Origin of the sequence: Streptomyces sp. ME02-8801-2C (assembly GCF_033793965.1) — a bacterium.
Taxonomy (GTDB): Bacteria; Actinomycetota; Actinomycetes; order Streptomycetales; family Streptomycetaceae; genus Streptomyces.
Map to the genome: position 1 here is coordinate 170,504 of NZ_JARAXP010000009.1, position 57,421 is coordinate 227,924.

53 protein-coding genes (2 of these 53 cut by a window edge) are annotated in these 57,421 nt (G+C 70.4%); 43 read left to right on the top strand and 10 right to left on the bottom strand.

Annotation, left to right across the window (positions count from 1 at the left end; translation table 11 throughout):
- Positions 1-464: the 3' portion of a bifunctional hydroxymethylpyrimidine kinase/phosphomethylpyrimidine kinase gene (gene thiD, locus PV396_RS29290; RefSeq protein ID WP_319209719.1), read on the top strand. Its footprint begins 328 nt before the window's first position; 464 of the gene's 792 nt are visible here — the last part of the coding sequence; its start codon lies off the left edge, out of view; its stop codon occupies positions 462-464.
- 89 nt (positions 465-553) lie between these two features.
- Here thiD and rpmB read toward each other — a convergent pair whose 3' ends face one another.
- Complete coding sequence (gene rpmB / locus PV396_RS29295) at positions 554-739, bottom strand: 50S ribosomal protein L28 (protein WP_004924906.1); 186 nt, start codon at positions 737-739, stop codon at positions 554-556.
- Positions 740-1,013: 274 nt separating this feature from the next.
- Between rpmB and PV396_RS29300 the strand changes: the two genes are divergently transcribed.
- The gene (locus tag PV396_RS29300) at positions 1,014-2,729 is read left to right on the top strand and encodes a DAK2 domain-containing protein (protein ID WP_319209936.1); all 1,716 of its coding nucleotides are present in this window, start codon (positions 1,014-1,016) and stop codon (positions 2,727-2,729) included.
- Positions 2,730-2,919: 190 nt separating this feature from the next.
- Here PV396_RS29300 and PV396_RS29305 read toward each other — a convergent pair whose 3' ends face one another.
- The 3 genes from PV396_RS29305 to PV396_RS29315 all read right to left on the bottom strand — a co-directional run bounded on the left by PV396_RS29305 (position 2,920) and on the right by PV396_RS29315 (position 9,068).
- A complete protein-coding gene (locus PV396_RS29305; protein ID WP_319209721.1) occupies positions 2,920-4,143 on the bottom strand; it encodes an IS4 family transposase in 1,224 nt (407 codons plus the stop codon).
- A 132-nt stretch (positions 4,144-4,275) separates the two neighbouring features.
- Positions 4,276-7,218, bottom strand: coding sequence for a tetratricopeptide repeat protein (locus tag PV396_RS29310; protein WP_319209723.1), 2,943 nt, complete (start codon positions 7,216-7,218; stop codon positions 4,276-4,278).
- Entirely contained in the window at positions 7,215-9,068 is a 1,854-nt protein-coding gene (locus PV396_RS29315; RefSeq protein WP_319209725.1) for an HSP90 family protein, read from the bottom strand. The genes PV396_RS29310 and PV396_RS29315 overlap by 4 nt, the downstream gene beginning before the upstream one ends.
- 171 nt (positions 9,069-9,239) lie before the next feature.
- Here PV396_RS29315 and recG point away from each other — a divergent pair, with 171 nt between their 5' ends.
- From recG to mutM, 8 genes are all read left to right on the top strand, one after another.
- The gene (recG, locus tag PV396_RS29320; RefSeq protein WP_319209727.1) at positions 9,240-11,468 is read left to right on the top strand and encodes an ATP-dependent DNA helicase RecG; all 2,229 of its coding nucleotides are present in this window, start codon (positions 9,240-9,242) and stop codon (positions 11,466-11,468) included.
- Between the two features lie 206 nt (positions 11,469-11,674).
- On the top strand, positions 11,675-12,259 hold the full coding sequence (rsmD, locus tag PV396_RS29325; protein WP_319209729.1) for a 16S rRNA (guanine(966)-N(2))-methyltransferase RsmD: 585 nt from the start codon (positions 11,675-11,677) through the stop codon (positions 12,257-12,259).
- A 26-nt stretch (positions 12,260-12,285) separates the two neighbouring features.
- Positions 12,286-12,765 carry a pantetheine-phosphate adenylyltransferase gene (gene coaD, locus PV396_RS29330; protein WP_319209938.1) on the top strand — a complete coding sequence of 160 codons (480 nt, stop codon included), beginning with the start codon at positions 12,286-12,288 and terminating at the stop codon, positions 12,763-12,765.
- Positions 12,766-12,856: 91 nt separating this feature from the next.
- Positions 12,857-13,921, top strand: coding sequence for a cell division initiation protein (locus tag PV396_RS29335; protein WP_319209732.1), 1,065 nt, complete (start codon positions 12,857-12,859; stop codon positions 13,919-13,921).
- Between the two features lie 128 nt (positions 13,922-14,049).
- Positions 14,050-14,700 (top strand): YceD family protein, encoded by a 651-nt coding sequence (locus PV396_RS29340; RefSeq protein WP_319209735.1) that lies wholly within the window; start codon positions 14,050-14,052, stop codon positions 14,698-14,700.
- A gap of 2 nt (positions 14,701-14,702) precedes the next feature.
- On the top strand, positions 14,703-14,876 hold the full coding sequence (gene rpmF, locus PV396_RS29345; protein ID WP_007493396.1) for a 50S ribosomal protein L32: 174 nt from the start codon (positions 14,703-14,705) through the stop codon (positions 14,874-14,876).
- A 19-nt stretch (positions 14,877-14,895) separates the two neighbouring features.
- Complete coding sequence (gene rnc / locus PV396_RS29350) at positions 14,896-15,732, top strand: ribonuclease III (protein ID WP_416071499.1); 837 nt, start codon at positions 14,896-14,898, stop codon at positions 15,730-15,732.
- 130 nt (positions 15,733-15,862) lie between these two features.
- On the top strand, positions 15,863-16,723 hold the full coding sequence (gene mutM, locus PV396_RS29355; protein WP_319209741.1) for a bifunctional DNA-formamidopyrimidine glycosylase/DNA-(apurinic or apyrimidinic site) lyase: 861 nt from the start codon (positions 15,863-15,865) through the stop codon (positions 16,721-16,723).
- Positions 16,724-16,737: 14 nt separating this feature from the next.
- Here mutM and PV396_RS29360 read toward each other — a convergent pair whose 3' ends face one another.
- On the bottom strand, positions 16,738-17,133 hold the full coding sequence (locus PV396_RS29360) for a winged helix-turn-helix transcriptional regulator (RefSeq protein ID WP_416071500.1): 396 nt from the start codon (positions 17,131-17,133) through the stop codon (positions 16,738-16,740).
- A 101-nt stretch (positions 17,134-17,234) separates the two neighbouring features.
- Positions 17,235-18,434, bottom strand: coding sequence for a CAP domain-containing protein (locus tag PV396_RS29365; protein ID WP_319209744.1), 1,200 nt, complete (start codon positions 18,432-18,434; stop codon positions 17,235-17,237).
- A gap of 142 nt (positions 18,435-18,576) precedes the next feature.
- Between PV396_RS29365 and PV396_RS29370 the strand changes: the two genes are divergently transcribed.
- The 4 genes from PV396_RS29370 to PV396_RS29385 all read left to right on the top strand — a co-directional run bounded on the left by PV396_RS29370 (position 18,577) and on the right by PV396_RS29385 (position 25,535).
- A complete protein-coding gene (locus PV396_RS29370) occupies positions 18,577-18,858 on the top strand; it encodes an acylphosphatase (protein WP_319209746.1) in 282 nt (93 codons plus the stop codon).
- 392 nt (positions 18,859-19,250) lie between these two features.
- On the top strand, positions 19,251-19,454 hold the full coding sequence (locus PV396_RS29375) for a hypothetical protein (protein WP_079659246.1): 204 nt from the start codon (positions 19,251-19,253) through the stop codon (positions 19,452-19,454).
- A gap of 270 nt (positions 19,455-19,724) precedes the next feature.
- Positions 19,725-23,954 carry an AAA family ATPase gene (locus PV396_RS29380; RefSeq protein ID WP_319209751.1) on the top strand — a complete coding sequence of 1,410 codons (4,230 nt, stop codon included), beginning with the start codon at positions 19,725-19,727 and terminating at the stop codon, positions 23,952-23,954.
- Between the two features lie 162 nt (positions 23,955-24,116).
- Positions 24,117-25,535 carry a sugar porter family MFS transporter gene (locus tag PV396_RS29385; RefSeq protein ID WP_319209754.1) on the top strand — a complete coding sequence of 473 codons (1,419 nt, stop codon included), beginning with the start codon at positions 24,117-24,119 and terminating at the stop codon, positions 25,533-25,535.
- A 117-nt stretch (positions 25,536-25,652) separates the two neighbouring features.
- On the opposite strand, the gene PV396_RS29390 is transcribed toward PV396_RS29385, so the two are convergent.
- Entirely contained in the window at positions 25,653-26,627 is a 975-nt protein-coding gene (locus PV396_RS29390) for an LLM class flavin-dependent oxidoreductase (protein WP_319209757.1), read from the bottom strand.
- A gap of 134 nt (positions 26,628-26,761) precedes the next feature.
- Here PV396_RS29390 and ftsY point away from each other — a divergent pair, with 134 nt between their 5' ends.
- Entirely contained in the window at positions 26,762-27,961 is a 1,200-nt protein-coding gene (gene ftsY, locus PV396_RS29395; protein ID WP_319209760.1) for a signal recognition particle-docking protein FtsY, read from the top strand.
- Positions 27,962-28,085: 124 nt separating this feature from the next.
- Here the strand turns inward: ftsY and PV396_RS29400 are convergent, their stop codons facing one another.
- Entirely contained in the window at positions 28,086-28,748 is a 663-nt protein-coding gene (locus PV396_RS29400) for a bifunctional DNA primase/polymerase (RefSeq protein ID WP_319209763.1), read from the bottom strand.
- A gap of 457 nt (positions 28,749-29,205) precedes the next feature.
- On the opposite strand from PV396_RS29400, the gene PV396_RS29405 reads away from it, so the two are divergent.
- The 5 genes from PV396_RS29405 to ffh all read left to right on the top strand — a co-directional run bounded on the left by PV396_RS29405 (position 29,206) and on the right by ffh (position 36,953).
- Positions 29,206-30,690, top strand: a complete 1,485-nt coding sequence (locus PV396_RS29405; protein WP_319209766.1) for a hypothetical protein — start codon at positions 29,206-29,208, stop codon at positions 30,688-30,690.
- Between the two features lie 385 nt (positions 30,691-31,075).
- Complete coding sequence (locus PV396_RS29410) at positions 31,076-32,416, top strand: ammonium transporter (RefSeq protein WP_319209769.1); 1,341 nt, start codon at positions 31,076-31,078, stop codon at positions 32,414-32,416.
- Positions 32,413-32,751 carry a P-II family nitrogen regulator gene (locus PV396_RS29415; RefSeq protein ID WP_006379495.1) on the top strand — a complete coding sequence of 113 codons (339 nt, stop codon included), beginning with the start codon at positions 32,413-32,415 and terminating at the stop codon, positions 32,749-32,751. The genes PV396_RS29410 and PV396_RS29415 overlap by 4 nt, the downstream gene beginning before the upstream one ends.
- Before the next feature lie 28 nt (positions 32,752-32,779).
- Positions 32,780-35,257 (top strand): [protein-PII] uridylyltransferase, encoded by a 2,478-nt coding sequence (locus tag PV396_RS29420; protein WP_319209772.1) that lies wholly within the window; start codon positions 32,780-32,782, stop codon positions 35,255-35,257.
- A 136-nt stretch (positions 35,258-35,393) separates the two neighbouring features.
- Positions 35,394-36,953 carry a signal recognition particle protein gene (gene ffh, locus PV396_RS29425; protein ID WP_319209775.1) on the top strand — a complete coding sequence of 520 codons (1,560 nt, stop codon included), beginning with the start codon at positions 35,394-35,396 and terminating at the stop codon, positions 36,951-36,953.
- 82 nt (positions 36,954-37,035) lie between these two features.
- On the opposite strand, the gene PV396_RS29430 is transcribed toward ffh, so the two are convergent.
- Complete coding sequence (locus PV396_RS29430) at positions 37,036-37,884, bottom strand: SAM-dependent methyltransferase (protein WP_319209777.1); 849 nt, start codon at positions 37,882-37,884, stop codon at positions 37,036-37,038.
- Between the two features lie 596 nt (positions 37,885-38,480).
- Here PV396_RS29430 and PV396_RS29435 point away from each other — a divergent pair.
- From PV396_RS29435 to PV396_RS29515, 17 genes are all read left to right on the top strand, one after another.
- On the top strand, positions 38,481-39,083 hold the full coding sequence (locus tag PV396_RS29435) for a hypothetical protein (protein ID WP_319209780.1): 603 nt from the start codon (positions 38,481-38,483) through the stop codon (positions 39,081-39,083).
- Positions 39,084-39,395: 312 nt separating this feature from the next.
- On the top strand, positions 39,396-39,815 hold the full coding sequence (gene rpsP / locus PV396_RS29440; RefSeq protein WP_319209782.1) for a 30S ribosomal protein S16: 420 nt from the start codon (positions 39,396-39,398) through the stop codon (positions 39,813-39,815).
- A 2-nt stretch (positions 39,816-39,817) separates the two neighbouring features.
- Positions 39,818-40,057 carry an RNA-binding protein gene (locus PV396_RS29445; protein WP_319209785.1) on the top strand — a complete coding sequence of 80 codons (240 nt, stop codon included), beginning with the start codon at positions 39,818-39,820 and terminating at the stop codon, positions 40,055-40,057.
- An 84-nt stretch (positions 40,058-40,141) separates the two neighbouring features.
- Complete coding sequence (gene rimM, locus PV396_RS29450) at positions 40,142-40,705, top strand: ribosome maturation factor RimM (protein ID WP_319209787.1); 564 nt, start codon at positions 40,142-40,144, stop codon at positions 40,703-40,705.
- Entirely contained in the window at positions 40,705-41,526 is an 822-nt protein-coding gene (gene trmD, locus PV396_RS29455) for a tRNA (guanosine(37)-N1)-methyltransferase TrmD (protein ID WP_319209790.1), read from the top strand. The genes rimM and trmD overlap by 1 nt, the downstream gene beginning before the upstream one ends.
- Positions 41,527-41,659: 133 nt before the next feature.
- Positions 41,660-42,010, top strand: a complete 351-nt coding sequence (gene rplS, locus PV396_RS29460) for a 50S ribosomal protein L19 (RefSeq protein ID WP_013000407.1) — start codon at positions 41,660-41,662, stop codon at positions 42,008-42,010.
- A gap of 60 nt (positions 42,011-42,070) precedes the next feature.
- Positions 42,071-42,787: a signal peptidase I gene (gene lepB, locus PV396_RS29465; RefSeq protein WP_319209793.1), complete on the top strand. Its 717-nt coding sequence runs from the start codon at positions 42,071-42,073 to the stop codon at positions 42,785-42,787.
- Positions 42,780-43,862, top strand: coding sequence for a signal peptidase I (gene lepB, locus PV396_RS29470; protein ID WP_319209795.1), 1,083 nt, complete (start codon positions 42,780-42,782; stop codon positions 43,860-43,862). Before lepB (PV396_RS29465) ends, lepB (PV396_RS29470) begins: the two co-directional genes overlap by 8 nt.
- Positions 43,753-44,772, top strand: coding sequence for a signal peptidase I (lepB, locus tag PV396_RS29475; RefSeq protein WP_319209797.1), 1,020 nt, complete (start codon positions 43,753-43,755; stop codon positions 44,770-44,772). The genes lepB (PV396_RS29470) and lepB (PV396_RS29475) overlap by 110 nt, the downstream gene beginning before the upstream one ends.
- A 37-nt stretch (positions 44,773-44,809) precedes the next feature.
- On the top strand, positions 44,810-45,562 hold the full coding sequence (gene lepB, locus PV396_RS29480; protein ID WP_319209800.1) for a signal peptidase I: 753 nt from the start codon (positions 44,810-44,812) through the stop codon (positions 45,560-45,562).
- Positions 45,552-46,076: an NUDIX hydrolase gene (locus tag PV396_RS29485; RefSeq protein WP_319209803.1), complete on the top strand. Its 525-nt coding sequence runs from the start codon at positions 45,552-45,554 to the stop codon at positions 46,074-46,076. The genes lepB (PV396_RS29480) and PV396_RS29485 overlap by 11 nt, the downstream gene beginning before the upstream one ends.
- Before the next feature lie 55 nt (positions 46,077-46,131).
- Complete coding sequence (locus tag PV396_RS29490) at positions 46,132-46,440, top strand: DUF2469 domain-containing protein (RefSeq protein ID WP_003965949.1); 309 nt, start codon at positions 46,132-46,134, stop codon at positions 46,438-46,440.
- A gap of 107 nt (positions 46,441-46,547) precedes the next feature.
- Positions 46,548-46,934, top strand: a complete 387-nt coding sequence (locus PV396_RS29495; protein ID WP_319209805.1) for a YraN family protein — start codon at positions 46,548-46,550, stop codon at positions 46,932-46,934.
- On the top strand, positions 46,934-48,559 hold the full coding sequence (locus PV396_RS29500) for a YifB family Mg chelatase-like AAA ATPase (RefSeq protein WP_319209807.1): 1,626 nt from the start codon (positions 46,934-46,936) through the stop codon (positions 48,557-48,559). The genes PV396_RS29495 and PV396_RS29500 overlap by 1 nt, the downstream gene beginning before the upstream one ends.
- Complete coding sequence (gene dprA / locus PV396_RS29505; protein ID WP_319209810.1) at positions 48,556-49,761, top strand: DNA-processing protein DprA; 1,206 nt, start codon at positions 48,556-48,558, stop codon at positions 49,759-49,761. The genes PV396_RS29500 and dprA overlap by 4 nt, the downstream gene beginning before the upstream one ends.
- Positions 49,762-50,083: 322 nt before the next feature.
- On the top strand, positions 50,084-50,926 hold the full coding sequence (gene whiG / locus PV396_RS29510) for an RNA polymerase sigma factor WhiG (protein ID WP_319209813.1): 843 nt from the start codon (positions 50,084-50,086) through the stop codon (positions 50,924-50,926).
- 81 nt (positions 50,927-51,007) lie between these two features.
- On the top strand, positions 51,008-51,565 hold the full coding sequence (locus tag PV396_RS29515; protein WP_319209943.1) for a helix-turn-helix domain-containing protein: 558 nt from the start codon (positions 51,008-51,010) through the stop codon (positions 51,563-51,565).
- Positions 51,566-51,765: 200 nt separating this feature from the next.
- Here the strand turns inward: PV396_RS29515 and PV396_RS29520 are convergent, their stop codons facing one another.
- Positions 51,766-52,371 carry a M23 family metallopeptidase gene (locus PV396_RS29520; protein ID WP_319209816.1) on the bottom strand — a complete coding sequence of 202 codons (606 nt, stop codon included), beginning with the start codon at positions 52,369-52,371 and terminating at the stop codon, positions 51,766-51,768.
- Positions 52,372-52,642: 271 nt separating this feature from the next.
- Here PV396_RS29520 and rpsB point away from each other — a divergent pair, with 271 nt between their 5' ends.
- The 6 genes from rpsB to PV396_RS29550 all read left to right on the top strand — a co-directional run.
- Positions 52,643-53,542, top strand: a complete 900-nt coding sequence (gene rpsB / locus PV396_RS29525; RefSeq protein WP_319209818.1) for a 30S ribosomal protein S2 — start codon at positions 52,643-52,645, stop codon at positions 53,540-53,542.
- A 99-nt stretch (positions 53,543-53,641) separates the two neighbouring features.
- Positions 53,642-54,478 (top strand): translation elongation factor Ts, encoded by an 837-nt coding sequence (gene tsf, locus PV396_RS29530; RefSeq protein WP_319209820.1) that lies wholly within the window; start codon positions 53,642-53,644, stop codon positions 54,476-54,478.
- 203 nt (positions 54,479-54,681) lie between these two features.
- Entirely contained in the window at positions 54,682-55,440 is a 759-nt protein-coding gene (gene pyrH / locus PV396_RS29535; protein WP_319209822.1) for a UMP kinase, read from the top strand.
- Positions 55,441-55,589: 149 nt separating this feature from the next.
- Positions 55,590-56,147 (top strand): ribosome recycling factor, encoded by a 558-nt coding sequence (frr, locus tag PV396_RS29540; RefSeq protein WP_055532806.1) that lies wholly within the window; start codon positions 55,590-55,592, stop codon positions 56,145-56,147.
- Positions 56,147-57,274, top strand: a complete 1,128-nt coding sequence (locus PV396_RS29545; protein ID WP_319209825.1) for a phosphatidate cytidylyltransferase — start codon at positions 56,147-56,149, stop codon at positions 57,272-57,274. The genes frr and PV396_RS29545 overlap by 1 nt, the downstream gene beginning before the upstream one ends.
- A 125-nt stretch (positions 57,275-57,399) precedes the next feature.
- A protein-coding gene (locus tag PV396_RS29550; RefSeq protein WP_319209827.1) for a hypothetical protein crosses the window boundary here: on the top strand, positions 57,400-57,421 show its beginning. The gene runs 650 nt beyond the window's last position; the window shows 22 of its 672 coding nt (coding positions 1-22); its start codon is at positions 57,400-57,402; the stop codon falls past the right edge of the window.

The window sequence follows — 57,421 nt, forward strand, 5'->3', positions numbered from 1 at the left end:
CCAAGCATGGTGACCCGCTGCTGGCCGCGTCCGCACTGGAATCCGTACGGACCCTCCTGCTGCCGGTGGCGACCGTCGCCACCCCGAACCTCGACGAAGTGGCCCAGCTCACGGGCGTACGGGTCGAGTCGGAGGGGCAGCTGCGCGAGGCGGCGGCCGCTGTGCTGGCGTACGGGCCGCGGTGGGTGCTGATCAAGGGCGGGCATCTGCCCGGCGACGCCGTGGACCTGCTCACGGACGGATCCGAGGAGCACTGGCTGCGCGCCCCGCGCCATGACAACCGGCATACGCACGGTACGGGCTGCACGCTGGCGTCGGCGGTCGCGGCGGAGCTGGCGAAGGGCGAGTCGGTGCCGGCGGCGGTGGCGGCGGCGAAGGAGTACGTCACCGGGGCGATCGCGGCCGGGTTCGCGCTCGGGGGCGGGATCGGGCCGGTGGACCACGGGTGGCGGTGGCGTACCTAGATACTGCCCTGGGTACGGCAAAAAGCCGGTCCACCGAGGTGGACCGGCTCTGAGCAGCGAACCAGCAGTGGCCGCGCGCTAGCGAATCGTCAGCGCGAGACCTTGCCGGCCTTGATGCACGAGGTGCAAGCGTTCACGCGCTTCGGCGTCCCACCGACCACGGTACGTACGCGCTGGATGTTCGGGTTCCAGCGACGGGGCGTACGGCGGTGCGAGTGGGAGATGTTGTTGCCGAAGCCCGGCCCCTTGCCGCAGACGTCGCAGTTGGCAGCCACGGGTCACTCCAAAGACTTCAGATGCTCTTACGGGTTGATCCCGGCATGCCGGGTCAGGATCGTAGGATCTGAGTGGCGCTGCCAGGGGAAGGCCCGATGTGGAAGACCATCGTGGATGGTCGTCTCGATCGGGCAACCGGAGCAGCATACAACGACTGCGCCAGTACAACGAAACTACCATGGCTGCTCAGGGCCCCGGGCCACCCGCCATTCACCCGTGATCCACCTCGGGGTCTACGCTGCGTGCCACGTCCAGCAGCTCAAGGAGGCGCAGGTGCCGCAGGTGCCGCAGACATTCTTCGATGCTCTCGCGGTACGCACCTGGTGCGCACTCGCGCTGGCCGCGCTCGGGCGGGCGCGCGAGGAGATCGACGCGATCAATGTCTACCCGGTCGCCGACGGGGACACCGGCACCAACCTGTATCTGACGCTGGAGTCGGCGTGCGCGGCCGTCGAGGCGGCCTTCGCCGGGCACGGCACCGGGACGGGAGCGGCGGGTACCGCCGGGATGCCGACGCTCGCCGACGCGGCCCGGGCGATGGCGCACGGGGCGCTGATAGGGGCCCGCGGCAACTCCGGCACGATCCTGGCGCAGCTGCTGCGCGGCATGGCCCAGGTGCTGTCCGCCGAGGAGGACGGGGAGAGCGCCGGCATCGACGGCTCCGGGCTCTGTCTGGCCCTGGGGCGCGCGGCCGACGCCGCCCGGCAGGCGGTGGCCCACCCGGTCGAGGGCACGGTCCTCACGGTCGCCTCGGCCGCCGCCGACGCGGCGAAGGAGGTGGAGGGCGACTGCGGGACGGTGGCCAGAGCCGCGTACGAGGGTGCGTCGGCCGCGTTGGCGGCCACCCCGGGGCAGCTGGCCGTCCTGGGGCGCGCGGGCGTCGTCGACGCGGGCGGGCGGGGGCTGGTGACCGTCCTCGGGGCGCTGGTGGAGACGTTCAAGGGGGAGGCGCCGGGGGGTGGGGGAGGCGCGGGGGCCGCACCACGCGTGCGCGTGCCGGCTCGGGCGGAGCCGGTTGAGGCCCCGGCCGGCGACGGACCGGACGAGTGCGGGGACCCGGCCTCCGGGCCCGCCTTCGAGGTCATCTACCTCCTGGATGCCGAGGACGCGGCCGTCGGGCGCCTCCGCGAGCGGCTCGACCGGCTCGGGGACTCGCTCGTGGTGGTCGGGGGCGACGGGCTGTGGAACGTCCATGTCCATGTCGACGACGCCGGCGCCGCCGTGGAGGCGGGCGTGGAGGCGGGACGGCCGCACCGGATCCGGATCACGCACTTCGGGATCGGCGACGTGCACACCGGCGGCGTCGGCCGGCCGGCTCGGGAGCGGGTGCAGCGGGCCGTCGTCGCCGTCGTCCCGGGGGAGGGGCTCGCCGGGCTGTACGGCGAGGCCGGCGCCACCACCGTGCTCGCGCGACCCGGGGAGCCGCCCGCGAGCGGGGAACTCGTCGAGGCCGTACGGCGGGCACACGCGCGCGAGATCGTGCTGCTGCCCAACGACGCCGACCTGCGCCACACCGCCGCCGCGGCGGCCGAACAGGCCCGCTCGGAGGGTATCCGCGTCGCTTTGATCCCGACGCGCTCGGCGGTCCAGGGCATCGCGGCACTAGCCGTGCACGAGCCGGAACGCCGGTTCGACGAGGACGTCGTCGCGATGACCTCCGCGGCGGGGGCGACGCGGTACGCCGAACTCGCCGTCGCGGAGCGCCAGTCCTGGACGATGGCCGGGATCTGTCAAGCCGGTGACGTCCTCGGCCTCATCGACGGCGATGTCGCCGTGATCGGGTCCGATGTCACGGCCACCGCGGAGGCCGTGATCGACCGGATGCTTCAGGCCGGGGGTGAGATGGTCACGCTTGTTCTTGGTGACGAGGCGCCGGAGGCGATTGCGGGGCATCTGGAAGGGCGGGTTCGGGAGGGGTATCTGGCGGTCGACACGGTGGTGTATCGGGGGGGTCGGCAGGGGGCGTTGTTGCTCATCGGGGTGGAGTGAACGAGGTTTTTCGCCCCCGCCGCCCCTACCCGTCCCTCCCCCAGAGGGGGTCCCCCCAATGCCGTTGCTTTAGTGGTTGTGCCATCGGTGGTTCAGGGTGACGACGACCGGCGGGCGGCGGCTGCTGGCGGGTTCGCCTGGGGCTTTGATGGCGTATCCGGTAATGCAGGAGCGGATCCTGCGGGGGCAGTCACGTGATCTCCGGCGAGGTAGAAGGCTGCGGCCGATCTCGTTGAGTCCGAGGCGACGGTCTCTGCTGCGGGCCGAGGGGGGAAAAGCCACTCGGTGAGATCACCGAGCGGCGGACGACATGCAGGGCCCGGGTGAACGAGGTCCGCTCGGCGGTGCTGCGGTGCGGGCGGGCGGCCTCGTCCAGCAGGTCCCGGGTGGCGTGGTGCACGATCAAGTGCGCGTAGATCTCCTGCCGGACGCCGTCCGGTGTCTGTGACCTGAGGACCGGCCGGCCGCGTTGGTGGGTCTTGATCTCGTCGAAGACGAGCTCGATCTCCCAGCGGCGGGAGTACAGGACGGCAAGTTCGTCGGCCGGGTACTTCTCATGGTCGGTCAGGCTGGTGATCAGCCGGACAATATCGGCCTGCCCGTCGACGCGGTACTCGATCACCCGGACCAGGGCCGCGGGCGCCTTCACGGTTTTGGCCGCCTTGGTGTGCTTGTTCGCCTCGATCCGCGCGAGGTAGCTGCCGTCGGGAAGAACGTCCTGGACACGGCGGGCCTTGCGCCGCTCGATCCGCCACAACAGGTGTGTGCCCTGGTTGCGGAGCCGGTGCCGGCGGGCCAGACCCCACAGGCCCCGGTCTGCCAGTAACAGAGTGCCGGCTCCGGCATGGGCGTCCAGAGCGTCGGAGACGATGCGCTCGGAATCCTTGAACCCGCCGATCACCGCGTCCAGGACCGCGTGCGAGGAGCACTCGGCCACCGCGACCACCCTGGCCTGCGGATAGCCCATCGGACTGCGCTGGGAGCCGGACTTGCCGAAGGCGTCGTTGTTTGCCGCAGAGTCGGGCACGGCCAGCAGCATCCCGTCCAGGGCCAGCACCCGCAGCCCGCGAAACAGCTCACCGTCCGCGCCCAGCGGGCGGGCCACGGACCGGAACAGTTCCCGCATCACCGGCCAGCCGAGCCGCTGCCGGGCCCTGGTCAGCGACGACTTGTTCACCCCGGACCAGGACCGCAGCCCTTGATCGCCGGTCTTCACCAGACGCAAAACTTCCAAGTAGTCGGCCTGCGGGAACAAACACATCGCCAGCACGAAATACACCGTGAACCGGGCAGACAGCAGACGACGGCGCTTCTCCGAGCACCCCGTCTCACCCACCACCCGGTCCACCAGCTCAGGCGGACACGACCGAGTCAGGACCCCCAGCCCCAGCCGCTCCAGACGGGATATCAACACATCGCTTCAACCGACCAACCCCGCCAAAAGCAACGGCATTGGGGGGAACCCCACTGGGGGTTGTGCCCCCAGACCCCCCTTTCGGCCCTGAACGGGCCTTGTCCTCAAACGCCGGACGGGCTGGATGGTGACCTAGTCGGTTTCCTGTTCTTCCATCAGTTGGAGCATTTGCTCCGCCTCTGCGCGGCGGGACTCTGCTTCGTCGTCGGAGTCTTCGTAGGGCTCGTACGCCTTCAGTACTCCTCGCGCGCGTGCCGCCGCCTCCGAGGGGCGGCTCAGGTCCGCCTCCAGCCAGCCTGCGGCCAGTTCGGCGCCGGTGCGGCCGTGGAGGCCCTCCTCGCCCAGGGAGGAGAACACGGCGATCGCCTTCGTCATCTGGGCGAGTGCCGACTCGAACGCGGCCTCGATCGCGCCGTCCTCGGCGTCCTCCGCTGCGGAGCGGGCCAGCAGGTCGCCGAACTGGCGGTGGGTGTGGGCCAGTTCGGCGCCGAGCCGCTCGCGGGACTCCAGGTCCTCCGCCTCGGACAGGGCCCGCGCGCACTCGCGGACCGCGTCCGACATCCGTTGCCTGGCCCCGTCGAGGCCCGCCTCCATGCGCAGCGCCAGCCACGCGCGGGCGCGCAGGGCTCGCACCAGGCCGTGCACATTGCCCAGCGAGTCCCACAGGTCGCCGGCGCGTTCGTAGGCCTGGTCGGCCTCGGCGGGCAGCCCCGCCAGGCCGAGCGACTCGGCGGCGAGGTGGGCGAGGGTCGCGTGGTCCTGCTGCTCGGGCCAGTGCCGGGCGATCTCCGCGGCCTTGAGGCGACGTTCGGCCGATGCGCGGTGCTCGCCCAGCTCGCCCAGACAGTCGCCGAGCCACCACAGGGTCTGTACGACCGCCCCGTCGCCGTGTGTCTCGGTGCCGAGGTCGGGCAGCGCCGACTCCAGCACCTCGGCAGCCTCTGCCCACCGGCCCTGCCGCAGCAGGAAACCGCCGAGCAGATGCCGGGCCCAGGCGCCCAGGGTCGGGCCCTCGCCCGCCTCGTCGGCCCAGTGCGCGGCCTCCAGGGCGCGGTCCGCCGCCTCGGCGACCTCGTCGCGCGCCCCGAGGATCTCGGCGAGCTGCAGGTTGAGCTGGGCCTGGCCCGCCGCCTCCAGATACGCCCCGCCGTGCTCCAGGGCTCCGCGCAGCGCCCGCTCGGCGCCCGCGATGTCACCGAGGTGGTGGGCCAGACCGGCCAGCCTGGCCTCGTACTCCACCGCGAACCACGGCAACCCCGCCGCGACGAACGCCTCCGTGGACCGGGTGAACAGCTCCGCGGCCCCCGCCAGGTCCCCGGTGCGTGTCGCCAGTTCGCCGAGCATGGCCTGTGCCTCCGCGCCACGTGAGGCGAGCCGCACGTCGTCCCCGGCATGGCCGTCCACGAGCGCCAGCAGCTCCCGTACGGCGTTCTCGGCGGCGGCCAGGGTCTGCTCGGTGCCGGTCTCCTCGACCTGGCGCATGAGGATGCGGGCGCGTCCCATCAGGACGGCCGCGGCCTGCCGTACGCCGGTGCCCTCGTCGGAGTAGAGCGCGAGGACCTCCTCGTACGGCTCGCAGACGGCGGTCAGGGCCGCGTCGATGTCGCCGTCCTGGGCACGCGCGTACGCGGCGCGGGCGCGGGCGGCCAGGGCCTCGCCGGGGTCGCCCGCCTCGGCGTACAGCTCGGCGGCCCGCTCGAAGAGCGCGATGCCCTCGGGGCCGCCCTCCATGGCCCTGTGATCGACGATCTCCGCCCGGTCGGCCGCAGGTAGCTCCACGTCCTCGGCGGCCCGCCAGACGGCCGCCCACGCCTCCATCGCGTGCGGAAGCAGCGCGTCCGACATCCGGCGCGCCTCGGCGAGCAGCGCGGGCAGGCCGCCGGGGGCGTCGGCCGGTCTCGCCGCCGTGTCCGGGACCGGCGTGGACTGCGCGGGAGCCCTGCGGGGCGACGGGACCCCCCGCGCCGCCCGTACGCCCAACGGCAGCCGGTCCACCAGGGGAGCCTGGTCCATGCGCGCGCGTACGCCCTCGCCGACGCACGACGTGCCGTTGCGCACGTCGAAGCGCGCGGACAGGGAAAGGGCCTCCTCGCGCGCGTGGACGGCGAGTTCGCGGGCGGTCCAGGCGCGGCCGGCCGGCCCGGGCACCGACTGCTCGCCCATGCCCAGACCGGTCAGCCGGTCCATGAGCAGGGTCACCGCGGCCAGATAGTCCATCCGGCTGCGCGGCTGCCCGGAGTCCGTGAAGTACGCCGGACGCTCCGCGAGGAGTTCGAGCCCGCGCGCCTCGTTGCCGGTCAGCGCGCAGAACTCCACGTGGTCCGCGTACGCGCCCCGCATGCTCTCCATGGGCCGCACCAGCCGGAAACCGCGCAGATGGTGCGCGCGCGCCTCGTCCAGGCGGTCCAGGCGCAGCAGCGGCGCCAGGGAGGACGCCAGGACGGTGTGCGGTTCGTGGGCGCACGTGAACTCGCCCTCCAGGACCGGCCGCCACAGGTCCAGCGCCTCGGCGTCCGCGCCCCGCTCGGCCTGCCACCAGCCCTGGCTGTGCAGTTCGCAGGCGTGGCAGTCGGCCATGCTGTCGCGGTCGGCGGCCAGCCAGGCGGCGTACGCCCGTTCGGCCCGCGCCAGGTCACCGACATGGGCGGCCACACTGAACTCGGCGCTGCGCACGGCCCGTTCGGAGTGTCCCGCGAGCCGGTAGCGGTGCTCCATCTCGCCGAGCCACTTCTCGATGGAGGCCAGCGGTATGTGCGGCTGGTCCAGCATGCCCGTGGTCATCCACTTGAAGACCCAGTGCAGCGTGTGGGCCTCGTACTCGTCGAAGTCCTCGGGCCGCTCGTCCCACATGCGCAGCAGACGCGCGAAGGGGACGAACATCCGGTCCTTCTCGGAGCTGTAGTTGTACGCCTTCAGCTGGTGGCCGAGCGCCTCGATCACGGCGAGCGGGATGTTCAGCTTCTCGGCCTCGGCCAGCAGCTGCTCCGCGCGCGCGTTGCGGGCCGGGCCCTCCGGCTGCTCCGAGTTCAGCGCCATGGCCTCGCGGAGCGTGTCGAAGTCCTTGATCTCGCTCATCGCCGGCCGTCCTCCGTGGGCTCCGTGGGATCGCTGTGGGTGGCCCACTCCAGGAGGCCGATGAACGCACGGTTCAACAGCGCGGAGTCCGCGGGCCGCAGCGGGCGCTGCGCCATGAGCAGAGCCTGCCCGTACAAGGACTCCGTGGCGGTGCCGATCAGTTCCGGGTCGTCCAGGGAACTGATTTTCCGGATCAGCGGGTTGAGATGGTTGAGCACAAGACGCGCGCGCGGGGCGCTGCCCCGCAGTGAGCCGAGGATGCCGGCCCACAGGTCGTCGGCCTGTTCCTCGGCGTCCGCGCGCGCCTGCTCGTGCCGGGCGGCCCGGTCGTCCAGATGCAGCGCGGGCACGGACAGCGGGTGGAAGGCGCGCAGGACGACATCGCACCCCAGGGGGTCGAGTTTGGCGCGCGCGGCCCCCAGGAAGGCCGCCAGGGCCAGCTCCTCGGCCGGGTCGACCGTGTCCAGGTGCGCGGTCACGGTGTCGGCGTCCAGCTCGGAGACCGCGGTCCCCGGGCGCACCGACGGCAGCGCCTCGATCAGCTCACTGTCGTACGTGTAGCCGCCGTTGACGACGCCGACGCCCTGCGCGGACGCGATGGGCGCGACCTGCCGGAACTCCTCCACGGTCCGCGTGAAGTGCACCACCGGGTGCCGCCCCGCGAACTCCTCCAGGGACAGCTGCCCGTCGGTCGTCTCGAAGGGAAGCCACGGCAGCATCGTGCGCAGCATCTCCTTGTCGTGCCTGGCCAGGGACTTGACCCCCAGGTGGTGCACCGACAGGAACGCGGCCAGCCGCTCCGGATCCCCGGCGGCGAGCCCGGTCAGCCAGGAGCGAATCCTTTCGCCCAGCGCCTCCCGTACGGCGGCCAGCGTCTCGTCCTCGTACAGCGACTCGCGCGAGGCCGTCGGCCGCAGACTGTCGGTGTCGAGCACGCACCGCACGAAGAACGCCCAGTCGGGCAACAGCTGTTCGGCCCGCTCGGTGAGCAGCATGCCCTTCAGATGCACCCGGTGACTCGCGCGCTGCGCCGGACTCACCGAGGACGGCAGGACGTACGCCACCCCGCGAATCCCGGCGAGCGGCACATCCAGGTCGATCGAGTCCAGCGGAGTGAATCCGAACAGGTCGTGACAGTGCCGCTGCAGGGCCACCCTTCGGGTGGCGGGCGACGGATACGGACGGTTCCAGGGCGCCGGCAGATCGGTGACCGCCTCGTCGCCCACCCGCACGTCGTACGGCAGCAGCGACCCGAAGTCCCGGGCCAGCGCCAGCACCCGCTCCTCGGTGAGCCACTCGGCCGCCCCGGGCCGCGCCACCAGGTGCACGGTCGTGCCCGGTTCGGGCCTGGCCTCGCCGGGCAGCGTCCGCACGGTGTACGAACCGTCGTCCGCGGCCGTCCACTCCACCGGCGGGGCATCCGGTGTACGGGCGCTGCGGCTGACGACGCGGATCCGCTCGGCCACGACGAAACAGGCCAGCAGCCCGATGCCGAACTGGCCGAGGAACTCCGAGCGCGCTTCCTGGATGCCACCGGGGTCCGACCGCTTCGAACTGCGGCCGATGGTCGCGAGGAGGTTGTGCACGTCCGCCTCGGTGAGACCGACCCCGGAGTCCTCGACCCGCAGGGTGCCGCCCTCCGCGTACAGCCGTACCCGCGCGGGGGCGTCGGGCTGTTCGGCGGTCCGGGCGGTGATCGCGTCCACGGCGTTCTGCAGCAGCTCTCGCAGATAGACCCGGGGACTGGAGTAGAGGTGATGGGAGAGCAGGTCCACGAGGCCGCGCAGGTCGACCTGGAACGTGTGCGGTGACTGGGATGCCTGGGATGACTGTGAGGTCTGGGAGTCCATCGTCGCAGCGCCGGAGGGGGGACCAGGTTCTGGCGTCGGCGCGGGGTCGGGCGGTCCCGGTGAGGCGGTGACCGCGGGGGATGGCCGGGCGCGCCATCCTAGGCCCGGAACGAGCCGTCTGACCAGCGGATTCCCAGTACATATACGGCAATGTCAGTGGCGTGGTGTGCAATGGATCTCGTGCCCGCACTGGAAGAACCACTGAAACAACCGCTGAAGTCAGTGCTCGGCCCCGCCACCGCGAAGGTGATGGCCGAGCATCTCGGCCTGCACACCGTCGGCGACCTCCTGCACCACTATCCGCGCAGATACGAGGAGCGGGGCCAGCTCACCCAGCTGGCCGAACTCCCCATGGACGAGCACGTGACGGTGGTCGCCCAGGTGGCCGACGCCCGCCTGCACACCTTCGCGTCCTCGAAAGCCCCCCGGGGCAAGGGCCAGCGCCTCGAAGTGACCATCACGGACGGCAGCGGCCGGCTCCAACTGGTCTTCTTCGGCCACGGAGTCCACAAACCCCACAAGGAACTCCTCCCCGGCACCCGCGCCCTGTTCGCCGGAAAGGTCTCGGTCTTCAACCGTCGCCTGCAACTGGCCCATCCGGCGTACGAGTTGCTGCGCGGCGACACCGACGAGGCGGCGGAGACGGTCGATTCCTGGGCGGGCGCCCTGATTCCGATGTACCCGGCCACGGCGAAGCTGGAGTCCTGGAAGATCGCCAAGTCGGTGCAGACGGTCCTGCCCAGCGCCCAGGAGGCCGTCGACCCCCTGCCCCCCTCGCTCCGTGAGGGCAGGGGCCTGGCCACCCTCCCCGAGGCCCTGCTGAAGATCCACCGCCCGCACACCAAGGCGGACATCGAGGACGCGCGCACCCGCCTCAAGTGGGACGAGGCGTTCGTCCTCCAGGTCGCCCTGGCCCGCCGCCGCCACGCCGACGCCCAACTCCCGGCGATCCCGCGCAGACCGAGCCCGGACGGCCTGCTCACCGCCTTCGACGCGAAACTGCCCTTCACCCTCACCCAGGGCCAGCAGAAGGTCTCCAAGGAGATCTTCGACGACCTCGCGGCCGAACACCCGATGCACCGGCTGCTGCAGGGCGAGGTGGGGTCGGGGAAGACGATGGTGGCCCTGCGCGCCATGCTCGCCGTCGTCGACGCGGGCGGGCAGGCCGCGATGCTCGCGCCCACCGAGGTGCTCGCCCAGCAGCACCACCGGTCGATCACCGAGATGATGGGGGAGTTGGCGGAGGGCGGGATGCTCGGCGGCGCCGACAAGGCCACCAAGGTGGTCCTCCTGACCGGCTCCATGGGCACCGCCGCCCGCCGACAGGCCCTGCTCGACCTCGTCACCGGTGAGGCGGGCCTGGTGATCGGCACGCACGCGCTGATCGAGGACAAGGTCCAGTTCCACGACCTCGGGCTGGTCGTCGTCGACGAACAGCACCGCTTCGGCGTCGAACAGCGCGACGCCCTGCGCGGCAAGGGCAAACAGCCCCCGCACCTCCTCGTCATGACGGCCACACCCATTCCGCGCACGGTCGCCATGACGGTCTTCGGCGACCTGGAGACATCCGTCCTGGACCAGCTCCCGGCGGGCCGCTCGCCGATCGCCAGCCATGTCGTCCCGGCCGCCGACAAGCCGCACTTCCTGGCACGCGCGTGGGAACGCGTACGCGAGGAGGTCGGCAACGGCCATCAGGCGTACGTGGTCTGCCCACGGATCGGTGACGAGGAGGACGACCCGAAGAAGGCCGGGAAGAAGAAGTCCCCCGAGGACGAGGCCGAGAAGCGCCCGCCGCTCGCCGTCGTGGAGGTGGCCGAGCAACTCACCCGGGGGCCACTCCAGGGGCTCAGGGTCGAGATCCTGCACGGCCGTATGCACCCCGACGACAAGGACGCCGTGATGCGCCGCTTCGCCGTCGGCGAGACGGACGTCCTGGTGGCGACCACGGTCATCGAGGTCGGCGTCAACGTGCCCAATGCCACCGTCATGGTGATCATGGACGCCGACCGTTTCGGCGTCTCCCAGCTCCACCAGCTCCGGGGACGCGTCGGCCGTGGCTCGGCCGCCGGCCTCTGCCTCCTGGTCAGCGAGATGCCCGAGGCGAGCGCGGCCCGCCAGCGCCTCAACTCCGTGGCCGCCACCCTCGACGGCTTCGAACTGTCCCGCATCGACCTCGAACAACGCCGCGAGGGCGACGTCCTGGGCCAGGCCCAGTCCGGCGCCCGCACCTCCCTGCGAATGCTCACCGTCATCGACGACGAGGAGATCATCGCGGAGGCAAGGGAAGAGGCGGCAGCCGTCGTAGCGGCTGATCCCGAACTGGAGAACCTCCCGGGCCTGCGCACGGCGCTTGACGCCTTGCTGGACGAGGAGAGGGAACAGTATTTGGACAAGGGCTGACGCACGTCGTCCCCACCTTGCCCCCGTCCTGACCTCGGCCTGTCCCCGGCCTGAGGGGCTGCCCCGCAGGGGCACCCCTCAGGGGCGCGGGGAACTGCGCGACCAGCCCCCACCGGCCCGCAGTCGCCAACACCACACCACACCCCCACCCCCTCCTGCGAAACTGGACCCGCAACCACCCCACGGCCACGGACAAGGACCCCCAGATGACCCGCGTGATCGCCGGCACAGCCGGCGGACGACGCCTAGCCGTCCCGCCGGGCACCGGCACACGCCCCACCTCCGACCGCGCCCGAGAGGCCCTCTTCTCCACCTGGCAGTCCCTCCTCGGCGGCCCCCTGGACGGCGAACGCGTCCTCGACCTCTACGCCGGCTCCGGCGCCGTCGGCCTGGAGGCGCTCAGCCGCGGCGCCGGCCACACCCTGCTCGTGGAGGCCGACGCCCGTGCCGCCCGCGTCGTCCGCGAGAACGTGAAGGCGCTGGGGCTGCCCGGAGCCGAGGTCAGGGCCGGCAAGGCGGAGCAGGTCGTTCAGACGGCGTCCACCCAGCCGTACGACATCGTCTTTCTCGACCCGCCGTACGCCGTCCTGGACGACGATCTTCGGGAGATCCTGCTCACACTCCGGGCCGGGGGCTGGCTCGCGGCCGAAGCCCTCGTCACCGTGGAGCGCAGCACCAGAGGCGGTGAATTCCGGTGGCCGGACGGCTTCGAAGCGCTCCGGTCCCGTCGCTACGGCGAGGGAACGTTTTGGTACGGTCGCGCCGCCTCAACGTGCGAAGACGCACGATGACCGGACCGGAGAGCGAGGGATCACTAGTGCGCCGCGCCGTCTGTCCCGGGTCGTTCGACCCGATCACCAACGGACACCTCGACATCATTTCCCGCGCCTCCCGTCTGTACGACGAGGTCTATGTCGCGGTCATGATCAACAAATCCAAGAAGGGCCTCTTCGAGGTCGACGAACGGATCGACCTGATCCGCCAGGTCACCGCCGAGTTCGGGAATGTACGGGTGGAGTCCTTCCACGGCCTCCTCGTCGACTTCTGCAAGCAGCGCGAGATCCCGGCCATCGTCAAGGGCCTGCGCGCTGTCAGCGACTTCGACTACGAACTCCAGATGGCCCAGATGAACAACGGGCTGTCCGGCGTCGAGACGCTCTTCGTGCCGACCAACCCCACCTACAGCTTCCTCTCCTCCTCTCTCGTCAAGGAGGTCGCCGCCTGGGGCGGGGACGTCTCCCACCTCGTGCCGCCACTCGTCCTGGAAGCCCTCGACGAACGCCTCAAGAAGGACTGACAAACCGTCACTCGGTGTCGGGCGGGTCGGCAGGAGTCGTACAGTCGACCCGTCCGTCTTCATCACAGCTGTAGAGAGTGGCGAGCACACGGTGGACGTGCAGAAGAAGCTCGACGAGATCGTCTCCTCGGTCTCCAGTGCCCGGTCGATGCCCATGTCGGCCTCGTGCGTGGTCAACCGCGCCGAACTGCTCGCGATGCTGGAGGAGGTGCGCGCGGCACTGCCCGGCTCCCTCGCACAGGCGCAGGAGCTGATCGGCGACCGGGAACAGCTGGTCGAGCAGGCCCGCCAGGAGGCCGACCGCATCATCCGGACCGCGCACGACGAGCGCGGCTCCCTGATCTCCGACACGGAGGTCGCCCGCCGCTCCCAGAACGAGGCCGACCGCATCCTCGCCGAGGCCCGCAAGGAGGCCGAGGACGTCCGCGCCGAGGCCGACGACTACGTCGACTCCAAGCTCGCCAACTTCGAGGTCGTCCTCACCAAGACCCTCGGCTCGGTCGGCCGGGGCCGCGAGAAGCTGCTCGGCACCGGTCCCGGCCTCGACGACCAGGGATACGAGGACGAGGACGCCCCCGAGCGCAGCCTCGACCCCGAGACCCTGCGCCTCAACGCCGACAAATACGTCGACGTGAAGCTCGGCGCCTTCGAGGCGGTCCTCGCCAAGACCCTGGAGGCGGTCGGCCGCGGCCGGCAGACCCTGCACGGCCGTATCGCCACAGACGACCTCGGCGCCCTCGGCCAGGACGACGACGGCAACCCCAGGCAGCACACCAGCGACGCCGACTACCTGGCCGACCTCGCCGCCGTCTCGGACACCCCCGCGCAGCAGCCCCGCGCGGCGGAGATCCCGGCCCAGCAGCAGTACGGCCGGCAGGACCAGTACGGCTACCAACAGCCCGCCGACCCCTACGGCGGCTACCAGCAGGCGTACGCCCAGCAGCAGGACCCGTACGGCTACCAGTCGGCCGATCCCTACGCCTACCAGGGCTACGACGGCTCACAGGCCGCCTACGACCCCGCCCAGGGTCAGCAGGAGTACGCCCAGCCCGAGCAGCCGCAGCCGCAGGCCCTCGACGAGACCAGTCTCTTCGACACCAGCATGATCAGCGCCGAGCAGCTGCGCGCCTACGAGCAGGGGCGCGGCGGGCAGTAACGCCCGCACCGGGGCCGGATTGGGCCGTGGGCGGAAGGTCCAGTATCCTGGCTCTTCGGTCGCATGTACCTCCGCGATCAACGCTGCCCGGAAGACGAGCAGCTGAGCATCGAAGATCGAAAGCAGGAATGGCTCTGAACGCCCGCCTCGACCACCGCAACCCTCTTGTGTTCGACACACACGAGCTGGGGCGGCGTCCTGGCGCGCTGCAGCGCCTGACCCGTGAGATCGACGCTCCCAAGGATTTCGGGATCCAGGGAGTCATCGGAGTGCCGGAAGGCGCGCCGGTGGAGCTCGAACTCCGTCTGGAGTCGGTCATGGAAGGTGTGCTTGTCACAGGCACCGCCCGTGCACGGGCCAAGGGGGAGTGCGTAAGGTGTCTGGAGCCGCTCGAGCAGGAGCTCGAAGCGGAATTCCAGGAGATGTTCTCGTACCCTGACGCCGACGACCGGGGCCGTGTGACAGCGGAGCCGGCCGACGACGCCGAGGAAGACGAGGACATGCTCTTCATCGAGGACGGCTTGTTCGACCTCGAACCCGTGCTGCGTGATGCGGTGGTGCTCGCACTACCGATGCAGCCGGTGTGCCAGGACGACTGTCCCGGTCTGTGCTCCGAGTGCGGGGCCCGGCTGGCGGACGAACCGGGCCACCACCATGACGCCGTCGACATCCGTTGGGCGGCACTGCAGGGACTCGCAGGTTCACTCGAACCCGGCGAGAAGGACGAGATCAGCGGCGCCGAAGCGGAAGCGGGCGTCGACGAGAAGCAGGAGAAGTAGCCGTGGCTGTTCCGAAGCGGAAGATGTCGCGCAGCAACACGCGCCACCGCCGGTCGCAGTGGAAGGCTGCGGTCCCCACCCTGGTTGCGTGCGAGCGCTGCCACGAGCCCAAGCTGCAGCACATCGCGTGCCCGTCTTGCGGCACTTACAACAAGCGCCAGGTCCTCGAGGTCTGAGCGGCCGGTGAGAGGCTCCATGTCTGACGCCCAGGCGGACTCGACCGCCAAGAAAAAGGCGGACACGGCCTCGTCCCACACGCTTCTGGAAGGGCGGCTCGGCTACCAGCTCGAGTCCGCCCTTCTGGTGCGTGCACTGACCCACCGTTCGTACGCGTACGAGAACGGCGGTCTGCCCACCAACGAACGGCTGGAGTTCCTCGGGGACTCCGTGCTCGGCCTGGTGGTCACGGACACGCTGTACCGCACCCACCCCGACCTCCCAGAAGGCCAGTTGGCCAAGCTGCGGGCCGCGGTGGTCAACTCTCGTGCGCTCGCGGAGGTGGGCCGCGGGCTCGAACTCGGCTCCTTCATCCGGCTCGGCCGGGGCGAAGAGGGCACGGGCGGGCGGGACAAGGCGTCCATCCTCGCCGACACCCTCGAAGCGGTGATCGGCGCTGTCTATCTCGACCAGGGTCTCGACGCGGCGGGCGAACTCGTCCACCGTCTCTTCGACCCGCTGATCGAGAAGTCCTCGAACCTCGGTGCCGGCCTGGACTGGAAGACCAGTCTCCAGGAGCTCACCGCGACCGAGGGACTCGGTGTCCCCGAGTACCTGGTCACGGAGACGGGACCGGACCACGAGAAGACCTTCACAGCTGCCGCCCGCGTCGGAGGCGTCTCGTACGGCACCGGCACCGGCCGCAGCAAGAAGGAGGCGGAGCAGCAGGCCGCGGAATCGGCCTGGCGTTCCATCCGTGCGGATGCGGATGAGCGTGCGAAGGCCGCTGCCGCGGAGGCTGTGGCTGAGCTCGCGGCCGAGGCCGCGGTGCCTGTCGAGGAGGACGCCGAGGCGTCTTCCTCCACGTCTGCCTGAGGTTGCGTGCACCAGTGCTTGTCCCTGGCGGGACGGGCACTGGTGTTTTCGGTTGTTCTTTGGCCGCGGGTCCGTTGTAGCTTGTCGCGCGGTTCCCCGCGCCCCTCAAAGCTAAAAGCAGGGGGTTTCCATGCCGGAGTTGCCTGAAGTCGAGGTCGTACGGCGGGGGCTGGCTCGGTGGGTTGCTCAGCGCACCGTGGCCGACGCCGAGGTGTTGCATCCTCGGGCCGTGCGGCGGCATGTCGCCGGGCCGGATGACTTCGCGCATCGGCTCAAGGGGCATCGCATCGGTACGCCCAGTCGGCGTGGGAAGTATCTGTGGCTGCCGTTGGAAGACACGGGGCAGTCGGTGCTCGCGCATCTCGGGATGAGTGGGCAGCTGCTGGTGCAGCCGCACGAAGCCGTCGACGAGAAGCATCTGCGGATTCGCGTACGGTTCGCCGACGACCTCTCCACCGAGCTGCGCTTCGTCGACCAACGCACCTTCGGCGGACTGTCGTTGCACGACAACACCCCCGACGGACTGCCCGACGTCATCGCCCACATCGCGCGCGACCCCCTCGACCCGCTGTTCGACGACGAGGCCTTCCACCAGGCGCTGCGCCGGAAGCGCACAACCATCAAACGGGCCCTGCTCGACCAGTCGTTGATCAGCGGCGTCGGCAACATCTACGCGGACGAGGCCCTTTGGCGTTCCCGCGTCCACTACGAACGTCCGACCGCGGGCTTCACCCGTCCCCGCACGGCCGAACTCCTCGGCCACGTACGGGATGTGATGAACTCGGCGCTGGCAGTGGGCGGGACCAGCTTCGACAGTCTGTATGTCAACGTCAACGGCGAATCGGGGTACTTCGACCGCTCCCTCGACGCCTATGGGCGTGAGGGGCTGCCCTGCAAACGCTGTGGGACGCCGATGTTCCGCCGCCCCTGGATGAACAGGTCCAGTTACTTCTGCCCGAAGTGCCAGCGGGCGCCGCGTCCTTCGCCCTAGGCGACGGGCGGTTCCTACCGGCGGGCGGTACGCGTCTCGTCGTACCTCATGCGTGCTTCCAGTACGGAGTCCATGCGGCCCTCCACGAAGTGGATGAGCGCCAGGAGGCGTTCGGCGATCTCATGGCCCAGCGGGGTCAGCTCGTAGTCCACGCGGGGCGGGTTCGTCGGCTGGGCCTCGCGGTGGACCAGGCCGTCGCGCTCGAGAGCCTGGAGGGTCTGGGAGAGCATCTTCTCGCTCACACCGTCGACGCGACGGCGCAGCTCGTTGAAGCGGAGCGAGCCTTCCTGCAGGGCGCCGAGTGTGAGCGCTCCCCAGCGGCCGGTGACGTGCTCCAGCGTGCCGCGTGAGGGGCAGGCCTTGGCGAACACGTCGTAGGGGAGGTGCTGCTCCTCCATGGTGTTCATCATGACCCCAGGGTACGCCAGTGCAGCGCTGACTTGAAGATTGCGCTAACCGATAGTTAGTGCAATCTACAGTTCGCGCCTGGGGTCGGGCCCCGGTTACCGGGTCAGTAGCCGAAGTCCTGGGTCCACCAGGGGCCGCCCGAGCCGAAGTGGACACCCACCCCCAGCGTCTTGAAATCGCAGTTCAGGATGTTCGCCTTGTGGCCGGGGCTGTTCATCCAGGCCTCCATCACCGCAGCCGCGTCCGCCTGGCCCCGGGCGATGTTCTCGCCGCCGAGGTCGGTGATGCCGGCCTTGTCCGCCCGGTCCCAGGGGGAGCGGCCGTCGGGGTCGGTGTGGTCGAAGAAGTCCCGGGCGGCCATGTCCGCGCTGAACGCCTCCGCCAGATCCTGCAGCGCGCTGTTCGCGGACACCGCGCTGCAGCCCACCTTCGCCCGCTCCTCGTTGACGAGCTTGAGCACCTCCGCCTCGGCGGCGGCCTGCGCGGACACCGTGATCGGTGCCGAGGACTGCTGCCTCGCCTTCGACTTCGTCGGTGTGGGCGTCGGTGTCGGGGTGGGCGTGGCCTTCGGAGCTTCGGGGGGCGTGACCGCCGACTTCTTCGGCGGAGCCTTGGTCGCCGGGGTCGCCGACGCGGTGGACTGTGAGGGGGACGCGGACGGCGAGGAAGGGGACGGCGAGGAGGAGGACGACGAGGACGGGGCCGAGGTGTCGCGATTCGCGTCGCGGCTCGTCGACGTGCCGCTCTCGCGGTTGTCGTCGGCGTTCCCGGACGTACCGCCCTGCTGTATCTCGTCGTTCGTCGGGCTGTCCGCGGCCTGCACCTTGTCGCCGCTGCCGCCACCGCCGATCGCGTACTTGTCGCCGCCGGGCAGCACACCCGTGGCGACCGCGACGGTACCCAGGGCGACCGCGGCCGAGACGCCGAGCAGGCCTGTGCGGACCGGCATGGACGAGCGCTTCTTGCGACGCCGACGGCTGCCGCCGGCGGCCCGCCCGTCGAGAGGGCCGTCACTGTCGAACGCCGAGTGGGTGCCGGAGCCGTCCGGGGCGAAGAGGTAGGCGTCACTCCTCGCGTAGGCGTCGGTCTCGGCCTCGGGGTGCAGATACGGGGCGATGCCCACCGTGGTGGGCGCGTCCTCCCACAACGTGCTGTAGGCGGTGTGAGGCGTGTGCGGGACCGGGGAGTCGTACGGCCCGTGGCCGGATCCGTGACTTCCCGTGTCCGAATCGTATGGTTCCGTGACCCCCGTGGCGCGACCCTTGGCGGCGCTTCCGGCGGCGGAGCGTCGGTGGCGTCCCATGTTGTGGCCTTCCTCGTCCGTGCGGTCAGGGTTACTCACTCGAACGGGTGAGTTTCATATGAGATTCGTTGGGTGGGGACGGTACCCCATGGCGCAAGAGGAGGAAGTGCTCAGAGAGACATTGGCCCGTTAGCGTGCATCCATGAACGAGGATGTACGACTGGTCGTCTGGGTGCGTGGACGCGTCCAGGGCGTGGGTTTCCGCTGGTTCACGCGGGCGCGGGCCCTGGAGATCGGGGGCCTGAGTGGTTTTGCTCTCAATTTGGACGACGGACGTGTGCAAGTGGTCGCGGAGGGCACACGGGAGGGCTGCGAGGGACTCCTCGACTGGCTGCGCGGTGACGACACGCCCGGCCGCGTGGACGGTGTCACCGAGATCTGGGACACACCTCGGCGGATCTACGACGGCTTCGCCATCCGCTGAGCCGGTTCTGTAAAGCGGCCCAGGCAGCGGCCCCCGGACATGCCAGGCGCACCTGTCCGCAGCAGAAACGGGCAGGTGGTTGCCAAGAAGCGCAGGTCGTGGCAGGCTCCGCAGAAACCGCTTGTCGCCACGTCCTCGGGACCCGCAGGAGCCGCAGCGCCGCCCGCCAGGGGCCGCGCGCCCCCGGGCCGCCCGCCAATACGGGGCGTGATCGTGTTGACCGTCAAACTTTTTGGTGAGACGCTGAAAGCCCCGCGCACCTTAGCTGTTTGGCATGTAAGAACGGCAGCACGAACGCCACCAAGAACTCCATAGTGCCAAGCATCGCGGGTGCGATTCCCTCACGACCCACACCGCTTCGGTCGGTCACTCAGTGTGGAGGACCATCCATCATGGCAAAGGCGCTTCTCGGTTACGTCGGCGGCTCCGACCCGCGACTCCTCGCCGAGATGCGACGGCTCCAGCAGCGCGTCCAGGACCTGGAATCCGAGCTCGGACGTATCCAGGCGGAGAACGACGCACTGACGGCTGCCGCTTCTCACGACTCGCTTCTCGAGAGCATCGACGCACGCCAGGCGGAGCCCGCGCTCACCTGATCCCTGCATCGGTAACGCACTGCATCAGCACTGCGCATCGCACATGACCCACAGTGGTTGAGCTGCCCGTGTCAACCGCTGCGTGTCAGAGTTTGGCCAGAGTATTGCAAGGGACGCCTCGGCGTCCCTTCTTTATTTGTCGAGTGGGCCTCCCCAAGTTCTCCACTCTTCTTAACGTCTGATGTGCCCTGCACGTTCATCGGTGAAACCGCCGGGGGGTATCCAGGGGTTCATCGTGTGACATACCGGCGGAAGGTAGAGTCCAGCGGCGTGCACCTCAAGGCCCTGACCCTCCGCGGGTTCAAGTCGTTCGCCTCGGCGACCACGCTCCGGTTCGAGCCGGGCATCACGTGCGTCGTGGGGCCGAACGGCTCGGGCAAGTCGAACGTCGTCGACGCGCTCAGCTGGGTCATGGGAGAGCAGGGCGCCAAGTCGCTGCGCGGCGGCAAGATGGAGGACGTCATCTTCGCCGGCACCACCGGGCGCCCGCCGCTCGGCCGCGCCGAGGTGTCCCTGACCATCGACAACTCCGACGGCGCACTGCCCATCGAGTACGCCGAGGTCACCATCACGCGGATCATGTTCCGCAACGGCGGCAGCGAGTACCAGATCAACGGTGACACCTGCCGCCTCCTCGACATCCAGGAACTGCTGTCCGACTCCGGCATCGGCCGCGAGATGCACGTGATCGTCGGCCAGGGCCAGCTGGACTCCGTACTGCACGCGGACCCCATGGGCCGCCGCGCCTTCATCGAGGAGGCGGCAGGGGTCCTCAAGCACCGCAAGCGCAAGGAGAAGGCGCTGCGCAAGCTGGACGCGATGCAGGCGAACCTCGCCCGCGTCCAGGACCTCACCGACGAGCTGCGCCGCCAGCTGAAGCCGCTGGGTCGGCAGGCGGCCGTAGCGCGTCGGGCCGCGGTCATCCAGGCGGACCTGCGCGACGCCCGGCTCCGACTCCTCGCCGACGATCTCGTACGGCTGCGGGGAGCGCTCCAGACGGAGGTCGCGGACGAAGCCGCGCTCAAGGAACGCAAGGAGACGACGGAGGCCGAGCTGAAGAAGGCCCTCCAGCGCGAGGCGCTCCTCGAGGACGAGGTGCGGCAGCTCACCCCGCGCCTCCAGCGCGCGCAGCAGACCTGGTACGAGCTGTCCCAGCTCGCCGAACGGGTGCGCGGCACCGTCTCGCTGGCCGACGCGCGCGTGAAGAGTGCCACCTCCGCGCCCGCCGAGGAGCGGCGCGGGCGCGAGCCCGAGGACATGGAGCGCGAGGCCGCGCGCATCCGCGAGCAGGAGGCCGAACTGGAAGCGGCCCTGGAGGCGGCCGAGCACGCGCTGGAGGACACGGTCGCCCACCGGGCCGATCTCGAGCGTGAACTCGTGGTCGAGGAACGGCGTCTGAAGGACGTGGCCCGCGCCATCGCCGACCGCCGCGAGGGCCTGGCCCGGCTGAACGGCCAGGTCAACGCCGCCCGCTCACGCGCGGCCAGCGCCCAGGCCGAGATCGACCGGCTCGCCGCCGCCCGAGACGAGGCCCAGGAACGGGCGGTCACCGCCCAGGAGGAGTACGAGGCCCTGCAGGCGGAGGTCGACGGCCTCGACGCGGGCGACGCGGACCTCGCGGAGCGGCACGACACGGCGAAGGCCGCCCTGACCGACGCGGAAGCGGCACTCACCGCGGCCCGTGAGGCGGCCACGGCGGCGGAACGCCGACGTGCGGCCACCCAGGCCCGCCACGAGGCCCTGGCCCTCGGCCTGCGCCGCAAGGACGGCACGGGCGTGCTGCTGGCCGCGCGGGAGAGCCTCAGCGGCCTGCTCGGCCCAGCGGCGGAACTGCTGACGGTCACCCCGGGCCACGAGGTCGCCGTGGCCGCCGCCTTCGGTGCGGCGGCGGACGCGATCGCGGTGACCACCCCGGCCTCGGCGGCATCCGCGATCCGCCTCCTGCGCAAGCAGGACGGCGGGCGAGCCTCGCTGCTGCTGGCGGGGGCTCCGGAGGAAGCTACGGCCCCCCGAGAGTCGGGGGGCGGCCTGCGGGGGCCGGGGGAGCGAGGCGGTTCGGCGGGCGACGGTCACTTGCACCGTCCCGGTACGGGGCAAGGGGCGTCGGCGCCCACGTCAGGAGGGCCCGGTGCCGTGGACAGGCGGGGCGCCGGTGCCCTCGGGGAGCCGGTTCCAGGCCCCGGTGGTCCGGGCGGGGAAGTCGCCCCGGGCGAGGGCTCCGGGCCGACCGGGGTTCGTTCCTCCAGTGATGCCGCCGATGCGAGTGAGGCCGGCGATGCCGGCGCCGTTGACGGTCATGGCTCCGCGGCCGGGGATCGTGCGGTCGCCTCGGGTGGGGGCTGGGGTCCGGCCGGGGTTCGTTCTTCCAGTGGTGCCGGTGATGCGTGTGATGTCGGCGTTGTCGACGGTCATGGCTTCGCGCCCGGTGATCGTGCGGTCGTCCCGGGTGGGGGCTGGGGTCCGGCCGGGGTTCGTTCTTCCAGTGATGCCGCCGATGCGAGTGAGGCCGGCGATGCCGGCGCCGTCGACGGTCATGGCTCCGCGGCCGGGGATCGTGCGGTCGTCCCGGGTGGGGGCTGGGGTCCGGCCGGGGTTCGTTCTTCCAGTGGTGCCGGTGATGCGTGTGATGTCGGCGTCGTCGACGGTCATGGCTTCGCGCCCGGTGATCGTGCGGTCGCCCCGGGGCGGGGGACCGGCGGTGCGACCCTTGCCGCCGACCTCGTGCGTGGTCCCGCCGAACTCATGCCCGCCGTACGCCGGTTGCTGCGCGGGATCGTGGTGGTCGGGACTCTTGAGGACGCCGAGGAACTGGTCTACGCGCGGCCCGAGTTGACCGCCGTGACCGCCGAAGGCGATCTGCTGGGCGCCCACTTCGCGCACGGCGGTTCCGCCGGGGCACCGAGCCTGCTGGAAGTGCAGGCCTCCGTCGACGAGGCCGCCGCCGAGCTCGACGAACTGGCCGTGCGGTGCGAGGAGTTGGCAGAGCAACAGCGGCTCGCCGGGGAGCGGCGCAAGGAGTGCGCCCGGTTCGTCGAGGAGTTGGGGGAGCGGCGGCGGGCCGCCGACCGGGAGAAGTCGGCCGTCGCCCAGCAGCTCGGGCGGCTCGCCGGGCAGGCAAGGGGCGCGGCAGGAGAGGCCGAGAGGTCAACCGCCGCCGCGACGCGGGCGCAGGAGGCGCTCGACCGTGCCGTACAGGACGCCGAGGAGCTCGCGGAGCGGCTGGCCGTGGCCGAGGAGATGCCCGTCGAGGAGGAGCCCGACACGGGAGTGCGGGACCGGATCGCCGCCGACGGTGCCAACGCGCGGCAGACCGAGATGGAGGCTCGGCTCCAGGTCCGTACCCACGAGGAGCGGGTCAAGGGGCTGGCCGGCAGGGCCGACTCGCTCGACCGGGCCGCGCGTGCCGAACGGGAGGCACGCGCGCGTGCCGAGCAGCGGCGGGCCCGGCTCAGACACGAGGCGTCCGTCGCCGAAGCCGTCGCCTCCGGGGCGCGGCAACTGCTCGCGCACGTCGAGGTCTCCCTCTCCCGCGCCGACGAGGAACGCATCGCTGCCGACGCCGCCAAGGCCCGGCGGGAGCAGGAGCTGACCGCCGCCCGCGTCGCCGGCCGTGATCTCAAGGCCGAACTCGACAAGTTGACGGATTCGATGCACCGGGGCGAGGTACTCGGCGCCGAGAAGCGGCTGCGGATCGAGCAGCTGGAGACCAAGGCGCTGGAGGAACTCGGTGTGGAACCGGAGGGGTTGGTGGCCGAGTACGGTCCGCACCAGCTGGTGCCGCCCTCGCCCCCCGCCGAGGGCGAGGAGCTGCCCGAGGACCCGGAGCACCCGCGCAACCAGCCGAAGCAGTTCCACCGCGCCGAACAGGAGAAGCGGCTCAAGGCGACCGAGCGGGCCTACCAGCAGCTCGGCAAGGTCAATCCGCTGGCCCTGGAGGAGTTCGCGGCACTGGAGGAACGCCACAAGTTCCTCAGCGAGCAGCTCGAGGACCTGAAGAAGACCCGCCTGGATCTGCTTCAGGTGGTGAAGGAGGTCGACGAGCGGGTCGAGCAGGTCTTCACCGAGGCGTACCGGGACACGGCGGTGCAGTTCGAGGGTGTCTTCAGCCGGCTGTTCCCCGGCGGCGAGGGGCGGTTGATCCTGACCGACCCCGACAACATGCTCACCACCGGCGTGGATGTGGAGGCCCGGCCGCCGGGCAAGAAGGTCAAGCGGCTGTCGCTGCTCTCCGGAGGCGAGCGTTCCCTCACCGCCGTGGCGTTGCTGGTGTCGATCTTCAAGGCCAGGCCGAGCCCGTTCTATGTGATGGACGAGGTCGAGGCGGCCCTCGACGACACCAACCTCCAGCGGCTGATCCGCATCATGCAGGAGCTCCAGGAAGCCTCCCAGCTCATCGTGATCACGCACCAGAAGCGGACGATGGAGGTCGCCGACGCGCTGTACGGCGTCTCGATGCAGGGCGACGGCGTGTCGAAGGTGATCTCGCAGCGGCTCCGCTAGCCGGTTCGTCTACCCGCCTTTCCTTCTTCGACACTTGAAGGCAAGTCGGTCGCCGATGGCTTTCTTCTCACACAGTTCGTGTTTTTGACTTCGAAACTTGAAGACATAGTCTCGGCAATGTCATTTTTACCTTCAGATACCACGTATCTGAGAGGAGTCGTAGTGACCAGCGCTGAGCAGACACACACGTCAGGAGCCGTGACGGCTCACCCCGAGCATCTCGGGCACGTCATCTTCATCGCGGCGGCGGCCGCGATGGGCGGATTCCTGTTCGGCTACGACAGTGCCGTGATCAACGGCGCCGTCGAGGCCATCCGCAGCCGCTACGACGTCGGCTCGGCCGCACTGGCACAGGTCATCGCCATCGCGCTGATCGGCTGTGCCATCGGGGCGGCCACCGCCGGGCGCATGGCCGACCGCATCGGCCGTATCCGCTGCATGCAGATCTCCGCCGTGCTCTTCACGATCAGCGCCGTCGGCTCCGCGCTGCCCTTCGCGCTGTACGACCTCGCCTTCTGGCGGATCGTCGGCGGCTTCGCCATCGGCATGGCCTCCGTCATCGGCCCCGCCTACATCGCCGAGGTCGCCCCGGCCGCGTACCGGGGACGGCTCGGGTCCTTCCAGCAGGCCGCGATCGTCGTCGGCATCGCCATCTCGCAGCTGGTCAACTGGGGCATCCTCAACGCGGCGGGCGGTGACCAGCGCGGTGAGCTGCTGGGAGTGGAGGCCTGGCAGGTCATGCTCGGTGTGATGGTCGTACCGGCGGTGCTGTACGGGCTGCTGTCCTTCGCCATCCCCGAGTCGCCCCGCTTCCTGATCTCCGTCGGCCGGGACGATCGCGCCCGTGAGGTGCTGCGCGAGGTCGAGGGCGACCGCGCGGACCTGGATGCCCGGGTCGCCGAGATCGAGCAGGCCATGAAGAGGGAGCACAAGTCGAGCTTCCGGGACCTGCTCGGCGGTTCCTTCTTCTTCAAGCCGATCGTCTGGATCGGTATCGGGCTCTCGGTCTTCCAGCAGTTCGTCGGCATCAACGTGGCGTTCTACTACTCCTCCACGCTCTGGCAGTCGGTCGGCGTCGACCCCACGGACTCGTTCTTCTACTCCTTCACCACGTCGATCATCAACATCGTCGGCACTGTGATCGCCATGATCTTCGTCGACCGGATCGGCCGCCGCCCCCTCGCGCTCATCGGTTCCGTCGGCATGGTCGCCGGGCTCGCCCTGGAGGCCTGGGCCTTCTCCTTCGACCTCGTCGACGGCAAGCTGCCCGCCACCCAGGGCTGGGTCGCGCTGGTCGCCGCCCATGTCTTCGTGCTGTTCTTCGCCCTCTCCTGGGGTGTCGTCGTCTGGGTCTTCCTCGGCGAGATGTTCCCGAACAGGATCCGCGCCGCCGCCCTGGGCGTGGCCGCCGCCGCACAGTGGATCGCCAACTGGGCCATCACCGCGAGTTTCCCGTCCCTGGCCGACTGGAACCTCTCCGCCACCTACGTGATCTACACGGTCTTCGCCGCGCTCTCGATCCCGTTCGTCCTCAGGTTCGTCAAGGAGACGAAGGGCAAGACGCTGGAGGAGATGGGCTAGTCCCGGACCTCCCCATGACCCGGGGAGAGGGTCAAGTCCCCGCCGGCCTGCTCCCCGTACCCGCCGTCGTCCCGGCTCGGCCACTGCCCGAGCCGGGACGACGGTCTACCGGAATGGTCAGCCCGCCGCCAGGGCCGGCACCACCCGCTCGCCGAACAGCCGCAGGCTCCGCCACCCCTCCTCCACCGGCATCCCGCCCGACAGCGGATGCAGCACGTAGTTGTCCAGCCCCTGCGCCACGCACTCCTCGGGCGTCAGGATCCGGTACACGCCCTCCGCCCGCAGCTCCTCGACCGTCGTGGCCGCCGACTTCACGGCGGACCGGATGTCGCCGGACTGCCAGGAGGCGTACGTCCGGGCCTCGTGCAGGAAGTGACGGCCGTGCTCGGCCCACGCCCGGTCCGGATCCTCGGTGATGTGCAGCAGCGGGGTCTCGGCGGCCGGCATCATCGTCCAGCCCTCCGTGCCGTACTCGACGAGCCGCTCCTTGTAGTAGGCCTCCAGCTCGGGCAGGTGCGCGCTCGGAAACAGGGGAAGCCCGAGGCGGGCCGCCCGCCTGGCCGCCGCCCTCGACGAGCCGCCCACCAGGAGAAGCGGATGCGGCTCGGTGCACGGACGCGGAGTCACCCGTACCGTACGGCCCCGGTAGGTGAACTCCTCCCCGGTCCACGCCTTCAGCAGGGTCTCCAGCAGCTCGTCCTGGAGCTTGCCGCGCCGTTTCCAGTCGGCGCCGAAGTGGGCGTACTCCTCGGGCCGGTATCCGATCCCGGCGACCGTGACCAGCCGCCCGCCGCTCAGCAGATCCAGTACGGCGATGTCCTCGGCGAGCCGCAGGGGGTCGTGCAGCGGGCCGATCACCGCGGACACCGTCACCGCGATCCGCCGCGTCGCCCCGAACACCGCCGCCGCGAAGACGAACGGCGACGGCAGCCAGTTGTTGGCGACGCCGTGGTGCTCCTCGGTCTGGACGGTGGTGATGCCCTGGGCGTCGGCGTACGCGGCCATCTCGAGCGCGGCCTGGTAGCGGGCGCGCAGCTCGGCGGGGGTGGCATCGGGGGCGACCAGGTTGAAACGTACGACGGTGACGGGCATGGGGGTCCCTTCCGGCGGGTGTGCCGGGGGAGATTAGCTGACGATGTGTCAGATCACCAGGGGGGCGGAGAGGGGGCCGGGCGGCCTACCGGGACCGGACGAGCCGGAGGGTGGTCGCGCATACTGGTCCAGTTATGGAAACCGTCATCCTTGCTGTAGTCATCGCCGTGGTCGTGCTCGGTGTGCTCGGTGGGCTCGTCGTCGGCAGCCGCAGGAAGAAGCCGCTGCCCCCGGCGCCCCCCACGACACCCGACCTCACCGCCCCTCCGGCCGAGCCGCACGTCGGCGACGAGGCCGAGACGCCGCGCGACGAACCGCGCCGCACGATAGAGGAGGTGGATCTACCGGGGGGCGCGGACGGCTCGTCCGTCGCCGTCGAGGAACCTCCCGTACCCGCCGTCGAGGTGCCGGAGCCCACCGCCGGCCGGCTGGTCCGGCTGCGCGCCCGGCTCTCCCGGTCGCAGAACGCGCTCGGCAAGGGGCTGCTCACGCTCCTCGCGCGCGAGCACCTCGACGACGACACCTGGGAGGAGGTCGAGGACACCCTCCTCACCGCCGACGTCGGCGTCCAGCCCACCCAGGAGCTCGTCGAGCGGCTGCGCGAACGCGTGAAGGTGCTCGGCACCCGCACGCCCGCCGAGCTGCGCGGGCTGCTGCGCGAGGAACTGCTCAAGATCCTCGAACCCGGGTTCGACCGGGCGGTGAAGACCGACTCCAACCTCGACACCCCGGGCATCGTGATGGTCGTCGGCGTCAACGGCACCGGCAAGACCACCACCACCGGCAAGCTCGCGCGGGTACTCGTCGCCGATGGCAGGAGCGTCGTTCTCGGTGCCGCCGACACCTTCCGGGCCGCCGCCGCCGATCAGCTCCAGACCTGGGGCGACCGAGTCGGCGCCCGGACCGTGCGCGGCCCCGAGGGCGGTGACCCCGCCTCGATCGCCTTCGACGCCGTCAAGGAGGGCATCGCGGCCGGTGCCGACGTCGTACTGATCGACACCGCCGGACGGCTGCACACCAAGACCGGGCTCATGGACGAGCTCGGCAAGGTCAAGCGCGTCGTCGAGAAGCACGCCCCACTGGACGAGGTGTTGCTCGTCCTGGACGCCACGACCGGGCAGAACGGGCTCGTCCAGGCCCGGGTCTTCGCCGAGGTCGTCGACATCACCGGCATCGTGCTCACCAAGCTCGACGGCACCGCCAAGGGCGGCATCGTCATCGCCGTACAGCGCGAGCTGGGCGTGCCGGTGAAGCTGATCGGGCTCGGAGAGGGGGCCGACGACCTGGCTCCGTTCGAGCCGGAGGCCTTCGTTGACGCTCTTGTCGGAGAGTGATCACCACACCGATCTCCCGACTGATCACCGCTCTGATCACCACCTCCGGAAATCCGTAGGTGCACGAAGAGGCGCCCGCCCCCAGGTGCAGTGGGGGACGGGCGCCTTGCCGTACGGCCCCGCGTTACGCCCGTGACCGGTGCGCGACATAGGCCAGCGTCCCCAGCAGCAGCCTGGCCGCCGGAGGCCGCGTCGCCGTGTCCAGCGCGGGCGGGCGCAGCCAGGTGACCGGGCCGAGGCCGCCCCGGTCGGAGGGGGGCGCCGTGAGATACGTACCGGCGCCCAGGCCGTGCAGGTCGAGCGTCGCGTCGTCCCAGCCCATGCGGTAGAGGAGCGCGGGGAGTTCGGCGGCGGCGCCGGGGGCGACGAAGAACTGGGCGCGGCCCTGCGGGGTGGCCGTGACGGGGCCGAGGGGCAGGCCCATGCGCTCCAGGCGGACCAGGGCGTGGCGGCCGGCCGGTTCGGCGACCTCGATCACGTCGAAGGCGCGGCCCACGGGGAGCATGACGGCGGCGCCGGGGAACTGGCCCCAGCTGTCGGTGACTTCGTCGAGGGTGGCGCCGGCCGCGACGCGAGGGGCGAAGCTCAGCGGATGGGCGCCTGGCTCGGGGCAGTCGGTCAGGCCGCAGGAACAGGCGCCGCCGGCCGCGCGGGCCCCCGCGATCACGTCCCAGCCCCACAGACCGGTGTACTCGGCCACGGCGGTGCACTCGGAGGATCGGCCGCGGCGGCGCGTACCGGGACGGATCTCGCGGATACCCCGGCTGCTGCCGATCGTGAAGCCCATGCCCCCTCCAACGGGTCCGACGCATCGGTGGTTACGAGCTGCGATCAGAACGTAACCCTGTGTCTCCGACTGATCGACACCCCTGCCCGCCGCCGCCCGTTCCAGTCGGCGCCCAGATGTGCCCCGGGTGGTGCGCTCGGCCGTGCGCGCCCTCGCGTGCATCGTTCCGCCCACTCCCGACCGTCCACTGTCAAGTGAATCCTGTGCAGGCGACCGTGAGTTCATTCGAAGGGGTGGCGAATGGTGGCGTTTCCTGGATCGCCATGGCCGGAGCCGTGATCGTAGGATTACTTTGAGTGTGCGAGGTCTTGGGGCACATGCGCTTGTGGGTATGCCGGAGGCAAGTCGGCTTCCCGTTCGAAGGGTGAGAACTGGCGGACGCGAGGCCTATTTACCGGCATTCTGATAGGGCTTGGCGCACTCGGCGGCAAGAGGTCTCAGGGATGGGGGCGTTCAAGTGACCGGCAACGGCGGAAGCGCGACGACCGCGGCCAGCACCGACAAGCGCCCGAACGAGCTGCTCGGCTCGTGGTTCGTGCGCAGCGGCTGGTCCAAGGGCGAGCTGGCACGCCAAGTGAACCGGCGGGCACGCCAGTTGGGTGCCAACCACATCTCGACGGACACCTCCCGGGTCCGGCGCTGGCTCGACGGTGAGAACCCGCGCGAACCGATCCCGCGCATCCTGTCCGAGCTGTTCTCCGAGCGGTTCGGCTGCGTCGTCTCCGTCGAGGACCTCGGACTGCGCACCGCCCGCCAGTCCCCGTCCGCCTCCGGCGTCGACCTGCCCTGGACGGCCCCCCAGACCGTCGCCCTGCTCAGCGAGTTCTCCCGCAGCGACCTGATGCTGGCGCGCCGCGGCTTCCTCGGGACCGCCCTGTCCCTCTCCGCCGGCCCCACCCTGATCGAGCCCTTGCAGCGCTGGCTCGTCCCGGTGCCCCCCGCCCCGCCCGAGGAGCCCGAGCACCCGTCCGCAGCGCGTCGGGCCGGGCGTCTCTCCAAGCCCGAGCTGGAGCTGCTGGAGTCCACCACAGCGATGTTCCGGCAGTGGGACGCGCAGTGCGGCGGCGGTCTGCGTCGCAAGGCGGTCGTCGGACAGCTGCACGAGGTGACGGACCTCCTCCAGGAGCCCCAGCCCGAGGCCACCACCCGCAAGCTGTTCAAGGTCGCCGCCGAACTGGCCGAACTCGCCGGCTGGATGTCGTACGACGTGGGGCTCCAGCCGACCGCCCAGAAGTGCTTCGTCCTGGCCCTGCACGCGGCCAAGGAGGCCGGCGACAAGCCGCTGGGCTCGTACATCCTGTCGTCCATGAGCCGCCAGATGATCCACCTCGGCCGGCCCGACGACGCTCTCGAACTGATCCATCTCGCGCAGTACGGCAGCCGGGACTGCGCGAGCCCCCGCACCCAGGCCATGCTGTATGCGATGGAGGCGCGCGCATACGCCAATATGGGGCAACCCGGGAAGTGCAAACGGGCCGTGCGGATGGCCGAGGACACGTTCGCGGATGTACACGATTGGGACGAGCCCGATCCCGACTGGATCCGCTTCTTCTCCCGGGCCGAGCTGTACGGCGAGAACTCCCACTCGTTCCGTGACCTGGCCTATGTCGCGGGCCGCAGCCCCACCTACGCCTCCATGGCCGAGCCCCTGATGCGCAACGCCGTCGACCTGTTCGCGAAGGACGCCGACCACCAGCGGTCGTACGCACTGAACCTGATCGGCATGGCCACCGTGCACCTCCTCCAGCGGGAGCCGGAACAGGCCACGGTGCCGGCCGCCGAGGCCATGGTCATCGCCAAGAGGGTGCGCTCCGAGCGGGTCAACACTCGTATTCGAAAGACCGTGGACACGGCCGTACGCGATTTCGGGGATCTCGCCGAGGTCGTCGACCTGACGGACCAGCTCGCGATCAATCTGCCCGAGACCGCCGAAGCGGTCTGAAACCCCGCAGCCCCGGCCGCGGCAGGCCCTCCCGACAGCCCGACTCGGCTCCCCCGCCAGGTCATCGGAAGGCCCGCCGCGGCCGGACCCGTCTTTGCGCCTGAACCGGCGCCGCTCTCGCGGAAGTGGCTGGTCGCCGTGGGGGTTGCTCAATTGGTGGTTGCGGTTCTTCTCGCTGAAGATTGCGTCACGATAACGATCGCCGTGACCGAAATCCGGCAGTTCATCTAGGCGTAACACGTGTGGCGCCTTCGTCACGTCGCCGAAACATCGAGGGGCTTCGACCGAAACGGCGCTGCGTCAATGTCTGGCGCATAACCGGCCCACCCCTCAATCCGCTCAGGCTTCGCCCGCACGGGGCCGTACCAATGACGAGGAGACGCCGATGGCACCAGCCGCCATCACGCTAGCCGCAGACGCTCCCACGCTGTCTGCCGCAAACACCGGGTTCATGCTGATCTGTTCGGCCCTGGTGTTGCTCATGACCCCCGCGCTTGCCTTCTTCTACGGAGGCATGGTCCGCGTCAAGAGCACCCTGAACATGTTGATGATGAGCTTTATCAGCATCGGCATCGTCACCATCCTGTGGGTGCTGTACGGCTTCTCCGTCGCGTTCGGCACCGACAAGGGCAGTCTCATCGGCTGGAACTCCGGCTGGGTCGGCCTCAGTGACATCGGCACGTCCGACCTCTGGGACGGCTACACCATCCCGATCCTGGCCTTCATGGTCTTCCAGATGATGTTCGCGATCATCACGCCCGCCCTCATCAGCGGCGCCCTCGCGGACCGCGTGAAGTTCACCGCGTGGGCCCTGTTCGTCGCCCTGTGGGCCACGATCGTGTACTTCCCCGTCGCCCACTGGGTATGGGGCACCGGCGGCTGGGCCTTCGAGCTCGGCGTCATCGACTTCGCCGGTGGTACGGCGGTCCACATCAACGCGGGTGCCGCGGCACTCGGCGTGATCCTGGTCATCGGCAAGCGCGTCGGCTTCAAGAAGGACCCGATGCGCCCGCACAGCCTCCCGCTGGTCATGCTCGGCGCCGGCCTCCTGTGGTTCGGCTGGTTCGGCTTCAACGCCGGCTCGTGGCTCGGCAACGACGACGGCGTCGGCTCGCTGATGTTCGTCAACACGCAGGTCGCCACGGCCGCCGCCATGCTCGCCTGGCTCATCTACGAGAAGATCCGCCACGGCGCGTTCACCACGCTGGGCGCCGCCTCCGGCGCGGTCGCCGGCCTGGTCGCCATCACACCCTCGGGCGGTGCGGTCTCCCCGATCGGCGCGATCGCCGTCGGCGCCATCGCCGGTCTGCTGTGTGCCATGGCCGTCGGCCTCAAGTACAAGTTCGGCTACGACGACTCGCTCGACGTCGTCGGTGTCCACCTGGTCGGCGGTGTCGTCGGCTCCCTGCTGATCGGCTTCTTCGCCAGCGGCGAGGGCCAGTCGAAGGTCGAGGGCCTCTTCTACGGCGGTGGCCTGACCCAGTTCTGGAAGCAGTGCGCCGGTGTCTTCGCCGTACTCGCCTACTCCCTGATCGTCTCCGCGATCCTCGCCTTCATCCTCGACAAGACGATCGGTATGCGCGTCTCCGAGGACGACGAGATCGCCGGCATCGACCAGGCCGAGCACGCCGAGACCGCATACGACTTCAGCGGCGCCGGCGGCGGCGCGGCCCGTACGTCCGTCCCGGCCGGTGTCGGGGGCGCGAGCAAGAAGGTGGACGCATGAAGCTCATCACCGCCGTTGTGAAGCCCCACCGGCTCGACGAGATCAAGGAAGCCCTCCAGGCCTTCGGGGTCCACGGGCTGACGGTCACCGAAGCGAGCGGCTACGGTCGTCAGCGGGGTCACACCGAGGTCTACCGGGGCGCCGAGTACACGGTCGACCTGGTTCCCAAGATCCGTATCGAGGTCCTCGCCGAGGACGACGACGCCGAGGGTCTGATCGACGTCATCGTCAAGGCGGCCCGGACCGGCAAGATCGGTGACGGCAAGGTCTGGTCCCTCCCGGTCGAGACGGCTGTCCGGGTCCGGACCGGCGAGCGCGGCCCGGACGCGCTCTGAGGCAGCAAAAAAGAACAGGAGTCGCTGGGTGACGAGTACGGACGTGCGTAAGGATGCAGAGGACTCGGGACCCAGCGGCTATGCGGCGGCCCGGCTGCGCCTCCTCACCGAGGAGGCGCGGTCCGGGCCGCCGCGCCGTGCGGCCCTGGCCGAACTGACGGACGAATGGCTGACCGGCCTGTTCACGGCGGCCGCCGAAGGACTCCAAGGTCTGCGCGGCGTCTCCCTGGTCGCCGTCGGCGGCTACGGCAGAGGGGAACTCTCCCCACGCAGCGACCTGGACCTGCTCCTCCTGCATGACGGCAGCGACTCCGGCGCCGTCGCGGCCCTCGCGGATCGCCTCTGGTACCCCGTCTGGGACCTCGGGCTCGCCCTCGACCACTCGGTCCGCACCCCGTCCGAGGCCCGCAAGGTGTCCGGCGAGGACCTCAAGGTCCAGCTGGGCCTGCTGGACGCCCGCCACCTGGCCGGCGACCTCGGCCTCACGGCCGGCCTGCGCACCGCCGTCCTCGCCGACTGGCGCAACCAGGCCCCCAAACGCCTCCCCGAACTCCAGGAACTCTGCGCCGAACGGGCCGAACGCCAGGGCGAGCTGCAGTACCTCCTCGAACCCGACCTCAAGGAGGCCCGCGGCGGCCTCCGCGACGCCACCGCCCTGCGCGCCGTCGCGGCCTCCTGGCTCGCCGACGCCCCCCGCGAGGGCCTCGACGACGCGCGCCGCCGCCTGCTGGACGTCCGCGACGCCCTCCACCTCACCACCGGCCGCGCCACCGACCGCCTCGCCCTCCAGGAACAGGACCAGGTCGCCGCCGAACTCGGCCTCCTCGACGCCGACACCCTCCTGCGCCAGGTGTACGAGGCGGCACGCGTCGTGTCGTACGCCAGCGACGTGACCTGGCGCGAGGTGGGGCGCGTACTGCGATCACGCGCCGTACGCCCGCGCCTGCGCGCCATGCTGGGCGGCGGCAAACCCGCGCCGGAACGTTCCCCCCTAGCGGAAGGCGTCGTCGAACAGGACGGCGAAGTGGTGCTCGCCCGCGCCGCGCGCCCCGACCGCGACCCCGTACTGCCCCTGCGCGCCGCCGCCGCGGCCGCCCAGGCCGGCCTCCCGCTCTCCCTGCACGCCGTCCGCCGCATGGCGGCGGCAGCCCGCCCGCTGCCCACCCCGTGGCCGGCCGAGGCACGCGAACAACTGGTCACCCTGCTGGGCTCCGGCCGCCCCACCATCGACGTCTGGGAAGCGCTGGAGGCCGAGGGCCTGATCACCCACCTCCTCCCCGACTGGGAGCGGGTCCGCTGCCGCCCGCAGCGCAACGCCGTCCACATCTGGACGGTCGACCGCCACCTGATCGAAACGGCCGTCCGCGCCTCCGAGTTCACCCGCCGGGTCAGCCGCCCCGACCTCCTCCTCGTCTCCGCGCTCCTCCACGACATCGGCAAGGGCTGGCCCGGCGACCACTCCGTCGCCGGCGAGATCATCGCCAAGGACGTGGCCGCCCGCATCGGCTTCGACCGCGCCGACGTGGCGGTCCTGGCCACCCTCGTACGTCATCACCTCCTGCTCGTCGACACCGCCACCCGGCGTGACCTGGAGGACCCGGCCACCGTCCGCTCGGTCGCCGAGGCCGTCGGCACGCAGAGCACCCTGGAGCTCCTCCACGCGCTCACCGAGTCCGACGCCCTGGCGACCGGCCCGGCCGCCTGGTCGTCGTGGCGCGGTTCGCTCGTCGCCGACCTGGTGAAACGGGTCGCCGCCGTGCTCGCCGGAGACGCACCCGAGGAACCCGAGGCCGGCGCGCCCACCGCCGAACAGGAACGGCTCGCCATCGAGGCGTTCCGCACGGGCGGCCCGGTGCTGTCGCTGCGCGCCCAGACGGAGCCCCCGGCCGAGGTGTCCGAGGGGGAGTCCCCGGCGGAGGGCGCGGGCGAACCCGAACCCCTCGGTGTGGAACTCCTGATCGCCGTACCGGACCAGCCGGGCGTCCTGCCCGCCGTGGCCGGCGTCCTCGCGATGCACCGGCTGACCGTCCGCACGGCGGAACTGCGCGCACTGGACCTCCCCGACGGCGTCGAGGGCGCGGTCCTGCTCCTCGACTGGCGCGTCGCCGCCGAATACGGCTCCCTGCCGCAGGCGGCCCGCCTGCGCGCCGACCTCGTACGGGCCCTGGACGGCTCCCTGGACATCGCGGGCCGCCTCGCGGAGCGCGACGCGGCCTACCCCCGGCGCCGGGGCGTGGTGGCGCCGCCGGCCCGGGTCACGGTGGCGTCGGCGGCATCCCGGCACGCGACGGTGATCGAGGTAAGGGCCCAGGACGCACCGGGCCTGCTGCACCGGATCGGACGGGCACTGGAGGACGCCGGGGTGCGGGTGCGGAGTATGCACGTCAGCACGCTGGGGTCGAACGCGGTGGACGCTTTCTATGTGACCAACGGCGGGGGTGTGCCCCTGCCGGGGGCCGAGGCGACCGCGGTAGCCCGAAAGCTGGAGGAGACCCTGCGGGCGTGACCGCCCACAGGGTTCTGTCCCCGCCTGCTGATTCAGCAGGCGGGGAAGAGTCGGCAGGCGGGGACGATTTGCTTGCGGGGCCAGATACCCTGGAGGGCAGCCCAAACTGTCGCCGACCCCAAGGACCGACGCCGCCGTGTTCGATACTCTTTCTGACCGCCTGCAAGCGACTTTCAAGACCCTCAGGGGCAAGGGCCGGCTCAGCGAAGCGGACATCGACGCCACGGCCCGCGAGATCCGCATCGCGCTTCTGGAAGCCGACGTGGCCCTGCCCGTCGTGCGGACGTTCATCAAGAACGTCAAGGAGCGCGCCCTCGGCGCTGACGTCTCCAAGGCCCTGAACCCCGCGCAACAGGTCCTCAAGATCGTCAATGACGAGTTGGTCACCATCCTCGGCGGCGAAACCCGCCGTCTCCGCTTCGCCAAGCAGCCACCGACCGTGATCATGCTGGCCGGTCTCCAGGGTGCCGGTAAGACCACGCTCGCGGGCAAGCTCGGCAAGTGGCTCAAGGACCAGGGGCACTCGCCCCTCCTCGTCGCCGCCGACCTCCAGCGCCCCAACGCCGTCAACCAGCTCAGCGTCGTCGCCGAGCGGGCCGGGGTCGCGGTCTACGCGCCCGAGCCGGGCAACGGGGTCGGGGACCCGGTCAAGGTCGCCAAGGACTCCATGGAGTTCGCTAAGACCAAGGTCCACGACATCGTGATCGTGGACACCGCCGGACGCCTCGGTATCGACGCGGAGCTGATGCAGCAGGCCGCGGACATCCGGGACGCCGTCTCGCCCGACGAGATCCTCTTCGTCGTCGACGCGATGATCGGCCAGGACGCCGTCAACACGGCCGAGGCCTTCCGGGACGGCGTCGGGTTCGACGGTGTCGTCCTGTCGAAGCTCGACGGTGACGCCCGTGGTGGTGCCGCGCTCTCCATCGCCTCGGTGACCGGCAAGCCGATCATGTTCGCGTCGAACGGCGAGAAGCTCGAGGACTTCGACGCGTTCCACCCCGACCGGATGGCCTCCCGCATTCTCGACATGGGTGACCTGCTCACCCTGATCGAGCAGGCGGAGAAGACGTTCAGTCAGGAAGAGGCCGAGAAAATGGCCTCCAAGCTGGCGTCCAAGAAGGGCCAGGACTTCACCCTGGACGACTTCCTGGCCCAGATGGAGCAGGTCAGGAAGATGGGCAGCATCAGCAAGCTGCTCGGCATGCTGCCCGGCATGGGGCAGATCAAGGACCAGATCAACAACCTCGACGAGCGCGATGTGGACCGTACGGCGGCCATCATCAAGTCGATGACCCCGGCCGAGCGCCAGGAGCCGACGATCATCAACGGCTCGCGCCGCGCCCGTATCGCCAAGGGCTCCGGTGTCGACGTCAGCGCGGTGAAGGGCCTGGTCGAGCGGTTCTTCGAGGCTCGCAAGATGATGTCCCGCATGGCCCAGGGCGGCGGTATGCCGGGGATGCCCGGGATGCCGGGCATGGGTGGCGGCCCCGGTCGGTCGAAGAAGCAGCCCAAGCAGGCCAAGGGCAAGCAGCGTTCCGGCAACCCGATGAAGCGCAAGCAGCAGGAGCAGGAGGAGGCCGCGCGCAGGGCCGCCGGTGCTCAGGGTGCTCCGGGCGGTGCGTTCGGTCTGCCGGGCCAGCAGGCCGGTCAGGACTTCGAACTGCCGGACGAGTTCAAGAAGTTCATGGGCTGACAGCTGCCGTACGTCGCTCGGGCGCCCCTCGCAGGAAGGGCGCCTGGGCGGATCGGTCGGCGCAGTGGCTGTTACGGGCGTTTCACGGCGTCCGGGCGATGAGGTACCGGAAGACGTTCGGCATCCAGATCGTTCCGTCCCGCCGTTGGTGCGGATGCAGCGCCTCCGCCAGTTCCTTGTCCACCTGTTCCTGGCCGGCCGCCGTGATCGCCGCGTCGAACAGTCCCGTCGACAGGAGCCCGCGTAACGCGCTGGCCATGTTCGCGTACCCGAACGGGCACGCCACTCGCCCGGAGCCATCCGGGCGCAGGCCGGCCCGCTGGGCGACCTCCTCCAGGTCGTCGCGGAGCGAGGGCCGCCAGCCGCCGATGACGCGCAGTGGATCCGCGAGCCGGGCCGCGACCCGCAGTACGGCCGACGTGGCGCAGCGCTCCGGGGGACCCCAGCCCGCCAGCACCACGGGGGTGCCCCGCCCGACCGTGGGCGCCGTCGCCGTGAGTGTCTCGCCGAGGCCCTCGGAGTCGCCCGCGAGACAGCCGATCGGTTCGAACGCGGTCACCAGGGTGTAGGCGGGAGCCTCCTCCCGGTCGGGGGGAGTTGCCATGAGCCGGATGTCGGTACGCGCGCGTGGGCCCGCCGATTCGGGCAGCAGCCGTTGCCGGGCGAGGCTCAGCCGGTGCGGTGACGAGGTTTCGACACCGGTGACGGCGGCGCCTCTGGAGGCCGCCATCAGCAGGGCCAGGCCCGAGCCGCAGCCCAGGCCGAGCACTCGGGTGCCACTGCTCACTTCCAGCCGCTCGTAGACGGTCTCGTAGAGCGGTACGAGCATCCGCTCCTGGATCTCCGACCAGTCACGCGCGCGTGTGCACAGGTCCACACGGGTCGCCGGACCCGTGTGGGGCTGGTGCTGCCGCACGAGCGTAGGTGTCATCGAAAGCGCCCCAATCAGCCGAGAGTTGCCGCTGTTCTTCGATGTGGTGGTCCCCGTTCAGTGCGCTCGCACTTCCCCCGTATGCCAGGAAACTCCGCATGGGTCCTGTCGTCCAGGGGTTGTCGGGCCGAGGTTGTGTGCTCGCTGTGCTCACGAAAAGAATTCACATGCCGGCAACGTGGGCCCGTAGCATCGCGCCATGGCAAAGGCACCCGTACTCACGCCTCAGGCAATTGCAACGGGGAGGGCGGGGTGACCGTACGGTGTCTGGTCGCCGCGGACGGGTCGGTCCCCGGCGCCGATGACGCACCGGGTAACGTCGCCGTCGTGGCCCGCGCCTGCCGAGGTGGGGACAAGAGCGGCCGAAACGCCTCTTGCGCACCGGCCGGCCACAGGTGTCCCGGCGTGGGGACGGCGTCTACGCGCCGGGTCGTACGTGGGGCTACGCACCGGCTTGGTATGAGCTGTGAGGCTTCTCCGCAGATCAGCGCACCCGCCCTCGTCAGGACGCATCAGCGGCAACTGACGGGTACGTGCAAATTATTTGGGATGGCCCGGAATCGGAACACAGCGGCACTCAGGCTCGTTGTCATTACGTGAGCACGACACAGACACCACCTGTTCTCGCCGCAGAGCTGGCGCAGGCGTGGGCCGACATTCAGCGGTACCACCCCGAGCTGCCCGATCTTGCCGCGCCCGAGTCCCTGATCGGAGAGTCGTCGTCCGCCTGTGGACACGCGCTCTCCTTCGAGCGACTGCTGCATGAGGCAGTCCATGGCATCGCCGCCGCCCGTGGAGTCCGCGACACCTCCCGGGCCGGCCGGTACCACAACCGCAGATTCCTCGCGATCGCCGAGGAACTGGGCCTGGACCACCCGGAGGAACCGCATCCCAGCAGCGGCTTCTCCCTGGTCACGCTCAACCCCGAGGCGAAGCGGCGCTACCGCCCCACCATGGAGCGGCTGCAGCGGGCCCTGAAGGCGCACACGGTCGCCACGACCTCCGACACGACCCGTACGTTCCGCGGGCCGGCCGCCCGGCACGGTTCCTCCGGGGGCGGGGTGCGCGTCAAGGCCGTCTGCGACTGCGGTCGCAACGTGCGTGTCGTCCCGTCGGTGCTGGCACAGGCGCCGATCGTGTGCGGTGGCTGCGGCAAGCCGTTCAGGATCCCCGAGATCGTGAGCGCGGGCGCCGCCTGAGGCCGGTCCCGCCGCGTGATCGAGCCCGGCATCTCGTGGGTGCCGGATGAACACGTGGGGGATGGGCGCGGGCCGCGGGCAGGCAGTGGCCCGGATGGGCACCCGGAGCGCCGGGTGTCCATCCAGGCCTGGCCGGGTGAGGCTCCGGTTCAGGCAACCGGCGGGGTGTGGCAGAATGGCCAGCTGTACTCGACAGCCGCACAGGAACCCTCTCGCCTCCGGCTGACGCGTCCATCGGGCACTCGGGTACCGCAACCCCACGCGGCAACCTTGCCGTGCCCAACCACGTCAATTCCAGGAGAACCCACTCCCGTGGCAGTCAAGATCAAGCTGAAGCGTCTGGGCAAGATCCGTTCGCCTCACTACCGCATCGTCGTCGCCGACTCCCGTACCCGCCGTGACGGCCGGGCCATCGAGGAGATCGGCCTGTACCACCCGGTGCAGAACCCCTCGCGCATCGAGGTCGACACCGAGCGTGCGCAGTACTGGCTGGGTGTCGGCGCGCAGCCGACCGAGCCGGTTCTCGCCATCCTCAAGCTGACCGGCGACTGGCAGAAGTTCAAGGGTCTGCCCGCCCCGGCTCCGCTCCTCGTGGCCGCTCCGAAGGCCACGCGCCCGTCGTTCGAGGCCCTGGGCGGCGACGACACGGGCAAGGGTGAGGCCATCACCCAGAAGAAGAAGGCTGAGAAGAAGGACGACGCTGCGGCCGAGTCCACGTCGACCGAGGCCTGAGCATGCTCGAGGAGGCTCTCGAGCACCTCGTGAAGGGCATCGTCGACAACCCCGACGAAGTGCAGGTCACCTCGCGCGACCTGCGTCGCGGGCGCGTTCTGGAGGTCAGGGTCCACCCTGACGACCTCGGTAAGGTGATCGGCCGCAACGGCCGTACCGCACGTGCTCTGCGCACCGTCGTGGGTGCCATCGGCGGCCGCGGTGTCCGTGTCGACCTTGTCGACGTGGACCAGGTTCGCTGATCACCACGTAGCACCGGCTCGGGCCGGGGAGGGCCTCATGGGCCGTCCCCGGCCCGTAGTCGTAGGAACAGGAGATTCCAGAAAGTGCAGCTCGTAGTCGCGCGCGTGGGCCGCGCCCACGGCATCAAGGGCGAGGTCACCGTCGAGGTACGTACCGACGAGCCGGAACTGCGGCTCGGTCCCGGTGCCGTCCTGGCCACCGACCCGGCCGCGGCGGGCCCGCTGACCATCGAGACCGGCCGCGTCCACAGCGGCCGTCTCCTGCTGCGCTTCGAGGGCGTACGCGACCGGACCGGCGCCGAGGCCCTGCGCAACATCCTGCTGATCGCGGACGTCGACCCCGAGGAACTGCCCGAGGGCGAGGACGAGTACTACGACCACCAGCTGATGGACCTGGACGTGGTCCTGACCGACGGCACCGAGATCGGGCGCATCACCGAGATCTCGCACCTGCCCTCCCAGGACCTGTTCGTCGTGGAGCGGCCCGACGGCAGCGAGGTGTACATCCCGTTCGTCGAGGAGATCGTCGTGGAGATCGACCTGGAGGAGCAGCGGGCGGTCATCGACCCGCCGCCGGGCCTGATCGACGACAACGCAGACGTCGCGTCCGCCCGGGATGACGAGGATTCCGCGGAGGCCGGAGCCTGATGCGTCTCGACGTCGTCACGATCTTCCCCGAGTACCTCGAACCCCTGAACGTCTCGCTCGTCGGCAAGGCACGCGCGCGTGGACAGCTGAACGTGCGTGTGCACCACCTTCGGGACTGGACGTACGACCGCCACAACACCGTCGACGACACGCCCTACGGCGGCGGCCCGGGAATGGTCATGAAGACCGAGCCCTGGGGCGACGCGCTGGACGACGTGCTGGCCGACGGGTTCGAGACCGGCTCCCGGGCCCCCGCGCTCGTGGTGCCCACACCCAGTGGCCGCCCCTTCACCCAGGCGCTCGCCGTCGAACTGTCCGAGCGGCCGTGGCTGGTCTTCACGCCCGCCCGTTACGAGGGCATCGACCGGCGTGTCATCGACGAGTACACCACCCGGATGCCCGTGTACGAGGTGTCCATCGGCGACTATGTGCTCGCCGGCGGCGAGGCGGCCGTACTGGTGATCACGGAGGCCGTCGCGAGGCTGCTGCCCGGGGTCCTCGGCAACGCCGAGTCGCACCGGGACGACTCCTTCGCGCCGGGCGCCATGGCCAACCTCCTGGAGGGGCCGATCTACACCAAGCCGCCCCAGTGGCGCGGCCGGGAGATCCCGGACGTGCTGCTCAGCGGCCACCACGGGAAGATCGCGCGCTGGCGCAGGGACGAGGCACTGCGTCGTACGGCGGCCAATCGGCCGGATCTGATCGAGCAGACCGACGCGTCGCTCTTCGACAAGAAGGACCGCGAGACGCTTTCCATCATGGGGTGGCGGCCCTCCGCCGACGGCCGATTTTGGCGCAGGCCAGCGGCCATGGAAGAATAGGTCGCTGTTGTGCGTCGTCCGGCGTGCGCCCCTGCCACGGGGGGACACGACGCCCGCCCCGGCACGGACAGCATCCTTCCGTAAATCAAGCTCCCGTTGATGACCTGTGGCATCAACGAAGAAAGCAGACGAAATGTCTCACCTGCTCGACTCCGTCGACTCCGCGTCGCTGCGCAGCGACATCCCGGCCTTCCGCCCGGGTGACACCGTCAACGTCCACGTCCGCGTCATCGAGGGCAACCGCTCCCGTGTGCAGCAGTTCAAGGGCGTTGTCATCCGCCGTCAGGGCGCCGGTGTCCGCGAGACCTTCACGGTCCGCAAGGTCTCGTTCTCCGTCGGCGTCGAGCGCACCTTCCCGGTGCACACCCCGATCGTCGAGAAGATCGAGCTGGTCACGCGTGGTGACGTGCGTCGCGCGAAGCTGTACTACCTCCGTGAGCTGCGCGGCAAGGCCGCGAAGATCAAGGAGAAGCGCGACAACTGAGCTTTTGGTGAGCCCGATATAAAGAGGGCTCACATCGAGGCCGGATAACATCCTGCCCCGATGGACACCGAAGCACAGCCGACGGAGCGCGACCGCTCCTCCCGCCCTGTTCGATCCGAGGCAGACTCGGACACCGAGGGGCCGGAGGGCCGGTCGCGTTTCGCGTTGTGGTCCCGGGCGGCCGAGTGGCTCCCGGGTGGACGGATCACCCTGACCATGCTGGTCTGCCTGCTCTTTCTGCTCCTCTTCAGCAGGTTCGTCCTCCAGCCGTTCGAAATTCCCAGCCGCTCGATGGAGGGCGGATTGAGGATCGGGGACCGCGTTCTCGTAAATAGGTTGGCGTACCGTTTCGGTGCCGAGCCGCAGCGCGGTGACGTCATCGTGTTCGACGGCACCGGCTATTTCGGGCACGCCGACTACATCAAGCGCGTTGTGGGTGTGGGGAGAGACCACGTGGTCTGCTGCGACAAGGAGGGGAGAGTCGAGGTGAACGGCCGGTCGGTCGACGAGTCGACGTTCATTTACCCCGGTGACAGCCCGTCCACGGTGTCCTTCGACGTGATGGTGCCCGAGGGCAGACTCTTCCTGCTGGGGGACCACCGCAGCGACTCCAGCGACTCGCGGGACCATCTGGGTTCGCCGGGCGGCGGAATGGTCCCCGTCGGCAGGGTGATCGGCCGGGCGGAATGGATCGCCTGGCCGCGCGAGCACTGGACCCGGCTGGACCGCCCCGGCGCGTACGCGCGTGTGCCCGCCGCGGACGGTGTCCATGGGTAACCGGGGCAAACCGCGCGGTGTGCCCACCACCGTCGCCGACCAGCTGCTGCCCACCGGCTCCCGCCGGGCATCCGGCGCCGCCGCCAGGCCGGGCCGGGCCGAGCGGCGCAAGCTGCAGCGCAAGGTCAAGGCGCGCAGGCGGCGCTCCGCCGTCAAGGAGATACCGCTCCTGGTGGGCGTCGCCGTCCTCATAGCCCTGGTCCTGAAGACGTTCCTCGTGCAGGCGTTCGTGATCCCGTCGGGCTCGATGGAGAACACGATCCAGATCGGCGACCGTGTTCTCGTGGACAAGTTCACCCCCTGGTTCGGCTCGGAGCCCCAGCGTGGTGACGTCGTCGTCTTCAAGGACCCCGGCGGCTGGCTCGACGACGAACCGGCGGCCACCAAGAGCGCGGACCCGGTCGTCGTCAAGCAGGTCAAACAGGCCCTTACCTTCATCGGGCTGCTGCCCTCGGACAACGAGAAGGACCTCATCAAACGGGTCGTCGCGGTCGGCGGCGACACCGTCAAGTGCTGCGACGACCAGGGCCGGGTGACCGTCAACGGCATGCCGCTCAACGAGACGAACTACATCCACCCCGGCAACAAGCCCTCCTCCTTCGCCTTCGAGGTGAAGGTCCCCGCGGGGCGCCTGTTCATGATGGGCGACCATCGGGCGAACTCCGCCGACTCCCGCTACCACCGCACCGAGGGGTTCGGCGGCACCGTCTCCCTGGACTCCGTCGTGGGCCGGGCCATGGTCATCGCCTGGCCGGTCGGCCACATGACCCGCCTGGAGGAGCCGGACACGTTCTCCACGGTGCCGGGCGGGTCGGCCAACGCCCTCGGCGCGTCGCATAGGGTGGCTTCCGCGGATCGGTATGGATCGATCCCGCTCCCGACCCCTGCGGAACTCCCGCTCGTTATGGGAGTGGTGGGCCTGCGTCGCATCCGGCGCAGGCGGCGGTTCGGAGTGAGGAGTGGATGTGGGGGATTTGGCGGTCGGCGCACGGTCCGGACAGGACGGTCCCGAGGAACAGCGCCCCGTGGACCCGGTTCGGCCGGCCCCGGAGGACGCCGTCCCCGCCGAGAGTGACTCCGGGGCCCCGGGGCCCCTGGAAGGTGGCTCAGGGTCTTCCGGGACGGGCAGTGGGGACTCCGGGGAGGATCCGGGGCAGGACGTCGACGAACCCGGCCACAGGCCCAGGAAGCAGCGCTCCTTCTGGAAGGAGCTGCCGCTGCTCATCGGTATCGCGCTGGTCCTCGCGCTGCTGATCAAGACGTTCCTGGTGCAGGCGTTCTCCATCCCCTCGGACTCCATGCAGCACACGCTGGAGCAGGGCGACCGGGTCCTGGTCGACAAGCTGACCCCGTGGTTCGGCTCGGAGCCCGAGCGCGGTGAGGTCGTCGTCTTCCACGACCCCGCCGACTGGCTGGCGGGCGAGCCGACCGTCGAACCGAACCCCGTGCAGCGGGTCCTCGGCTGGATCGGCCTGATGCCGTCCGCCAACGAGAAGGACCTCATCAAGCGGGTCATCGGCGTCGGCGGCGACACCGTCGAATGCAACGGCACGGGCCCGCTGAAGGTCAACGGCAAGGCACTCGACGAGCCGTACGTGTACGCGGGGAACACCCCGTGCAGCGTCGACGACCAGGGTGGCCAGTTCAAGGTCACGGTACCCACGGGCAAAATCTGGGTCATGGGTGACCACCGCCAGAACTCGCTGGACTCCCGGTACCACCAGGAGGACAAGAACAACGGCTTCGTCCCCGTGGGCAACGTCGTCGGCCGCGCCATCGTGGTCGCCTGGCCGCCCACTCGCTGGGACACGCTGCCGATTCCCGACACGTTCGACCAGAACCTGAGCGCCGCCGCCCCGGGCGCGTTGGGCCTGGCGGGCGCGGTCCCGCTGGTGCTGTGGCGCAGGCGCCGCGCGGCCGGTCGTACGACTGCTCCCGTTACCGTCGGAAACTCCGGTGTTCCCGGGTCGGGTACCGCCGGGTAGGGTGCCGTCCCAGGCAGCGATCTGGGAGACCACTGGGATGAGCAGTACGACGACACGTACGCGTACGGACGAGGGCCGCGGCGGGCTCGGCAGCAAGCTGTCGGGACTGGCCGTGGCCCTCGGCTGTGTGCTCTTCCTCGGCGGTTTCGTCTGGGGCGCGATCCTCTACCAGCCCTACACGGTGCCGACCGACTCCATGTCGCCCACCATCGTGGCCGGTGACCGGGTCCTCGGCCAGCGCATCGACGGCAGCGAGATCAAGCGCGGTGACGTCGTGGTCTTCCGGCAGGCGAGCTGGGGCGACATGGCCCTGGTCAAGCGGGTCGTGGCCGTGGGCGGGGACACGATCGCCTGCTGTACGAACGGCAAGCTGACCGTCAACGGCAAGCAGATCCAGGAGTCCTACCTGCGCAAGGGGCAGGCCGCCGAGCTGGTCGGCATTCCGTCGATCAAGGTTCCCGAGGGGCGCCTGTTCCTGCTCGGCGACGAGCGCACCGGCTCCCTGGACTCCACGGCGCACCTCACCGAGGCCTTCAACGGCACGGTGTCGCGCAGTGGGGTGGAGGCCCGCGTCGACGCCGTGGTGTGGCCCATGAAGGGCATGCTGCCCCGTCCCACGGGCTTCGAGCCCCTGGGGGCGCTGTCCACGCCGGGTCCGCTGCGGCTGCTCACCGTCGCGGTCGTGGTGGGTGGCGTGCTCGTCCTGGGCGGCGGCGCCTACGGGCCCATCGCCGGGCGGCTGGCGAAACGGCGCGCTGTCGCAGTGGCGGAGCCCGCCGGTGCCCGCTGAGGCGGACGGCGCTGCGGACGATTCGTCCACCGGCGGCGTGCGCAAGGTGGCCCGGGTGGTGCTTCTCGATCCGCGGGACCGGATTCTGCTGCTGCACGGGCACGAGCCGGACGATCCGGCCGACGACTGGTGGTTCACACCCGGCGGAGGTCTGGAGGGCGACGAGACGCGCGAGGAGGCCGCATTGCGGGAACTCGCGGAGGAGACCGGCATCACCGAGGTCGAACTCGGCCCGGTGCTGTGGCGGCGCAGATGCTCCTTCCCGTTCGCGGGGCGCCGCTGGGACCAGGACGAGTGGTACTTCCTGGCCCGTACGGACACGACGAGCACCCGGGCCACGGGTCTCACGGAGCTGGAGCGGCGCAGTGTCGCCGGAGCGCGTTGGTGGACGTGCCAGGAACTGACCCGGGCACATGAGACGGTGTATCCGACCAGACTCGCCGAGCTCCTGCGCAAGGTGCTCGACGAAGGTCCCCCGGCCACGCCCGAGGTCCTCGACACGGAAATCGTCTAGGGGCTCGCGGTACTGGCGCACAATGGGGGGACGCACGGCTGAAGGGGAACATGCCATGAGCGCCGAGGACCTCGAGAAGTACGAGACCGAGATGGAGCTGAAGCTCTACCGGGAGTACCGCGATGTCGTCGGTCTGTTCAAATACGTGATCGAGACCGAACGGCGCTTCTACCTCACCAACGACTACGAGATGCAGGTGCACTCGGTCCAGGGCGAGGTGTTCTTCGAGGTGTCCATGGCGGACGCCTGGGTGTGGGACATGTACCGGCCGGCCCGGTTCGTGAAACAGGTGAGGGTGCTCACGTTCAAGGACGTGAACATCGAGGAGCTGAACAAGAGCGATCTGGAGCTCCCGGGCGGCTGACCGTCACTCGTGCGGGTGGCGAGGTTATCCACAATGCCGAGGTTGTCCACCAAGATCCAATAGCTCGTTGAAGTGCCCGCATTGTTGGCGCCGGAGGTGGTGCCGACATGAACACACGCAACGCACAACGCGGCGCACTGGGCAGGTACGGCGAGGAACTGGCCGCGCGGCGGCTGACCGAGTCCGGGATGACGGTCCTTGACCGCAACTGGCGCGCCGGCCGGACCGGCGAGATCGACATCGTGGCCCGGGACGGCGACGCCCTCGTCGTCTGCGAGGTCAAGACCCGCCGGGCGGCCGGACCGGCGGGCGCCTTCCAGCACCCGATGGCGGCCGTCACACCGGCCAAGGCGGAGCGGCTGCGGGGCCTCGCCGAGCGCTGGGTCCAGGAACACGGGGGAGCGCCACCGGGCGGCGTCCGTATCGACCTGGTCGGCGTTCTGCTGCCCGAGCGCGGCGCGCCCGTGGTGGAACACGCGCGGGGGGTGGCGTGATGGGATTCGCCCGTACGTGTTCGGTGGCGCTGGTGGGCGTCGAGGGTGTGGTCGTCGAGGTCCAGGCAGATCTAGAACCCGGCGTCGCCGCGTTCACCCTGGTGGGACTGCCCGACAAGAGCCTGACGGAGAGCAAGGACCGGGTCCGGGCGGCGGTCGTCAACTCCGGGGCCGCCTGGCCGCAGAAGAAGCTCACCGTGGGACTCAGCCCGGCGTCCGTGCCCAAGAGCGGCAGCGGGTTCGACCTCGCCATCGCCGCGGCCGTCCTCGGGGCCGCCGAGCGGATCGACCCCAGGGTCCTCGCCGACATCGTGATGATCGGCGAACTGGGCCTCGACGGCCGGGTACGGCCCGTCCGGGGCATCCTGCCGGCGGTGCTGGCGGCGGCCGACTCGGGTTACGAACAGGTGGTCGTGCCGGAGTGCGCCGCCGCCGAGGCCGCACTCGTCCCCGGGGTGTCGGTGCTCGGTGTACGCAGTCTGCGGCAGCTGATCGCCGTCCTCGCGGACGAGCCGGTGCCGGAGGAGGAACCGGACGAGCACGGCCGCCCGGACCCCCTGATGGCGGGCCTGCGGATGCCGGGCACCGGCGCGGCCACGGGCATGCACAGCGTGGGCGCCGCCGCGTACGACAACGGTCACGACCTGGCCGACGTCGTGGGCCAGCACTCGGCGCGCACGGCGATGGAAGTGGCCGCGGCCGGCGGTCACCACGTCTTCCTGGAGGGCCCGCCCGGAGCCGGCAAGACGATGCTCGCCGAGCGGCTGCCCGCGGTTCTGCCCCGGCTCACCCGGCAGGAGTCGCTGGAGGTCACCGCCGTGCACTCGGTCGCCGGTCTGCTGCCACCGGGCAAACCCCTGATCGACACGGCGCCCTACTGCGCACCCCACCACTCGGCCACCATGCAGGCTCTCGTGGGCGGCGGACAGGGTGTCGCACGACCCGGTGCCGTCTCGCTGGCCCACCGCGGAATCCTCTTTCTGGACGAGACTCCGGAGTTCGGCAGCCAGGTGCTGGACGCCCTGCGTCAGCCCCTCGAGTCAGGGCACGTGGTGATCGCGCGGAGCGCGGGGGTCGTGCGGTTCCCGGCGAGGTTCCTGATGGTTCTGGCGGCCAATCCCTGCCCCTGCGGACGCTTCTCCCAGCGGGACACCCTCTGCGAGTGCCCACCCTCCGTCATCCGGCGCTATCAGGCCCGGCTCTCCGGTCCGCTGCTCGACCGGGTCGATCTGAGGGTCGAGGTGGACCGGGTCACGCGCTCGCAACTCGTCGAGTGCGGAGCTCGGGGCGAGTCCACGGCGACGGTCGCCGAGCGGGTGCGGGCGGCCCGGGAACGGGCGACGGCGCGGTTCGTGGGGACGCCGTGGCGGACCAACAGCGAGGTGCCGGGGCGGGAGCTGCGCAGCCGCTGGCACGCGGTGCCCGGCGCGATGGAGGAGGCCGAGCGGAACCTGGAGCGCGGGGTGCTCACCGCGCGCGGGATCGACCGGGTCCTGCGGGTCGCGTGGACCGTCGCGGACCTCGTCGGCCACGACCGGCCCGACGCGACGGACGTCGCCCTGGCGCTGCAACTGCGCACGGGGGTGCCGCGCGGGGTGCCGATGGCCATCGGGGCGCTGACATGACGGGGGACGCGGCCGGAACCGAGGCGAGTGAAGCCGCGTCCGGGGAGGCGGGTGGCGGGCCGGGTGCGGAAGGGCTCGCCCGGGTCTTTCTCACCCGGGTCGTGGAACCGGGGGACGAGGTCGCCGGGCGCTGGGTCCGGGAGAGCGGGGCCGTCGAGGTGGTACGGCGGCTGCGGGACGGCGGGCCGATGCTGACCGGCGTCACCGCGACCCGGTGGGCGGGGCTGTGCGCGCGGGCCGCGCAGGCCGAGCCCGAGCGGGATCTCGCCGTCGCCCGGGCGGCGGGGGTGCGGTTCGTGTGGCCCGGCGCGCCGGAGTGGCCGGCCCAGCTCGACGACCTCGGGGACGCGCGGCCCACGGGACTGTGGGTGCGCGGGCGGCCCAGCCTGCGGATGTGGGCGCTGCGGTCCGTCGCCGTGGTGGGAGCCCGTGCCTGCACCGAGTACGGAGCCCACATGGCGGCCACGCTCGGCGCCGGGCTCGCGGAGCACGGGTGGGTGGTGGTGTCGGGCGGCGCGTACGGGGTCGACGGGGCCGCGCACCGGGGCGCGCTCGGGGCGGGCGGGGCCACCGTGGCCGTACTCGCCTGCGGGGTCGACCGGCCCTACCCCCGCGGGCACACCCAGTTGATCACCAGGATCGCCGAGCAGGGTCTTGTGGTGGGCGAGTTGCCGCCCGGTGACCATCCGACGCAGAGCCGCTTCGTGATGCGCAACCGGGTGATCGCGGCCCTCACCCGGGGGACCGTGGTCGTCGAGGCCGCGTACCGCAGCGGCTCGCTCGTCACCGCGCGGGCGGCGCAGCGGCTGGGGCGGTTCACGATAGGGGTCCCCGGCCCCGCCACCAGCGGGCTCTCCGCAGGTGTGCACGAACTCCTGCGCGGCGACGCGATGCTGGTCACGGACGCGGCGGAAGTCGCCGAACTGGTCGGTGACATGGGCGACCTGGCGCCCGAGCGACGCGGACCGGTTCTCCCGCGTGACCTGCTGGAACCGGCGGCGGAACGCGTCCTGGCCGCGCTGCCCGCGCGCGGGACGGCGACGGTGGGCGACATCGCGCTGGGCGCCTCGACGGCGAAGGACGACGCGGTCGCCAGGCTGTACGAGCTCCGATCACTTGGTTACGTCGAACGACACGACGACGGCTGGAAGTTGACACGCCAAGCGATGATCTCCGTCCGGTCCGGGCGGGACCGATGCTGACCGAGCGTGTTCGGCCGTCCGGGGGATGCCCGATGCCCTTGGTATTTCCCGCAGTTGGTCCGCTCCGATGGTCACACAGGGCGATGGTCGTGACCCCGAGGGGCGTCCAGCGGAACGTATCTGCGTACACCCCGTCCCCCGGTCCTCGCACACTGCGACACCTCAGTCACGCTACGCTCACGTGGATTCCGGTGCAGACCGGGAGTCGGAAAGGCAATTCGACCAGACGGGTAATTCGACATCAGACCGCAACAGACCGACGGCCCACCCGGGCACCCATCCAGACACCACCGGTTCACGGCAGAACGGCACAAGGCGACGTATGCCCCAGCACACCTCCGGGTCCGACCGGGCGGCGGCCCCACCGGTCGCCCGCGACGGCGGTAACGTGCGCCCGCCCGCCCCCTCGACGCTCGACGAACTGTGGCGTTCGTACAAGACGACGGGTGACGAGCGGCTGCGCGAGCAGCTGATCCTGCACTACTCGCCGCTCGTGAAGTACGTCGCCGGCCGGGTGAGCGTCGGGCTGCCGCCCAATGTGGAGCAGGCGGACTTCGTCTCCTCCGGTGTGTTCGGGCTGATCGACGCGATCGAGAAGTTCGACATCGAACGGGAGATCAAGTTCGAGACGTACGCGATCACACGTATCCGGGGCGCGATGATCGACGAACTGCGGGCGCTGGACTGGATCCCGCGGTCGGTGCGGCAGAAGGCGCGGAACGTGGAGCGGGCGTACGCGACGCTGGAGGCGCGGCTGCGGCGGACACCTTCGGAGGGCGAGGTCGCCGCCGAGATGGGCATCGGGGTCGACGACCTCCACGCGGTGTTCAGCCAGTTGTCCCTGGCCAACGTCGTCGCGCTGGAGGAGCTGCTGCACGCGGGCGGCGAGGGCGGGGACCGGCTGAGCCTCATGGACACGCTGGAGGACACCGCCGCCGACAACCCGGTCGAGGTGGCCGAGGGCCGGGAGCTGCGGCGGTTTCTGGCGCGGGCGATCAGCACGCTGCCCGACCGGGAGAAGACCGTGGTGACGCTGTACTACTACGAGGGGCTCACCCTCGCGGAGATCGGCAACGTGCTGGGCGTGACCGAGAGCCGGGTCAGCCAGATCCACACCAAGTCCGTCCTGCAACTGCGCGCGAAGCTGGCGAGCTTCGGTCGCTGAGCGGGCCGGAGTCCGGAGTGTCTCCCTTCCGGTGCGGCACGTCCGTACAGTGTTGACGTGCCAAGGATTCGAGCGGCCTCCGTGGCCGAGCACCGGTCGATGCAGCGAGCCGCCCTGCTGGACGCGGCGAGGTCCCTGTTGTCCGAGGGCGGGACGGAGGCGCTGACCTTCCCGGCCCTGGCCGAACGGACAGGTCTCGCGCGGTCGTCCGTCTACGAGTACTTCAGGTCGCGGGCGTCCGTCGTCGAGGAGCTGTGCGAGGTCGACTTCCCGGTCTGGGCGGCCGAGGTCGAGGCCGCGATGGCCGCGGCGGACGGGCCCGAGGGCAAGGTCGAGGCGTATGTGCGCCGGCAGCTCGCCCTGGTGGGTGACCGGCGGCACCGGGCCGTGGTGGCGATCTCGGCGAGTGAGCTGGACGCGGGGGCCCGGGAGAAGATCCGGGCAGCGCACGGGGCGCTGGTCGCGATGGTGGTCGAGGCGTTGCGGGACGTCGGGCACGCGCAGCCGCGGATGGCGGCGATGTTGTTGCAGGGGATCGTGGACGCGGCCGTGCGGCGGATCGAGTTCGGGGTGGCGGAGGATCCTGCGGTGATCACGGAAGCGGCTGTGGGGATGGCGTTGCGGGGTGTACGGGGCTGAATCGGTCCCCGCAAGTCGGTGCGGGCGCCGAGGGGGACTTCGCTCGCCGCGCTCGCGGGGTGCCGCTGCGCCCACCCGTGCCGCCCCAGCGGCACGACTGCCCGCAGCGGGGTGCGGCACGGCTGTCCGCGGCGGGGTGCGGCACGGGTGGGCGCAGCGGGGTGCGGCGGCGCGGCTGTCCGCGGCGGCGGGTTTGCGGGCTAGGCGGGTGGTGGTGCGGTCAGTACCGGTAGGAGGCGGGACGGGCCGGTGCGGAGGAGCCATGGGGGGAGGAGGGTGAGGGGGTCCAGGTAGGTTTCGCCTCTCAGTAGGCCCCAGTGCACGCATGTCGTCGGGCAGTGACCGTGTCCTGGCTCCAGCGTGCCCACCACCTCGCCCGCCGCCACCTCCGTCCCCTTCTCCACCGCTGCCGTCACCGGTTCGTACGTGGTTCGCAGAGGCGGGGTGCCCGTGCCCGAGAGTTCCACGGAGACGACTCCCCGGCCCGCCACCCGGCCTGCGAAGTGCACCCGGCCCGCGGCCACCGCGCGAACCGGGGCGCCGGACACCGCTGCCAGGTCCACGCCCCGGTGGCCCCCGGCGTAGGGCGTCGGAGGCGGTTCCCAGGCTCGGAGGACCGGGGGGCGGCTCCCCACCGGCCAGGTGCGGGCGAGCGCGGGTGTGGGAGGTGCGTCCGCGACGGGGGGTTCCCTGGGCGGGGGCGCCCCGGCTCCCCTTGCTGTCGACGCCGTCAGGGTCAACAGCAGGGCCAGGACCAGGGGCAGCAGCAGGGACGGGCCTCGACGTGCTTCTCGGTTCGCTCGCATGGGCCGAGACTGGCGTGATCCGTGATGGTCCGGGCGGGCCTGTGGAGTACTGACCGGTTGTGGATATCGGCGTCACCCGGGGCCCCGCCGGTCCCGTACACTTCTTTTGGCGATCCGGGTCACCGGGTCGACTTCGCACGCCCCGACACCAGGCCCCGTACAGGGCGGGTGTCAGCGCCTCTCGGTCCCTCGTGGCAAGGCGCAATCGGGCGTCAGGCGCGGGTGCCGGCCGGTACCCGCGGCACAACCGAGAAACACAAGGAGAACGGCCATGGCCGTCGTCACGATGCGGGAGCTGCTGGAAAGCGGCGTCCACTTCGGTCACCAGACCCGTCGTTGGAACCCGAAGATGAAGCGCTTCATCTTCACGGAGCGCAACGGCATCTACATCATCGACCTGCTCCAGTCGCTGTCGTACATCGACCGCGCCTACGAGTTCGTCAAGGAGACCGTCGCCCACGGCGGCACGGTCATGTTCGTCGGCACGAAGAAGCAGGCGCAGGAGGCGATCGCCGAGCAGGCGACCCGCGTCGGCATGCCCTACGTCAACCAGCGCTGGCTGGGCGGCATGCTCACCAACTTCTCGACCGTCTACAAGCGTCTGCAGCGCCTCAAGGAGCTCGAGCAGATCGACTTCGAGGACGTCGCCGCGTCGGGTCTCACCAAGAAGGAGCTTCTCGTGCTCTCGCGCGAGAAGGCCAAGCTGGAGAAGACCCTCGGTGGTATCCGCGAGATGTCCAAGGTGCCCAGCGCCGTCTGGATCGTGGACACCAAGAAGGAGCACATCGCGGTCGGTGAGGCCCGGAAGCTCAACATCCCGGTCGTCGCCATCCTCGACACCAACTGCGACCCCGACGAGGTCGACTACAAGATCCCGGGCAACGACGACGCGATCCGCTCCGTCACCCTGCTCACCCGTGTGATCGCCGACGCTGTCGCCGAGGGCCTCATGTCCCGTTCCGGCGTCAACACCGGTGACAAGGGCGAGAAGGCCGTCGCCGAGCCGCTCGCCGAGTGGGAGCGCGACCTCCTCGAGGGCGAGAAGAAGGCCGACGACGCCGAGGCGCCCGCCGCCGAGGCCGCTGCCGACGCTGAGGCCCCCGCCGAGGCCGAGGTCGCCGCTGAGGCCCCCGTCGCCGAGGCTCCGGCCGAGGCCGCCGAGCAGGCCTGACCCTCACCCCTTCGGGTTGTCGACGGCGGGGGCACCTCCATCGGGCCCCCGCCGTTCGATCCGCAGATCTTTCAGACTTCGAGAGAGACTCCGAGAATCATGGCGAACTACACCGCCGCCGACGTCAAGAAGCTCCGTGAGCTCACCGGCGCCGGCATGATGGACTGCAAGAAGGCGCTCGACGAGGCCGAGGGCGAGGTCGACAAGGCCGTAGAGGCCCTGCGCATCAAGGGCCAGAAGGGCGTCGCCAAGCGCGAGGGCCGTTCCGCCGAGAACGGCGCGGTCGTCTCGATCATCGCCGACGACAACACCTCCGGTGTGCTCGTCGAGCTGAAGTGCGAGACGGACTTCGTCGCCAAGGGCGAGAAGTTCCAGGCTGCCGCGAACGCGCTCGCCGAGCACGTCGCCAAGACCTCCCCGGCCGACCTGGAGGCGCTGCTCGCCTCCGAGATCGAGCCCGGCAAGACGGTTCAGGCGTACGTCGACGAGGCCAACGCCAACCTGGGCGAGAAGATCGTCCTGGACCGCTTCGCGCAGTACGCGGACGGTTTCGTACTGGCGTACATGCACCGCACGATGCCCGACCTGCCCCCGCAGATCGGTGTCCTCGTCGAGCTGGACAAGCCCAACGCCGAGGTCGCCAAGGGCATCGCCCAGCACATCGCCGCCTTCGCGCCGAAGTACCTCTCCAAGGAGGACGTGCCGGCCGAGGTCGTCGAGTCCGAGCGCCGCGTCGCCGAGGAGACCACCCGCGCCGAGGGCAAGCCCGAGGCCGCCCTGCCGAAGATCGTCGAGGGTCGCCTCAACGGCTTCTTCAAGGACGCCACGCTGCTCGGCCAGCCGTACGCGCTGGACAACAAGAAGTCCGTCCAGAAGGTCCTGGACGAGGCCGGTGTCACCCTGAAGCGCTTCACGCGCATCAAGGTCGGCATCTGAGTCCGTACCGCGATCGACGCGCGGCCCACGTAGGCATACCTATAGGGTCGACGACAGTCGCGCGCGTACGTCGTCACGCACGCGCGCGTGGCGGACGACAGCAGATCTGACGAGGAGGCCATTGCCGAGCATGGGATGCGATCGACACCCCACCGGCAATGGCCTTCTTCGTATGTGTGACACGTGAAGAGGCGAGATTCTCCATGACCACCAAGGCCCAGAAGAGCGACGACGGCAAAGTGCGCGGCCGGTACATGCTGAAGCTGTCCGGAGAGGCCTTCTCCGGCGGTGGGGGCCTGGGCGTGGACCCCGACGTGGTGCACAAGATCGCCCGCGAGATCGCGGCCGTCGTGCGCGACGGCTCCCAGATCGCCGTCGTCCTCGGCGGCGGCAACTTCTTTCGCGGCGCGGAACTCCAGCAGCGGGGCATGGACCGGGCCCGCTCCGACTACATGGGCATGCTCGGCACCGTCATGAACTGCCTCGCGCTCCAGGACTTCCTGGAGAAGGAGGGCATCGACAGCCGGGTCCAGACCGCCATCACCATGGGCCAGGTCGCCGAGCCGTACATCCCGCTGCGTGCCGTACGACACCTGGAGAAGGGCCGTGTGGTCATCTTCGGGGCCGGTATGGGCATGCCGTACTTCTCCACCGACACGACCGCCGCGCAGCGCGCCCTGGAGATTGACGCCGAGGCGCTGCTGATGGGCAAGAACGGCGTGGACGGGGTCTACGACTCCGACCCGAAGACCAACCCCGGAGCCGTCAAGTTCGACTCGCTCGGCTACGGCGAGGTCATCACCCGGGACCTCAAGGTCGCCGACATGACGGCGATCACGCTGTGCCGTGACAACAAGCTCCCGATCCTGGTCTTCGAGCTTCTGACCGAGGGCAATATCGCTCGGGCCGTCAAGGGTGAGAAGATCGGCACTCTCGTCGGTGACCAGAGCGGCCGGGACTGACAAGGGATCAGCCCTGACCGGGGACTGGCCCTGAGCGGGGGATGGACAATGTCCTGGCGGTCGGGAACCGTGCAGGAAGAAGACGCGACGCAGCCGGCCGCGGACCGAGAACAGCAGCCGGGCCTACTCAAGACACGCAGGAGCAAGTGGTGATCGAAGAGACCCTCCTCGAGGCCGAGGAGAAGATGGAGAAGGCCGTCGTGGTCGCCAAGGAGGACTTCGCCGCGATCCGCACCGGTCGTGCGCACCCGGCGATGTTCAACAAGATCGTGGCTGACTACTACGGCGCGCTGACGCCGATCAACCAGCTGGCCTCGTTCTCCGTGCCCGAACCGCGCATGGCCGTGGTGACCCCCTTCGACAAGAGCGCGCTGCGCAACATCGAACAGGCGATCCGCGACTCCGACCTCGGCGTCAACCCGAGCAACGACGGAAACATCATCCGCGTGGTGTTCCCCGAGCTCACCCAGGAGCGCCGCAAGGACTACATCAAGGTGGCCCGGACCAAGGCCGAGGACTCCAAGATCTCGATCCGGTCCATCCGCCGCAAGGCCAAGGACACCATCGACAAGTTCGTCAAGGACGGCGAGGTCGGCGAGGACGAGGGCCGTCGCGCGGAGAAGGAGCTCGACGACACCACCGCGAAGTACGTCGCGCAGGTGGACGAGCTTCTCAAGCACAAGGAAGCGGAGCTTCTCGAAGTCTGATGAACGACTCTTCCTGGGGGGCGCCGCCCCACGCCGGGTACTGGGGGCCGTCCGACGGAGGGCCTGTCCAGGGGGCTGCCCCGGCGGGTCCCGCGTACGATGCGCAGCACGCGCAGCAGACTCGCCCCATGCCCATCGTGCCCGACGTACCCGCACACGGCGGAGACCAGGATGACGAGCGGGGGGCCGCTCGGCCGGGCGGCCCTTTGTTCCGCGACGAGATGCCGCAGGCACAGCCCTATGGGACGGTGCCGCAGAAGCCGGATTCCATGCCCACGCCCGACGACGCCCAGCAGCCCGCCCCCGCCCCGCAGAAGAAGAGCGCGGGCCGGGACCTCGCCGCGGCCATAGGGGTCGGCGTCGGACTCGGCGCGGTGATCATCGCGTCGCTGTTCGTCGTCAAGGCCGCCTTCGTCGGGGTGATCGTGGTCGCCGTCGTGGTGGGCCTGTGGGAACTGACGTCCCGGCTCCAGGAACGCAAGGACATCAGGGCGCCGTTGGTGCCGCTGGCGCTCGGCGGGGCCGCGATGGTCGTCTCCGGATACGTCCGAGGTCCCGGTGGCGCATGGGTCGCCATGGCGCTCACCGCGCTCGCGGTCCTGGTCTGGCGTATGACGGAACCTCCGGAGGGCTACCTCAGGGACGTCACGGCGGGCGTCTTCGCGGCGTTCTACGTCCCGTTCCTGGCCACCTTCGTCGCGATGATGCTCACCGCCGACGACGGTGCGCAGCGCGTCATGACGTACCTCCTCCTGACCGTCGTCAGCGACACGGGCGCGTACGCGATCGGCTGGCGCTTCGGCAAGCACAAGCTCGCCCCGCGCATCAGCCCCGGCAAGACCCGCGAGGGGCTGTTCGGCGCGGTCGCGTTCGCGATGGTGGCGGGCGCGCTGCTGATGGCGTACGTGATCGACGACGGCACCTGGTGGCAGGGACTGCTGCTGGGCCTCGCGGTCGCGGTCAGCGCGACGCTCGGCGACCTCGGCGAGTCCATGATCAAGCGGGACCTGGGCATCAAGGACATGGGCACGCTGCTGCCGGGACACGGCGGCATCATGGACCGGCTGGACTCGCTGCTTCCCACGGCTCCTGTCGTGTGGCTGCTGTTCGTCGCCTTCGTGGGCTGAGGGCGGCCGGAATGTTCCAGTACGGTCCGGGTTTCGTGTGAAAGACCTCCGACGGCCTGAAACCACCCCTTTCGAACCTAAGATCGACTTCAGTGCGGTCGATCCGTCCGGAAGGGGTGGCGTGCATGTGGGGGCGTAGTCGGGCAA

What these genes read in the sequence shown, in the direction of transcription:
- rsmD (WP_319209729.1), top strand. Translation starts at nt 11,675, where the DNA reads ATGACCCGCGTGATCGCCGGCACAGCCGGCGGACGACGCCTAGCCGTC.
- PV396_RS29490 (WP_003965949.1), top strand. Translation starts at nt 46,132, where the DNA reads ATGAGCGCCGAGGACCTCGAGAAGTACGAGACCGAGATGGAGCTGAAG.
- PV396_RS29430 (WP_319209777.1), bottom strand. Translation starts at nt 37,884, where the DNA reads ATGACACCTACGCTCGTGCGGCAGCACCAGCCCCACACGGGTCCGGCG.
- PV396_RS29315 (WP_319209725.1), bottom strand. Translation starts at nt 9,068, where the DNA reads ATGGACTCCCAGACCTCACAGTCATCCCAGGCATCCCAGTCACCGCAC.
- recG (WP_319209727.1), top strand. Translation starts at nt 9,240, where the DNA reads ATGGATCTCGTGCCCGCACTGGAAGAACCACTGAAACAACCGCTGAAG.
- PV396_RS29545 (WP_319209825.1), top strand. Translation starts at nt 56,147, where the DNA reads ATGAACGACTCTTCCTGGGGGGCGCCGCCCCACGCCGGGTACTGGGGG.
- PV396_RS29415 (WP_006379495.1), top strand. Translation starts at nt 32,413, where the DNA reads ATGAAGCTCATCACCGCCGTTGTGAAGCCCCACCGGCTCGACGAGATC.
- PV396_RS29410 (WP_319209769.1), top strand. Translation starts at nt 31,076, where the DNA reads ATGGCACCAGCCGCCATCACGCTAGCCGCAGACGCTCCCACGCTGTCT.
- PV396_RS29445 (WP_319209785.1), top strand. Translation starts at nt 39,818, where the DNA reads ATGCTCGAGGAGGCTCTCGAGCACCTCGTGAAGGGCATCGTCGACAAC.
- PV396_RS29340 (WP_319209735.1), top strand. Translation starts at nt 14,050, where the DNA reads ATGGCTCTGAACGCCCGCCTCGACCACCGCAACCCTCTTGTGTTCGAC.
- dprA (WP_319209810.1), top strand. Translation starts at nt 48,556, where the DNA reads ATGACGGGGGACGCGGCCGGAACCGAGGCGAGTGAAGCCGCGTCCGGG.
- mutM (WP_319209741.1), top strand. Translation starts at nt 15,863, where the DNA reads ATGCCGGAGTTGCCTGAAGTCGAGGTCGTACGGCGGGGGCTGGCTCGG.
- PV396_RS29365 (WP_319209744.1), bottom strand. Translation starts at nt 18,434, where the DNA reads ATGGGACGCCACCGACGCTCCGCCGCCGGAAGCGCCGCCAAGGGTCGC.
- lepB (WP_319209795.1), top strand. Translation starts at nt 42,780, where the DNA reads ATGGGTAACCGGGGCAAACCGCGCGGTGTGCCCACCACCGTCGCCGAC.
- lepB (WP_319209793.1), top strand. Translation starts at nt 42,071, where the DNA reads ATGGACACCGAAGCACAGCCGACGGAGCGCGACCGCTCCTCCCGCCCT.
- whiG (WP_319209813.1), top strand. Translation starts at nt 50,084, where the DNA reads ATGCCCCAGCACACCTCCGGGTCCGACCGGGCGGCGGCCCCACCGGTC.
- PV396_RS29495 (WP_319209805.1), top strand. Translation starts at nt 46,548, where the DNA reads ATGAACACACGCAACGCACAACGCGGCGCACTGGGCAGGTACGGCGAG.
- rnc (WP_416071499.1), top strand. Translation starts at nt 14,896, where the DNA reads ATGTCTGACGCCCAGGCGGACTCGACCGCCAAGAAAAAGGCGGACACG.
- PV396_RS29500 (WP_319209807.1), top strand. Translation starts at nt 46,934, where the DNA reads ATGGGATTCGCCCGTACGTGTTCGGTGGCGCTGGTGGGCGTCGAGGGT.
- PV396_RS29375 (WP_079659246.1), top strand. Translation starts at nt 19,251, where the DNA reads ATGGCAAAGGCGCTTCTCGGTTACGTCGGCGGCTCCGACCCGCGACTC.
- trmD (WP_319209790.1), top strand. Translation starts at nt 40,705, where the DNA reads ATGCGTCTCGACGTCGTCACGATCTTCCCCGAGTACCTCGAACCCCTG.
- rplS (WP_013000407.1), top strand. Translation starts at nt 41,660, where the DNA reads ATGTCTCACCTGCTCGACTCCGTCGACTCCGCGTCGCTGCGCAGCGAC.
- PV396_RS29520 (WP_319209816.1), bottom strand. Translation starts at nt 52,371, where the DNA reads ATGCGAGCGAACCGAGAAGCACGTCGAGGCCCGTCCCTGCTGCTGCCC.
- PV396_RS29360 (WP_416071500.1), bottom strand. Translation starts at nt 17,133, where the DNA reads ATGATGAACACCATGGAGGAGCAGCACCTCCCCTACGACGTGTTCGCC.
- PV396_RS29400 (WP_319209763.1), bottom strand. Translation starts at nt 28,748, where the DNA reads ATGGGCTTCACGATCGGCAGCAGCCGGGGTATCCGCGAGATCCGTCCC.
- PV396_RS29310 (WP_319209723.1), bottom strand. Translation starts at nt 7,218, where the DNA reads ATGAGCGAGATCAAGGACTTCGACACGCTCCGCGAGGCCATGGCGCTG.
- rpsB (WP_319209818.1), top strand. Translation starts at nt 52,643, where the DNA reads ATGGCCGTCGTCACGATGCGGGAGCTGCTGGAAAGCGGCGTCCACTTC.
- pyrH (WP_319209822.1), top strand. Translation starts at nt 54,682, where the DNA reads ATGACCACCAAGGCCCAGAAGAGCGACGACGGCAAAGTGCGCGGCCGG.
- tsf (WP_319209820.1), top strand. Translation starts at nt 53,642, where the DNA reads ATGGCGAACTACACCGCCGCCGACGTCAAGAAGCTCCGTGAGCTCACC.
- lepB (WP_319209800.1), top strand. Translation starts at nt 44,810, where the DNA reads ATGAGCAGTACGACGACACGTACGCGTACGGACGAGGGCCGCGGCGGG.
- PV396_RS29370 (WP_319209746.1), top strand. Translation starts at nt 18,577, where the DNA reads ATGAACGAGGATGTACGACTGGTCGTCTGGGTGCGTGGACGCGTCCAG.
- ftsY (WP_319209760.1), top strand. Translation starts at nt 26,762, where the DNA reads ATGGAAACCGTCATCCTTGCTGTAGTCATCGCCGTGGTCGTGCTCGGT.
- PV396_RS29390 (WP_319209757.1), bottom strand. Translation starts at nt 26,627, where the DNA reads ATGCCCGTCACCGTCGTACGTTTCAACCTGGTCGCCCCCGATGCCACC.